Source organism: Mesorhizobium sp. B2-3-13 (assembly GCF_006442195.1).
Lineage (GTDB): Bacteria > Pseudomonadota > Alphaproteobacteria > Rhizobiales > Rhizobiaceae > Mesorhizobium > Mesorhizobium salmacidum.
Genome location: NZ_VFVQ01000002.1, coordinates 1 through 57,671 on the forward strand (window position 1 = coordinate 1; position 57,671 = coordinate 57,671).

General features: G+C 58.8%; 45 protein-coding genes and 5 pseudogenes. 28 read left to right on the forward strand and 22 right to left on the reverse strand.

Features of this window, described 5'->3' with window-relative positions:
- Window positions 1-83: 83 nt before the first annotated feature.
- From FJ941_RS02450 to FJ941_RS02465, 4 genes are all read right to left on the reverse strand, one after another.
- Entirely contained in the window at window positions 84-287 is a 204-nt protein-coding gene (locus FJ941_RS02450) for a hypothetical protein (RefSeq protein ID WP_140502804.1), read from the reverse strand.
- 157 nt (window positions 288-444) lie between these two features.
- Window positions 445-1,599, reverse strand: coding sequence for a phospholipase D family protein (locus FJ941_RS02455; protein WP_246673666.1), 1,155 nt, complete (start codon window positions 1,597-1,599; stop codon window positions 445-447).
- Window positions 1,600-2,122: 523 nt separating this feature from the next.
- Window positions 2,123-2,506 carry a hypothetical protein gene (locus tag FJ941_RS02460; RefSeq protein WP_140502806.1) on the reverse strand — a complete coding sequence of 128 codons (384 nt, stop codon included), beginning with the start codon at window positions 2,504-2,506 and terminating at the stop codon, window positions 2,123-2,125.
- 398 nt (window positions 2,507-2,904) lie between these two features.
- The gene (locus FJ941_RS02465; protein WP_140502808.1) at window positions 2,905-3,348 is read right to left on the reverse strand and encodes a hypothetical protein; all 444 of its coding nucleotides are present in this window, start codon (window positions 3,346-3,348) and stop codon (window positions 2,905-2,907) included.
- Between the two features lie 188 nt (window positions 3,349-3,536).
- Between FJ941_RS02465 and FJ941_RS02470 the strand changes: the two genes are divergently transcribed.
- The 7 genes from FJ941_RS02470 (at window position 3,537) to FJ941_RS02495 (ending at window position 16,709) form a co-directional block, all read left to right on the forward strand.
- Window positions 3,537-6,227, forward strand: coding sequence for a site-specific DNA-methyltransferase (locus FJ941_RS02470; protein WP_140502810.1), 2,691 nt, complete (start codon window positions 3,537-3,539; stop codon window positions 6,225-6,227).
- Entirely contained in the window at window positions 6,227-9,367 is a 3,141-nt protein-coding gene (locus tag FJ941_RS02475; RefSeq protein ID WP_140502812.1) for a DEAD/DEAH box helicase family protein, read from the forward strand. The genes FJ941_RS02470 and FJ941_RS02475 overlap by 1 nt, the downstream gene beginning before the upstream one ends.
- 390 nt (window positions 9,368-9,757) lie before the next feature.
- Window positions 9,758-10,963: an ATP-binding protein gene (locus FJ941_RS02480; protein ID WP_140502814.1), complete on the forward strand. Its 1,206-nt coding sequence runs from the start codon at window positions 9,758-9,760 to the stop codon at window positions 10,961-10,963.
- Window positions 10,956-13,457, forward strand: coding sequence for a S8 family peptidase (locus FJ941_RS02485; protein WP_140502816.1), 2,502 nt, complete (start codon window positions 10,956-10,958; stop codon window positions 13,455-13,457). The genes FJ941_RS02480 and FJ941_RS02485 overlap by 8 nt, the downstream gene beginning before the upstream one ends.
- Before the next feature lie 545 nt (window positions 13,458-14,002).
- Window positions 14,003-14,488, forward strand: a complete 486-nt coding sequence (locus FJ941_RS02490; protein WP_348640735.1) for a toll/interleukin-1 receptor domain-containing protein — start codon at window positions 14,003-14,005, stop codon at window positions 14,486-14,488.
- 230 nt (window positions 14,489-14,718) lie between these two features.
- The gene (locus FJ941_RS29625; RefSeq protein ID WP_281405558.1) at window positions 14,719-14,847 is read left to right on the forward strand and encodes a hypothetical protein; all 129 of its coding nucleotides are present in this window, start codon (window positions 14,719-14,721) and stop codon (window positions 14,845-14,847) included.
- A gap of 71 nt (window positions 14,848-14,918) precedes the next feature.
- A complete protein-coding gene (locus FJ941_RS02495) occupies window positions 14,919-16,709 on the forward strand; it encodes a hypothetical protein (RefSeq protein ID WP_140502820.1) in 1,791 nt (596 codons plus the stop codon).
- A 197-nt stretch (window positions 16,710-16,906) separates the two neighbouring features.
- Here FJ941_RS02495 and FJ941_RS02500 read toward each other — a convergent pair whose 3' ends face one another.
- The 8 genes and pseudogenes from FJ941_RS02500 to FJ941_RS02535 all read right to left on the reverse strand — a co-directional run bounded on the left by FJ941_RS02500 (window position 16,907) and on the right by FJ941_RS02535 (window position 23,166).
- Window positions 16,907-18,439 (reverse strand): IS66 family transposase, encoded by a 1,533-nt coding sequence (locus FJ941_RS02500; RefSeq protein ID WP_140502822.1) that lies wholly within the window; start codon window positions 18,437-18,439, stop codon window positions 16,907-16,909.
- 69 nt (window positions 18,440-18,508) lie between these two features.
- A pseudogene (gene tnpB / locus FJ941_RS02505) lies at window positions 18,509-18,864 on the reverse strand (IS66 family insertion sequence element accessory protein TnpB).
- Window positions 18,865-18,958: 94 nt separating this feature from the next.
- Window positions 18,959-19,855: a hypothetical protein gene (locus FJ941_RS02510; RefSeq protein WP_140502826.1), complete on the reverse strand. Its 897-nt coding sequence runs from the start codon at window positions 19,853-19,855 to the stop codon at window positions 18,959-18,961.
- A gap of 118 nt (window positions 19,856-19,973) precedes the next feature.
- Window positions 19,974-20,408, reverse strand: a pseudogene (locus FJ941_RS02515) (hypothetical protein).
- A gap of 14 nt (window positions 20,409-20,422) precedes the next feature.
- A complete protein-coding gene (locus FJ941_RS29305) occupies window positions 20,423-20,569 on the reverse strand; it encodes a hypothetical protein (RefSeq protein WP_246673689.1) in 147 nt (48 codons plus the stop codon).
- Between the two features lie 446 nt (window positions 20,570-21,015).
- Window positions 21,016-21,258 carry a hypothetical protein gene (locus FJ941_RS29160; protein WP_140502828.1) on the reverse strand — a complete coding sequence of 81 codons (243 nt, stop codon included), beginning with the start codon at window positions 21,256-21,258 and terminating at the stop codon, window positions 21,016-21,018.
- Window positions 21,259-21,831: 573 nt separating this feature from the next.
- Window positions 21,832-22,272, reverse strand: a complete 441-nt coding sequence (locus FJ941_RS02530; protein WP_140502830.1) for a GNAT family acetyltransferase — start codon at window positions 22,270-22,272, stop codon at window positions 21,832-21,834.
- Between the two features lie 261 nt (window positions 22,273-22,533).
- A complete protein-coding gene (locus tag FJ941_RS02535; protein WP_140502832.1) occupies window positions 22,534-23,166 on the reverse strand; it encodes a tyrosine-type recombinase/integrase in 633 nt (210 codons plus the stop codon).
- Window positions 23,167-23,359: 193 nt separating this feature from the next.
- On the opposite strand from FJ941_RS02535, the pseudogene FJ941_RS29630 reads away from it, so the two are divergent.
- From FJ941_RS29630 to FJ941_RS29735, 5 genes and pseudogenes are all read left to right on the forward strand, one after another.
- Window positions 23,360-24,257, forward strand: a pseudogene (locus FJ941_RS29630) (tyrosine-type recombinase/integrase).
- A 3-nt stretch (window positions 24,258-24,260) separates the two neighbouring features.
- Complete coding sequence (locus FJ941_RS02545; RefSeq protein WP_246673668.1) at window positions 24,261-24,665, forward strand: hypothetical protein; 405 nt, start codon at window positions 24,261-24,263, stop codon at window positions 24,663-24,665.
- A 311-nt stretch (window positions 24,666-24,976) separates the two neighbouring features.
- Window positions 24,977-25,504 carry a carbonic anhydrase gene (locus FJ941_RS02550; protein WP_140502834.1) on the forward strand — a complete coding sequence of 176 codons (528 nt, stop codon included), beginning with the start codon at window positions 24,977-24,979 and terminating at the stop codon, window positions 25,502-25,504.
- Between the two features lie 446 nt (window positions 25,505-25,950).
- Complete coding sequence (locus FJ941_RS02555) at window positions 25,951-28,359, forward strand: PAS domain S-box protein (RefSeq protein ID WP_181169701.1); 2,409 nt, start codon at window positions 25,951-25,953, stop codon at window positions 28,357-28,359.
- Between the two features lie 171 nt (window positions 28,360-28,530).
- The gene (locus FJ941_RS29735; protein WP_348640736.1) at window positions 28,531-28,704 is read left to right on the forward strand and encodes a hypothetical protein; all 174 of its coding nucleotides are present in this window, start codon (window positions 28,531-28,533) and stop codon (window positions 28,702-28,704) included.
- 129 nt (window positions 28,705-28,833) lie between these two features.
- On the opposite strand, the gene FJ941_RS02565 is transcribed toward FJ941_RS29735, so the two are convergent.
- From FJ941_RS02565 to FJ941_RS02580, 4 genes are all read right to left on the reverse strand, one after another.
- A complete protein-coding gene (locus tag FJ941_RS02565; RefSeq protein WP_246673669.1) occupies window positions 28,834-30,453 on the reverse strand; it encodes an MFS transporter in 1,620 nt (539 codons plus the stop codon).
- Window positions 30,450-31,544, reverse strand: coding sequence for an HlyD family secretion protein (locus tag FJ941_RS02570; RefSeq protein ID WP_140502838.1), 1,095 nt, complete (start codon window positions 31,542-31,544; stop codon window positions 30,450-30,452). The genes FJ941_RS02565 and FJ941_RS02570 overlap by 4 nt, the downstream gene beginning before the upstream one ends.
- Before the next feature lie 252 nt (window positions 31,545-31,796).
- Window positions 31,797-32,207, reverse strand: a complete 411-nt coding sequence (locus FJ941_RS02575; RefSeq protein ID WP_140502839.1) for a heme-binding protein — start codon at window positions 32,205-32,207, stop codon at window positions 31,797-31,799.
- Between the two features lie 33 nt (window positions 32,208-32,240).
- Window positions 32,241-33,077, reverse strand: a complete 837-nt coding sequence (locus tag FJ941_RS02580; RefSeq protein ID WP_140502841.1) for an enoyl-CoA hydratase/isomerase family protein — start codon at window positions 33,075-33,077, stop codon at window positions 32,241-32,243.
- Window positions 33,078-33,369: 292 nt separating this feature from the next.
- Here FJ941_RS02580 and FJ941_RS02585 point away from each other — a divergent pair, with 292 nt between their 5' ends.
- From FJ941_RS02585 to FJ941_RS02605, 5 genes are all read left to right on the forward strand, one after another.
- Complete coding sequence (locus FJ941_RS02585; protein WP_140502843.1) at window positions 33,370-33,954, forward strand: hypothetical protein; 585 nt, start codon at window positions 33,370-33,372, stop codon at window positions 33,952-33,954.
- Window positions 33,955-34,361: 407 nt separating this feature from the next.
- On the forward strand, window positions 34,362-35,636 hold the full coding sequence (locus tag FJ941_RS02590; RefSeq protein ID WP_140502844.1) for an epoxide hydrolase: 1,275 nt from the start codon (window positions 34,362-34,364) through the stop codon (window positions 35,634-35,636).
- A 208-nt stretch (window positions 35,637-35,844) separates the two neighbouring features.
- On the forward strand, window positions 35,845-36,441 hold the full coding sequence (locus FJ941_RS02595) for a VOC family protein (protein ID WP_140502846.1): 597 nt from the start codon (window positions 35,845-35,847) through the stop codon (window positions 36,439-36,441).
- Window positions 36,442-36,550: 109 nt separating this feature from the next.
- On the forward strand, window positions 36,551-37,327 hold the full coding sequence (locus FJ941_RS02600; RefSeq protein WP_140502848.1) for an alpha/beta hydrolase: 777 nt from the start codon (window positions 36,551-36,553) through the stop codon (window positions 37,325-37,327).
- A 122-nt stretch (window positions 37,328-37,449) separates the two neighbouring features.
- Window positions 37,450-38,508, forward strand: a complete 1,059-nt coding sequence (locus FJ941_RS02605; protein WP_140502850.1) for an alpha/beta hydrolase — start codon at window positions 37,450-37,452, stop codon at window positions 38,506-38,508.
- 444 nt (window positions 38,509-38,952) lie between these two features.
- Here the strand turns inward: FJ941_RS02605 and FJ941_RS29170 are convergent, their stop codons facing one another.
- From FJ941_RS29170 to FJ941_RS02620, 3 genes are all read right to left on the reverse strand, one after another.
- Complete coding sequence (locus FJ941_RS29170; protein ID WP_140502851.1) at window positions 38,953-39,258, reverse strand: hypothetical protein; 306 nt, start codon at window positions 39,256-39,258, stop codon at window positions 38,953-38,955.
- A gap of 91 nt (window positions 39,259-39,349) precedes the next feature.
- Window positions 39,350-39,724, reverse strand: a complete 375-nt coding sequence (locus FJ941_RS02615) for a response regulator (protein WP_140502853.1) — start codon at window positions 39,722-39,724, stop codon at window positions 39,350-39,352.
- A complete protein-coding gene (locus FJ941_RS02620) occupies window positions 39,721-42,525 on the reverse strand; it encodes a PAS domain-containing sensor histidine kinase (protein WP_140502855.1) in 2,805 nt (934 codons plus the stop codon). Before FJ941_RS02620 ends, FJ941_RS02615 begins: the two co-directional genes overlap by 4 nt.
- A 717-nt stretch (window positions 42,526-43,242) precedes the next feature.
- On the opposite strand from FJ941_RS02620, the pseudogene FJ941_RS02625 reads away from it, so the two are divergent.
- Window positions 43,243-43,525, forward strand: a pseudogene (locus FJ941_RS02625) (hypothetical protein); the annotation flags it as partial.
- Window positions 43,526-43,684: 159 nt separating this feature from the next.
- On the opposite strand, the gene FJ941_RS02630 reads toward FJ941_RS02625, so the two are convergent.
- Window positions 43,685-44,278: a redoxin domain-containing protein gene (locus FJ941_RS02630; protein WP_140502857.1), complete on the reverse strand. Its 594-nt coding sequence runs from the start codon at window positions 44,276-44,278 to the stop codon at window positions 43,685-43,687.
- 246 nt (window positions 44,279-44,524) lie between these two features.
- Between FJ941_RS02630 and FJ941_RS02635 the strand changes: the two genes are divergently transcribed.
- The 4 genes from FJ941_RS02635 to FJ941_RS02650 all read left to right on the forward strand — a co-directional run bounded on the left by FJ941_RS02635 (window position 44,525) and on the right by FJ941_RS02650 (window position 49,323).
- Window positions 44,525-45,181: an MEDS domain-containing protein gene (locus FJ941_RS02635; protein ID WP_140502859.1), complete on the forward strand. Its 657-nt coding sequence runs from the start codon at window positions 44,525-44,527 to the stop codon at window positions 45,179-45,181.
- A 1-nt stretch (window position 45,182) separates the two neighbouring features.
- Window positions 45,183-48,242, forward strand: coding sequence for a PAS domain-containing protein (locus FJ941_RS02640; RefSeq protein WP_140502861.1), 3,060 nt, complete (start codon window positions 45,183-45,185; stop codon window positions 48,240-48,242).
- A complete protein-coding gene (locus FJ941_RS02645) occupies window positions 48,239-48,613 on the forward strand; it encodes a response regulator (RefSeq protein ID WP_140502862.1) in 375 nt (124 codons plus the stop codon). Before FJ941_RS02640 ends, FJ941_RS02645 begins: the two co-directional genes overlap by 4 nt.
- A gap of 92 nt (window positions 48,614-48,705) precedes the next feature.
- On the forward strand, window positions 48,706-49,323 hold the full coding sequence (locus FJ941_RS02650; RefSeq protein WP_140503445.1) for a response regulator: 618 nt from the start codon (window positions 48,706-48,708) through the stop codon (window positions 49,321-49,323).
- Window positions 49,324-49,543: 220 nt separating this feature from the next.
- Here FJ941_RS02650 and FJ941_RS02655 read toward each other — a convergent pair whose 3' ends face one another.
- Window positions 49,544-49,840: a hypothetical protein gene (locus FJ941_RS02655; protein WP_140502864.1), complete on the reverse strand. Its 297-nt coding sequence runs from the start codon at window positions 49,838-49,840 to the stop codon at window positions 49,544-49,546.
- A gap of 638 nt (window positions 49,841-50,478) precedes the next feature.
- Here FJ941_RS02655 and FJ941_RS02660 point away from each other — a divergent pair.
- A pseudogene (locus FJ941_RS02660) lies at window positions 50,479-51,121 on the forward strand (VOC family protein).
- Between the two features lie 66 nt (window positions 51,122-51,187).
- On the opposite strand, the gene FJ941_RS02665 reads toward FJ941_RS02660, so the two are convergent.
- Window positions 51,188-52,948 (reverse strand): MOSC and FAD-binding oxidoreductase domain-containing protein, encoded by a 1,761-nt coding sequence (locus FJ941_RS02665; protein ID WP_140502866.1) that lies wholly within the window; start codon window positions 52,946-52,948, stop codon window positions 51,188-51,190.
- A gap of 346 nt (window positions 52,949-53,294) precedes the next feature.
- Between FJ941_RS02665 and FJ941_RS02670 the strand changes: the two genes are divergently transcribed.
- The 5 genes from FJ941_RS02670 to FJ941_RS02690 all read left to right on the forward strand — a co-directional run bounded on the left by FJ941_RS02670 (window position 53,295) and on the right by FJ941_RS02690 (window position 57,561).
- The gene (locus FJ941_RS02670; protein WP_181169702.1) at window positions 53,295-54,221 is read left to right on the forward strand and encodes a DUF4331 family protein; all 927 of its coding nucleotides are present in this window, start codon (window positions 53,295-53,297) and stop codon (window positions 54,219-54,221) included.
- An 80-nt stretch (window positions 54,222-54,301) separates the two neighbouring features.
- Entirely contained in the window at window positions 54,302-54,883 is a 582-nt protein-coding gene (locus FJ941_RS02675) for a HupE/UreJ family protein (protein ID WP_140502870.1), read from the forward strand.
- A gap of 133 nt (window positions 54,884-55,016) precedes the next feature.
- Entirely contained in the window at window positions 55,017-55,727 is a 711-nt protein-coding gene (locus FJ941_RS02680) for an ATP-binding protein (RefSeq protein ID WP_224530512.1), read from the forward strand.
- 98 nt (window positions 55,728-55,825) lie between these two features.
- Window positions 55,826-56,890, forward strand: coding sequence for a dicarboxylate transporter/tellurite-resistance protein TehA (locus FJ941_RS02685; RefSeq protein WP_140502873.1), 1,065 nt, complete (start codon window positions 55,826-55,828; stop codon window positions 56,888-56,890).
- 215 nt (window positions 56,891-57,105) lie between these two features.
- On the forward strand, window positions 57,106-57,561 hold the full coding sequence (locus tag FJ941_RS02690) for a VOC family protein (RefSeq protein WP_140502875.1): 456 nt from the start codon (window positions 57,106-57,108) through the stop codon (window positions 57,559-57,561).
- Window positions 57,562-57,671: the final 110 nt, after the last annotated feature.

Sequence of the window (57,671 nt, forward strand, 5' to 3'; positions counted from 1 at the left end):
CCGCCCGCCCAAGTGATGCGATGTTGGAGAACTTGTGAACGTCGAGTTTTTCCGGCATGATTTTGCGCTAGCTAGGCCGAGGTCTAATTATATGACAACAGGTAGTTGCCGATGATGCCGTCAGCGCGAGGACGGCGCTCCAGCCCGCTTGCTCGCTCCAAATACCGGCATTCGCCATTGACGAGCTGCTGCTTGCGTTTCCCGTAAATTGCTTCCGCGAGCTCACAGTCAGATAGACCGGCGCGGCGCGCGGCGATGAATTCGATCGTGTTTGCGATGGATGTCATGCGGAAAGCCTCCAAAATTTGCGAGGCCTCCTATACGATACACCCGTTGGCCGCCGTCAATGTTAGGTTTTCAAGAATCTTTAGGTTGGCGGTGAGGCAACGCCTCACGCGACAGTTGTGCCTGTTGGAACCTTGTCTGCGCCCATAATCCGCCATGCTAAGGATGCGGCCCATCGAACCTGGGTGCGGAGATGTCCAACGTGCCGTGCTTTAGGAACGCGTCATCGAGGCGGGATGAGATCCAGGAGTAGGCTTGTGGTGTCAATTCCATCGCTGGCTTGCGCATTATGGCTCGGCGGGGATTTGTGTTCCCTCTCCCGGTCAACTGATTTCGCAGGGTCGGAGCGAAGGCCGCCGATCCCAATTCCTGCATCATGTCGACCATCGATACTCCAGCCGAAAGCCGTCCATCGATGAAGACTGGAGTGTGAACCCGAACGTAGTGAGACCAATCAGTCTTCCATGTGCGAGCTGCGATGTCACCTGGAGTAGCGTCGTCAATGCCCGGTTTGTGCTTTCGCCCTATGGCCCTTCCGTAGATGCGATAGTCACTACGATCGAGCATCATCCGAGCCATGAACATGACTGCACCGTCTTGGACCTGTCTCGGTCGCTTCCCGGTTGGGTAAGTGCACGCCCAATGCGAGCCGGACCGGGTAACCTCTTGTCCAATTTCCATGCTCAGCTCCGCTCGGTTGTCCGCGCGACCGAAGAACTTGACGAATGACTGGAGAGGGCCGCTGGTGGCCTGGCCTGACACAAACGGCGATTCGAGCTCCACCAATTCTCCGTAGTCCGGCAAACCAACCGTAGGAAGCACCGGGGTCGTGCGAACGCTGGCGAGCTCCTTGGCCCAATCTCCAATTTGATCGAGAGCTAGGTCCTTCTTCGTCTTGCTCCACAAAACAGTGAAGTAGTCATTGCAGTGCGACACGATATCAGGCTCACCTGCGCAGAAGCCGAACTCTTTGTTGCGGAACATCGCCGCCTCCGTAAGATTGGCGCTGGTTACAATCGCAGACGAACTGCCGAACAGATACATTTTCGAGTGAAGTCCCTTGATTCCTCGAATCCTCGCGCCAGCCAGAAAAAGTGTTTCAAGCGCTTCGAGATCGCTTACGCCCGCGTTGAAGCTGTTAAGATCGAAACGAGTGATTACCTGAATGGTCTTGGGCGCAGCCAGGTTCAGAAAGCGCTTTGCAGTGGCCAGTTTGATAAACGGACAAATGATCCGCAGAGCAGCCGGCCGAAATCTCATCTCGCGGTCGATTTCCTCGGCCCATCCCGAATCGACTAGTCGAAAGTTTTCCAATTTGCACTCCATGCCGGTTACCATCAGATGCCGCCCAGCAGCCAAGCTGGATGTGCCCAAAGCCGTCTAGCAGTTGAGGTGTTGCTGAGGCATCGGGTCGGACGTTCCGAAACTTTTCGTAGGATATCATCATGCGATGCGCACCGCGCCAGCCGCAAACGTGGGCGGCAGCTGAACCTGCTCTGCGTCCCCGTGGCGTTCTAAGTTGTGCACCGGGATACATTCCATGTTGTTGATTAGCTCTGCGATGGAGGCAATGTGCGAGGAAAGGCAATCTATCAAGAAACCGAGTCGAAGTTCGCTGTCCCCTTTTTGGGACACAAAGCTGCCATTCTGCTTACGGCCCATCTTTGGCGTTCACGATCCTGACTTAGGTTGCATATGTAATCTCGGACTAGGCGAGAGCGAATGGAGGAGAAGCCGGCTGAGGAAGCGAAGTTGGAACCCCGCCGACGTACAGAAGCTGATCCGGTCAAACGAGTGGTGGAAGCTTAGGCTTCCGGACCACGATCCGGTCAATCGCCTACTTGCGGTCAGAAATGAACTCGAGTGTTCGGAACTCTCCACTTGATCTGACGACGAATGACGGAGCATCTCTGAGATCAGCGACCGTCACTTTCCAGCCACGTAGTTCACGGAGTGAAACCGAGGCCCTGAAACTGCGGTTCTCACCTAAACGGCTGAACCGCATGTGGAGGATGTTGTCCTTCTCCGCGAGCGACGACAACTCATACAGGTCGAGCGCCTGCCCTTCCCTATTCCGGAATGAGGTATTGGCGCTCAGAGCAACGGTCTGCACAATCCCAGATTGCCCCTTGGGCTTGTCGGTGCAGCCATGTTTCTCCCATGGCCAGCCGAGATCGTTAAAGAAAACTCTGCCGCCGTGCGGGCTCTGGTAAAAATACACGCGTTCTCCGCATACCGGGCAACGTGCGTTCGGTTGACATAAGAGACAATCGATTGGAACGGTTTGACGACCACGGATGCCGAGCGAGCACTGTATCCAGCGCACCAGCGGCCACTCAGATGGATTGGCGTTGCCCGTCCAGCGACAATGCGAAAATCGATTTCTCCCCCACACAAATCGCACGTGCGCATGCAAATTCCCCAGCGAGAATACCTCCACGAGAGGCCAATACCAGGTTTTCGTTTTTCGGTTAGCTCGACGTCCTAGTTAGCCATAAGTCCGCATAATCGGTGCCGTTGCAGCCCGTTTCTCGTATATGACGATTCCAATGCTGAGGCGCTTCGGCGCAATTTCAAGCGAATTACTAGTCCGCTGCGCCGAGTCTTGCGTTAAGTGAGCTAAAAAGCAGCTACTAGCCTCAAAACGCGTTCGAGCTTGTCGTTACCGCCCCCGCCGCCTATGTGAATTCCGCCGTATTTTGGTGTCAGATAGGTGCGAAGTGAACTCCAGTTATACTGGAATTCTTTCCGGCCATATGTCGCCTGAGCTTGCTTCGACGCGAAAAACTTCAACCAGTCTTTAAGAATTTGCCCGGTTAGCCTATAGCGCGTCCCGGGAGGAGCTTTTTGGATAGCCTGCTTATGATGGGGGTACTTTGCAAGAAACGCTTGTGCCGCGCCGCATGCTTGAAGAATGTGACCACCAGTCATCTCCCTCTTAAATCCAAGTTCAAGAGCGCTGTCGGCAAGATTCTTAAGTGGCGAATTGTTTTTGAATCGCTTGTAACATTCCCCAAAAAACCACTCTCTGCTTTTTAGCCCCATATTTTCCTCCCATGACATGGCGCACTGCGCGCCTGATCTTCCGAAAAGCGTTTGGTTCAATTCGTGACAATGACAAACGCTATCCAGACCCAGTGCTTCGATTCGAAAGCTGACAGGCCATCGGCCCCCTCTTAATACTGGCCGATACCTCCCCCAGGGGCTATCTCTAGACCCACAGACAGCGATTCGAAAGGGCGGGGAACGGCATGGCCGAAGAAAAGGGTTCAGCCGCATCGGTCTACAAGCACGGCCAGGAATCCGTGCAAAGGCCCGATGCCGGAGTCGAGGCGCAATTCTCGAACAAGAAAGCGCCGAAGACCTATCGGTACGATTCCAGTCTCGCGCCCGAGTTGTCGTGGGATGAAAGCGCCGACCGCGCCTTTGCCGAATGGCTGCTGGCGTTGGTCACGAATGCGGCTGAGAAGGGAGAGAGCGAAGTGTTCGCCTCGCCGCAGGTTTGGCAGGGTAATGGTGAGAACTTCTCCACTCTGTCGCAGTGCGCCGCGCGGCTACGAAGCTTAACCAAGCCGTTTCTGAACTGGGCTGGCAAGGCCGAGCGGCAGCAGATTACCGTGCCGACGCTGCCGCTGTTCGTTCACGAGCGACATTCAACGCAGGCGATCCTGGAAACGCTGAAGTCTCACAAGGCGCTCGGTACTAACCTCGACCTGTTCGGCGATACCAACCTCGACGTAGCCGACAAGTTGGACGCCTACGAACACAAGGGGCCGTGGACCAACCGTCTCATCCTTGGCGACTCGTTGCACGTCATGAATTCTTTGACCGAATACGAGGGCATGGGCGGCCAGGTACAGATGATCTACTTCGATCCGCCCTATGGTGTGAAATTCGGGTCGAACTTCCAACCATTCGTTCGGAAACGCGACGTGAAGCACGGACCGGATGACCACATGAGCCGCGAGCCCGAAATGGTGAAAGCCTATCGGGATACATGGGAGTTGGGGCTTCACTCCTACCTGACGTATCTCCGTGACCGCCTGACGCTTGCGCGGGAACTTTTGACGGATTCCGGTTCGCTCTTTGTCCAGATTTCAGACGAGAATCTGCACCACACGCGCGAATTGCTGGATGAGATATTCGGCGGTAAAAACTTCGTGTCGCAAATAACCTTCCAGACAAAAATTCCCCTAAGGAATAGCTACCTTCCAGGTGTTTGCGATTACATACTTTGGTATGGAAAGAACTTCGAGTCAGGTTCGATGAAATTCAATCGCCTTTTCGTCGAGCAAACGCTGGAGGATTCTCAACAGTTTAGTCTTGTCGAATTGAATGATGGAGCCATCAGAACCTTAGAAGAGTCTGAGCGGAAGGGCGCTGATCTTCCTGACGGGGCAAGGGTTTTCACAAGCTTGGACTTGGCATCATCGGGTCGAACGGAGTCCTGCGTTTTTGACTTTGAATGGAAGGGAAAAAGTTATTCACCGACTGCCGGAAAGAGCTGGAAAACCAACCGGCAAGGCATGAGAAAGTTGGCTCAGGAGAACCGGCTCTACGCTACGAAAAACGCGTTGCGATACAAACTGTATTTTGATGACTACCCGGTCCAATCGCTCACAAATATCTGGACCGATAGCGTGGGCGTTTCCGGAAAGGTGTACGTAGTCCAGACAGATTCGAAGGTTGTCGCTCGGTGTATGCTGATGAGTTCCGACCCAGGCGATCTCGTTCTCGATATAACCTGCGGATCTGGGACGACGGCATATGTCGCCGAACAGTGGGGCCGACGCTGGATCACCGTAGATACGTCACGAGTCCCTATTTCCTTGGCTCGGCAGCGGCTGCTGACCAGTACTTTCCCTTGGTATAAGCTTAAGACTCCTGCTCAGGGACCGGCCGCAGGTTTCGTCTACGAGAGAAAGAAAAATCGCAAGGGGGAGGATGTCGGCGGACTTATGCCGCATGTGACGCTTGGCTCGATCACGAATAACGAGGAGCCGGAGTTGGTTACGGTCGTGGATCGACCGGAAATAGCAAGCGGCGTTACCCGTGTAACCGGTCCCTTCACAGTGGAGGCTACGATTAACGCTGCCATGAGCTTTGACGAGGACACCCCTACTTCATCCCCCCCACCGGCGTTCAGCAGTCCCCGCGCTTACCTCGACCGAATGATCGAGGTGTTGCGTCAGAGCAAGACGTTGCGCCTGCCCGGCAACGTCACGCTCGAACTCGAAAGGATCAGCCCGCTGGTCGACCGCGAATACTTACATGCGGAAGGTGTTACAAGCAACGGCACCGCTAATCGTATCGCATTCGTATTCGGCCCCGAGGACGGTGCCATAGGCTCCGAATACGTGTTCAGCGCCCATACGGAGGCGTTGCAACGCGGTTATCAGCAACTGTTCCTCTTCGGCTTCGCCATCCAGGCAAAAGCCCGCGAAATGCTGGACAAGCTGAAAATCCCCACAACCTACGTGTCCGTCACTCCCGATGTCGTCATGTCGGACCTGCTTAAGACAACGAAGAGCAGTCAAATCTTCTCTATTACGGGCTTGCCCGACGTGTCAGTGGAGCAAGCAGGCAAGGAGAAGGACGGAACGCCGCTCTATCGCGTCGTCATCAAAGGCCTGGACATTTTCAGGCCCGACACGATGGAGACGGACGAGATCAAAGCCGAGAACCTGCCGTGCTGGATGCTCGACAGCAATTACAATGGCATGGTTTTCATGGCGACGCAGGTTTTCTTCCCTAAGACCGGCGCTTGGGAAAATCTGCAAAAGTCCTTGAAAAGTCAATTCAACGACGCCGTGTGGGAACACCTTGCCGGTACGGTCAGCGAACCTTTTGTTATGGGCGACAAGAAGCGCATTGCCGTGAAGGCCATCGACGAGCGCGGCAATGAGCTGATGGTGGTCAAGTTGGCAGATGGAGGCCTCTAATGTCCGCCGCCCCCCAGCAGCAACAGACGCCGGTGACCGTCGCCGAAGTTGACTCGCCGATCATCAACTCGCCGTTCCGTGAGCCGAAATATCACTGGCAGATCGAGCGCAGTACACCGCCTGTAAAGGCCGAGGGCCGCAGGCGAGCGAGCTATTTCTACCGTGTGCCCGAGCATGCCGGAAGCGGCCGTAAGGGAAGGCAAGCCGAACTGTTCGCGGACACGAAGGGCGAGGAGGTCGAGCTTGAAATCGTCAACCTTATCCGCGAGCGGGTGAAGGAATGGCGCGAAGGAACACGATCAAGCGGCCTGGCCTACGATGGCGCGTCGCCTATCACGAAGGAGCTTCTTGAACTCTGGCGCAGCGGGGATCGGATGCAGCGGCTCTTCTTTGCTCAAGTGGAGGCCGCCGAGACCGTCATATTTCTAGCAGAAGCTGCCGACATTTATCGTAAGGGAATTCCGGAAATCCCGAAGGACGACCCCGGGCTCGAATCCAAACTTTCCGGTGTGCGGGCTTTTGTCCGCCACGCCTGCAAGATGGCGACCGGCTCCGGCAAGACCACCGTCATGGGAATGCTCGCGGGCTGGTCAATTCTCAACAGCGTAGCGTCGCCCCGGGACGACCGCTTTTCCGATACAATTCTTATTGTCTGCCCGAATGTCACCATTCGTGAACGCTTGCAGGAATTGGACCCGGGACGTGGCGATCTAAGTCTTTACAGAACGCGGCAGCTTGTTCCCGTTCACCGCATGGAGGATTTGCGGCGCGGCGAGGTAATGATTGCCAACTGGCATCGCCTTGCCAAGAAGGAAACCAACAGCGTCAACGGCGAGTCTGCCAAGGTCGTAAAGACCGGTGAGCCGGTTGTGGTTGTGAAGAACGCTGGCAAGGCGAACGAAGTCGTCGAAACGAAGTACTTCGAGTCCGACGCAGCATGGTTCAAGCGTATCCGGCGTGAACTTGGCAGCGGCAAGGGGCGAAGCTTGCACTGGCTCATTTTCAACGACGAGGCACATCACGCTTATCGGCGCGGCGACACTGCGACGGACGAACAATCCCTTGATGAGGACAAAGACCTCGCCAGCAAGAACGCCCGCGAGGCGACGATTTGGATCGAAGGGCTCGACCGCATCAACAAGCTGGCCGGGGGCAGCCGGCGGCGCGGCATCCACCTCTGTGTCGATCTTTCGGCAACGCCCTTTTATATACAAGGCTCCGGCAACGAAGTCGGAAAGCCGTTCCCGTGGGTTGTCTCTGATTTCGGTCTTCTCGACGCCATCGAGTCCGGTCTCGTGAAGATTCCGCAACTCCCCGCCCGCGACGTAACTGGGGCGGAGGAAGCGGCCTATTTCAACATCTGGCGATGGGTGCAGGCAAAGGCAAAGGAGGATGGATACGGCGATAGCATGACGCCACAAATCGTCATGAACTACGCCAGCGCCCCAATCAATCTGCTCGCGGCTGAATGGCACCAGCGGTTCCTTGAGTGGGATCAGTACTCGAAGCAGCAACAGAAACATCCAGTCCCGCCGGTCTTCATCGTTGTCTGCCGCGATACGGCGGTCGCGCGCGAGGTTCACTCCTGGCTTGCCAACGGCAATGACGGCTATGGCGTTTCGCCGCCGTGGTTCCGCAACACGCCTGGCCATGAAGTGACCGTTCGTATTGACTCCAAGGTGATGGAAGATATCGAAGCCGGCGGTACGAAGGACGAGACACGCCGCTTGCGTTTTATCCTCGACACCATCGGCAAGTCCGAATGGCTCGGCGGCAAAATGCCGGAGGACTGGTCGGAGCTTGTGCGCAAACACAATGAGAGGGTCGCGAGCGACGACGACGGCTCCCTGAAATGGATTGATGAGCGTATTCCGCCAGGACGGGATGTGCGCTGCATCGTATCGGTCGCCATGCTCGCCGAAGGGTGGGACGCCAACACCGTAACTCACATCGTCGGCCTGCGGCCCTTCGGCTCGCAGCTTCTTTGCGAGCAGGTTGTGGGCCGGGCGCTGCGTCGCAAGAGCTATGCAATCAACGAAGACACGCAGATGTTCACAGAGGAAACCGCAAAGGTCTTCGGCGTGCCGTTCGAGTTGATCCCGTTCAAGGTCGCGCCGGCCGGACCGCAGCCGCCGCAGCCGGAGCCCAATCACATCTATTCGGTGCCGGAAAAGGCGGAATACGAGATCAGGTTCCCCATCGTGACCGGCTATCATCAGTCGGGGAGCTTTGATGTTTCCGTCGATTGGGAGCGAGTATCAAAAGTCACTATCGACCCGTCGCGCATTCCGCATGTCGTAGAACTGACGCCGTTGACGACGCCGGACGGCTCACTAGCCAGTTACGGCCCAGGCGCGAAGCCGGTACTGTCGCTGAAAGATTGGCGCGCCTTGTTCCGTGATCAGCAGGTCGCCTTCCGACTTGCCCGCGAAATCTGCATCCGCTGGCAAGCCGACAACGGAGCTACCGCCGTGCCGGCGCAGCAGCTTTTCCCGCGCGTCGCTTTCGCAGCAAAACGCTTCCTAGCTGAAAAGCTGGAATGCAAGGGCGACAGCCAACCCTGCGATGTGCTGCTGGTCGGTCAATACATGCAGGCGTCCATCGACGCCTTGTTCGACGCGATCAAAAAGGGGGCGTCAACGTCCGACGCCGAGGTCGCAGTCATTCCACAGGGCGCATCAGGGCGTGGCAGCACGCTGTATGTCGATTTCCACACAACGAAGCCGATCCAGGCAGCTACCCACTGTCACCTCAACGCGATGGTCGCCGACACACAGAAGTGGGAGCAGATCGCGGCCCTTCTTCTTGACACGCATCCCGGCGTGAGGAAGTGGGTGAAGAACGAGCGACTTGGCTTCTTCATTCCCTATCGCCGGAACGGGTTGCCGGCGCGCTACATTCCCGACTTTATCGCTGTCACCGATACGGATCAGAACGTTATAGTCGAAATCAAAGGGCAGGTGACCGATAACGCCGACGCCAAGGCTAAGGCTGCGGAGCGGTGGACTCGGGGCGTGACGCAGCTCGGTCAGCACGGAACTTGGCGTTATCTCCTCGTGACCGAACCGGGACGCGTAGGTGTGATGCTCAATTCGTTTACCGGAGCGAAATGGGATGAGGGCGAATTCGAGCTCAACTAGAGAATCGACAGCGAATTCAAGGCGATATTGGCGCGCCGCGCCGGTTGATGATGAGAACTATGTCTACGCCATAGGCCTCTAACGCCCTCCTTTTGCAAGAAGCAAAAACTCATACCTCTTGAAGCGGCCTAACGAGCACGGGTTTGATCTTGCCCTCAATGGAAATCCCGTCCCTGCTCGATTCCTGACCAGCCTGGGCTGCATCACCAGGCACTGCGTTCGGAGCCGCAATGGGGCTTGGCTGCAACAAACAGAACCAATCTCGCATACTCGCTATCAGGAACGCATCAAATCCGAGACAAGGCGCAACAATCATCGTTGACATGCAACAATCGATCATATACATGCATCATAAGTTATTAGTCGTGCATCAGATCGTAGGGTTAGCGCATGGAGCATTTCTCAATCATTCAGGCTCTCTGCCGAACGGCGATGGGCGCACCAACGCCGGCGTTGCGCAAACAAGTCGAACGGTTAAAGGATGCTCTCGCCAAAGATGGTGAGGAAAAGCAAGCAGCGTCGCTCGCGGGGATTCTTGCTACGGCGGAGCGCCTAATGGAGATGGCCCCGAGCCGAATCGAACGCTCGCGAGCGAACCTGGCCGGCGAGACGCTCGGCCGCAATACGCCGGTTCCTGTCGATCGTGAAACGGCCGCCGCCTTGGCAGAGATCATCTTTCCGTCTGAAGTCGAGGGAGCGGCCCCGCTTTTCAATTCGACTGTGACGCAGGCAGTTGAGACGATCGTCGATGAATGGACCGATTTCGAGGCGCTCGCGACCGTCGACATCGCGCCCTCAAAGACGTGTTTGATCTACGGAGCGCCGGGCACGGGGAAAACTCGACTGGCCCTCTGGATTGCTCGCAAGCTGGACTTGCCCGTTGTTCTCGTAAAACTGGATGGCCTTGTTTCCTCATTTCTTGGAACGACGGCACGCAATATTGGAAATCTCTTCGCATTCGCCAATCGCTATCGCTGCGTGCTTCTACTTGATGAATTCGACGCGATTGCAAAAGTCCGCGACGATCCCCAGGAGGTCGGCGAGATCAAGCGCGTTGTGAATGCCCTTCTCCAAAATCTGGATGCTAGACAAAACATAGGATTGACGATCGGCATCACCAATCATTCGAAGCTGCTTGATCCGGCGGTCTGGCGCCGTTTCGAGGTGCAACTTGAGATCCCCAAGCCCAATTTTGAGGTACGGAAGGCGATCGCCGCCATGTTTATGCCGCCTGTAGCGGCTCCCGACAGCCATCTACGTCTTATTGCGTGGTTCACTGAAGGTTCAACCGGAGCGGAGATCGAGGCGCTGGTGCGGACATACAAGAAGGCCACCACGGTTCGCGAGGACGATCGCCGAGGGTTACTGGATACGCTCCGCCAATTTGCCACTCTCAACGCGGCCCGCATTCAGAGTGAACGTCGAACGCTGTTGTTCGATGATCCCGCCACTCTGTTCCGGGCCATGCGTGACGACCCCATTCTCGCATTTTCAATGGCCGACATCGGCGAAATCGCAGGGCGGGACAAATCGACCGTAAGCCGTCAACTCGGGCGACAAGCCGGTAAAGTCGATGGGGGTGTGAATCATGGCTAGTCCGATCCAGATCGTCCTCAATCCGGACAATTATGAGGAAGCCCGAGAGGCAGGCGGCGGAGGCGGCCGCAAGGACTTCTTCGCGCACCGCGATCGGGAATTTGGCGCCCATAAGGCAGCTCTGATCGAGCAGATCGACACTATTTCCGAGGTTCTTTCGGCGCAAACGCAGGGGCCGATCGGCTACGTCAAGGTCATCCTTAAACGAGATGCCTGGGCGAAAAGCCATCGACCCGTTGGGGCACTCTTTCGTAGTGATCGGATACCCGTAGTCGGAGGTGGAGATCTCGGCGTGATGATTGTCGAAGGCCGACCATCGGCTTTGGCGCAGGTGAAAGCCGAAATCGCCAAAGCCGAAACGCTTACAAGAATGCGTTATGACGAGAAAAAAGGGAAAGAGGTGCCGAACCCTACAGCGCAAAAGAGCGAGACGGGTGCAATCGACCGGATCGAACTCTATGGCGCTTCCGACAAGCGCAACTTTTCGGTCGAAGAGGCTGTTGCCTGGCTCGCCAATCCGATGACGGGTAGTGGATATCAGGTCGAGTTGTTCGATGTCCTGCCACCGCGTGCCGAGTGGGATCGCCTCGACCCCGCGCACAGACGTCTGGTCGAGTCCTTCGTTGCCGGCTTCAACGCCCTTGAACAAAGTCTGTCAGTGGAGCGTCTGCCTAGTTGGCGACAGCGGCTCCCGATGCTTTCCGTGCGTCTGGACCGAGCCGGAGATGGCGCCGTCCTACGGCTGACGAGCGTATCATCGAAGGAGCGCCGTGAGCTTTCGCCGTTCGACCCGAATGTTCAGCATCACAGCCGTTTGCTGGCGTTCTTAGACAAGCATCCCTTGGTCCGGCGGATCGAGTTGCCCGGCATCGTGGTGCGTTCTGCTCGCCCGGCAACGCCGAGCCGCGCTCGACCAGATCACGCGGTTATGCCCGTTCGCGATAGCCGCAGGACCCATCCGAGGCTGGGCATCATCGATGGCGGCATAAGCCCGGCCTTGTCTGACTGGGTCATTGATCGATGGGACGTGCTGGCTGACGAAGACATGGATCTATCCCATGGCACCTTCATTGGCGGGCTTGCGGTCGCTGGAGCCGGTATCAATGGTGCGGGGACTTGCCCCGAACCCGACGGCGCGGAACTGGTTGACGTAGCTGTCTTCCCAAATGAGCAGAAGGCTGGTGCCTTCGCATCTTACTATTCTGGCGGCCTCCCTCAGTTCTTCGATGAAATGGATGCGGCTGTCGCTGATGCGCGGGCACGTCATGGCGTGCGTGTCTTCGATATGAGTCTGAACATTCTTCAGCCCGCCGCACCCGATCGCTACAGCCCACATGCGGTCCGGCTTGACCAGATTGCCGAAGAAAACAATGCCGTCGTGTTCATTTCCGCCGGTAACATCCAGCCTCAAGACCTCCGCCCGGAGTGGCCGGTCGATGCGGCAAAGGCCCTTTCTAATCTTGCACTTGCGCGAAACGACGGGCTCCTGACGCCAGCGGAGAGCGCAAGAAATGTTGCTGTTTCGGCACTGAATCCACCAGGGCACAGCGGTTGCGTGCCTTTCGCCCCAGCCCGTTTCAGCCGTCGAGGGCCTGGGCTTAGGTCCGGCGGGAAACCCGACCTTGCCCATATCGGAGGAGCGGGTACGCAGCATGCGGCGCTGGGGCACGGCCTTTTCTCTATCCTTCCGGATGGAACAGTAGTCGATGGTTGCGGCACCAGCTACGCCTCGCCTTTGGTTGCCAAGACGGCAGCGGTCCTCGATCATGCCATCGAGGGCGAGGTCTCTCGTGAAACCCTCATCGGTTTGCTGGTCCACCACGCTGAGATTCCAGAACCGTTGCGCCTGAAAATGCTGGCACCGGTGGCACGGCACCTTGTCGGCTTTGGAATGCCACCATCTGCTGAACGTATTCTAGAGACAGGCGATCATTCAATTACCCTGGTCTTCGCCTCACGTATCCAGCACGGCCAGCAGATCAATTTCCGGTTCCCATGGCCGGCATCCTTGGTCGGACCTGGCGGCAAATGTCGAGGGCGGGCAAAGCTCACGCTCGTATCTACGCCGCCGCTGGACGCCCGGTTTGGTGCCGAGTTCGTCCGGGTAAACGTGAATGCTGTCCTGCAACAGGAGCAGGATGAAGGCAAATGGAAGGGTCGACTTGATCCGCTTTACCTTCCGTCTTCGCGAGAATCGTCGGCGGTCGAGGCGGAACTAATCGAACATGACCTGAAATGGAGTCCGGTAAAGGTCCACGCCAAGATCTTCCCGCAGGGAGTTGGGCCTTCGTCGAACTGGCGACTATTTGTCGAGTATCTGACCCGCGCTGGAGAAGTGATGCCCGAGGGCGGCGTCCCCTTCACAGCCATTCTAACGATCAGCGATCCAGAGGCAGAAAGGCCGGTCTTCAACGACATGCGCCAAAGCCTTCAGGCGATTGGCGCACAGATCGCTGACATTCGGACGGCTGCGCGCATCACGCCGCGCGTCTAGCGGCTCGTATAGGAGAAATTACTTGGCTCGTTCGAAAGAGAAGAGAATTGGTTATCTACGAGGAAAAACGTCCGACGGAAGTGAGACTGTGGTCAGCGTTTCCAAGATTGGTCGCGATTACAGGATTGGATGTGGTTTCAAAGATCATCTCTGCCATCCGTCGGTCCGAGATATTGAAGGCGTAAGGCGTGAGGCATTGCTCGTCTTCGACCTACGCGATGCAATTCATCAGTCAATTTGAATGGGCCACAAAGCGCATCAATAGGATTCGCGAGCTAGCCGAGTGATGAAGGAGATGAAAAGGCATGTCTAGATGCACAGCACCAGTAAGGGGCCATCGCTCATCGGCCGCCGCCGCCGACTGTCCAGCATGCGGGAGTCGCTATAGCCGCTTCGGTGGTTACGGCGGGTATGATGGCGGCTACAGAAGCGGCGGATCATACTCGTCCCCTTCATACTCCTCCTCAGCTAGCAGCAGCGGTCGGAGCAGCGGCGGAGCGGGGCGCCGCACCGCAAAGCCGCGCTGGTCGGGAGCAGGTTCGGCTGTGTGGTACACGCCTGAACAAGTGCAGGCGCTCACGCCGGTTCGAGAAAACGTGGAGAACCTAACGGCCTCGCAGCCTGACCTTCGAGATGTGTTTCTCTGTCACGCATGGGATGACAGGCAGGGCTCCGCCAGAGAACTGCATGATCTGCTCGAAGCGCGTGGTGTCCGCGTGTGGTTCAGCGAGAAGGACCTTGGCCTCGGGGTGCCGATGATGCGGGCGATTGACAAGGGCTTGGTGAACTCGCGCGTCGGTATCGTGTTGGTGACTCCGGCCATGTTGCGACGCCTCCCGGCAGAAGGCATTGCAGACAAAGAGCTTTCAGCGCTCCTCCGACGTGAGCGGCTCGTCCCGGTTATTCACGGAACGACCTATGAAGAACTTGAGCAGGTCAGCCTCCTGCTAGCCTCCCGAGCCGGCCTGAGCACTGCCGAGGAGTCGATGGCGGAAGTTGCAGCCAAAATCGCCGAACTTGTCGCTACTTAGCTCCCCACCGGGGGTCAAACCGGGCGCTGAGCGGCGTTTTCGGCGAATACCGGAGGTTTTCTTGGCTTCCTCCTGCACTTCGACAAATGGAACGAAAGCGATTCGAACTTCTCCACCGCCGAACGACGCCATTTCTGCACTCGGGCCAGCCTCTAACAGAAGCGAGGGCGTACGCTTGACGGCTATAGCATATTATAGAGGGTAATTGGCGCGCTGCGCCGGGTGGTGATATGAACTACGTCAAGGCCTTCAATGTGACCCCTCAGCTGAAAGCCCCGATCGAGCAGCTTCTGCCGAGGGTCGTCGTAGGCGCTGAACGAGCCATGGAGCGCCAGATCATCCCTGCGTTCACGACCTAGGTATTCTTGACGGCACCTTGTGACAAAGTCATGATTGCTCCATTGCGCCCCGATTCAAAATTGAGCTTTTTATGACGAACGCCTATTTTGCGTGTTTCCTCCGCATATCTGGGCCGTTGCGGGGCGCTTTCGTCATACTGGCATACTGTATAGCGATCACCCTGCTTTTGGCGCCTGGTCCGCAGTTGCAAATCTTTTTGATGGGCATACTCAACGGGGACTCCGCGTCGATTTACGAAGCGGCCCATGGCACCGATGTGGTGCCCTTTGTTAGCTTGGCTGAATGGCTAATGGAAGCCTATCAGCCGAACTTGCTCGCAATAGCATTTGTCATGGCTGCAGCTACACTTAGAACGGGCTCTCCGGCACAAATGCTATGGCGCGGAACGGCTGCCGGATTGTGTGCCCTGTCCATCAACGATTTCGCAATTTATCAATGGAGTGGAACTTTCGAGCAGTCTTCATTCACCGAATCGCTGTTCGCAAATTTGTGCGGAGCATTCTTAATTTCATGCGCGATTGTATCTATAACGCAGATCGCCGAATGGACTATCGAGCACCTTCAGCCAAGCAGACCTTTGCGACGTGCTGCTGTAGCACTTGAGATTTGCGCGTTAGGGATTTTCTTAAACGCGGTCGCTTTTTATGCTGCGGATTTCTTCTATCGACCTTTGCCTGTTCAAATTGACGCTTACCTCGACGCGCCGCTGAATGGCTCTTTCGCCACCAATCCGTCCTACATCGACAAAGACAATCCTCCGTTCCAGCTGTTTCCAACGGATTTCGACGTGCCCGTTGTAAAGTGGCGCAATCCTAATGGAGGAATAAGCGCTGCTTGGCACGTTACCAATCCTCAAACCAAATTCGATCTCCAAATCGAGATTCTGTCAGGTTGTCTGGATACCGACTGGATCTCGGGAATCGGCGCTGACAGGCCGAGCCACCGCGTGAGTGACATCAAGCGTTTGTCAGTCTCATTCGAAGGCGGCGCCTCCGATTTTTGGATTTTCGATACGGATAAGGGTGCTGGGAAAATTTCACTGGAAGCAGATCCAGTAGCTCCATTTGGCTTGGAGGTTGGTAAGAAAGCAAATACGAAGGACTTGTGGCAATTTATCGGAAGTCCATCCCATCTTATCTATGAAAACAGTGCAGATGTACTATCTTTTTATGCGGGAAGAGTTTTCTTGGACGCGCTGGATGACAAAGCTAACACCATAGACCTGATTCCTCGCAAGCTAGTCGTTGAGATCGACGGCAAACCGTATTTTATCACTTTCATCCCTGCGACGCCGATGCCGGGCGACAAAGCCGCATGCACCATAGCAGCAGCGCGCAAGGCGTTTCAGAGTGGCACGTTTAAGATGCCTAGCTCGGGTATTTCCGTAGGTGTGAGAGTGACTGTCACTGCACGGCCGAATGGATTGCTGTCGAGGCAGGATAGTGAACTGAACGTCTCTGGCGAAAGTGGGTGGATCACCATGGACGACATCGATCGCCGAGCGATGGACGGTATCCCGGGGGGAGTGGCTACGCTTTTGGAAGCAAAAGGTAACTTGTCCATCGATGTGGACGGAACGGCTCAAAATGTAAGGCCTACCGATCAGTTCCGGGCTATTGGCGCATTCCGCGGTATTAGCACTGATCATGGCAAGCTACGGTTCGTTGGTAATGCAACATCACTCACAAAGAATGAACGCCGCCTCAATCCCACCAAGTTTGAGAGCGGCAAGATTACGCAGCAGCTCACAGTCCTTCTCCCTTTATTGTTTTTCTTTCTTAGCGTCTTGATCATTCCCTTAAGGGCGGCTTTCAAGACCGATAGGGCTTTCGACCAAGTTATCGATCTTATGCGGCAATGAATGTCGGTTGCAGCGCTTCTCCCGCCACTTGGAAATGGCGGCATATTCCACGCCGTCTAAGATGCGGCCGGAATGGCGGGACCGATGAGGCGGGCGGTTCGGCCGCCAGGGAACGCGAAACGGCCGCTCTCGCCCCCTATCTCGCTGACTGACACCCACTGTTTGCTTGTGTGGTAGGCCGACCGTAACCGATGTTCTCAGGCCACGGCCCTGAGTTCAGAGGCGGGGATGTAAGCCCAAGGCAGGAGATCGTCGATCTGGCTGTTTGGGTGGCCGTTGACGATCCTGGTGAGGATGTCGGCGAGGTAGCCGAGGGGCTCGACGTCGTTGAGCTTGCAGGTTTCGATCAGCGAGGCGATGACGGCCCAATGCTCGGCGCCGCCATCCGAGCCGGCGAAGAGCGCGTTCTTGCGGTTGAGCGCGATCGGACGGATTGAACGTTCGACCGTGTTGCTGTCGATCTCGATGCGTCCGTCGTCGAGGAAGCGCGAGAGGCCTTCCCAGAGCGAGAGCGTGTAGCGGATCGCCTCGGCGAGCTTTGTCTTCTGGCTGATCAGGCCGAGCTTTTCGCGCAACCAAGGTTCGAGGTCGGCAATAAGTGAAGCGCTCCTCTCCTGACGGATCGTACGGCGCTTGTCGGCCGATAGGCCGCGGATGGCGTCTTCGATCTTGTAGAGCTCGGCGATCCGTCTTAGCGCCTCGCTGGCGATCGGCGCGGGACCGGCAGCTGCCAGTTCATAAAAGCGCCGACGGACATGCGCCCAGCAAAAGGCGAGCGTCACGCCGCTCTTTTCGGCCAGCACGCGATAGCCACCATAGCCGTCGACCTGAAGGATTCCGGTGAAGCCTGCGAGATGCGCGATCGGACGCTCGGCCTTCCGGTGCGGCGCATAGACATAGGCCACGCCTGGCGGGTCGCTCCCCTCCCACGGTCGGTCATCGCGGGCATAGGCCCAGAGTTGCCCCGTCTTCGTCTTGCCGCGGCCGGGGTCGAGCACCGGCGCTGTCGTCTCATCGGCGAAGAGTTTTGGTGAGGACCTCAGCTTTCCAAGCAGCCGCTCGTGCACCGGACGCAGATGCCAGGCGGCACGGCCGACCCAGTCGGCGAGCGTCGAGCGATCGAGATTGATGCCCTGCCGGGCGTAGATCTGCGCCTGACGATAGAGCGGCAGATGATCGGCATATTTGGAGACCAGCACCTGGGCGACCGTCGCCTCGGTCGGCAGCCCGCCTTCGATCAGCCGGGCGGGCGCCGGAGCCTGAACGACAACGTCCTCACAAGCGCGACAGGCATATTTGGGCCGACGCACCACGATCACACGCAGCTGCGCCGGCACGATATCGAGCCGCTCGCTCACGTCTTCGCCGATCCGATGCAGGCCACTGCGGCAGCACGGGCAGGCATGGTCCTCGATGTCGACGACCTTCTCCACGCGAGGAAGGTGTGCCGGCAGCGAGCCACGGTTGGCCCGACGCTTGGTAGTCCTTGCCAGACGTTCCGTGGCAGCAGCCTGCTCGTTCTCTTCCTCGCCGGCCGCCTCGATCTGCTCGGCCTCTTCGAGCCCCAGCAGCAGCTGATCCTCGGGGAGCGTCTCGGCGCGACGGCCGAAGCGATGGCGCTGCAATTCCTTGATGATCTGGATCAGCCGGGCATTCTCGACGTCGCGCGCCAGGACCATCGCCTTCAGCGCATCCGGATCATCGGGAAGCTGGTCAGCCGTCATCGCCATGAGCCGATCAGACCATATTCGCCAACGGCTCGCGACAGCGGAATCGATGCTGATTCACTTCGTCGCGGGTCAGCCCGCCTGGGCTGGAATGCGGGTCCGGCGCGCCTCGTGGACGCGCCGCCAATCGAGCCCTTCGAGCAGCGCCGAGAGCTGTGCAGCCGTCAACCTCATCACGCCGTCATGCACTTTCGGCCAGCGGAACTCGCCATCCTCCAGACGCTTGGCATAAAGGCAGACGCCGGTGCCGTCCCAGAAGATCAGCTTGATCCGGTCGGTGCGCTTGGCGCGGAAGACATAGACCGCGCCGCTGAACGGATCGGCGCCCATCGTCTCGCGCACCAGCGCGGCCAAGCCCTCAGCACCCTTGCGGAAGTCCACCGGCTTCGTCGCCACATGACCTTGACCGCACCCGTCGGCCCGATCACGACGTAGCCTTCAGCGCGCGGATCACCGCCGCAACAGTCCTGGCGTCGGCGCCACGGCCGACCCGCATGGTGACGCCGTCGATCTCCAGTTCGATCACGGACTCGACTTCCGAGAGTAGATGAAAAGCCCGACAAACGCGAATCCGTTTAAAGCGATAGGCGGAATATTAACCCAATTGTCGGGTGAATTGCCGAACGGGAACATACCAAATGTGTAAGTCGCGCCGGCCTCAGCCGCACATAAATTGATAGTGGCCATGGTTAGAACCGACCCGTATGCTATTAAGCTGCTCTTGCTAAACAGGCCGGACATTCTGAGAAGAATTAACGATATGAATAGGTATAGGAGGAACAAGCCTACCAGGAAAACCGTCGACGGTCCGTCATGGAAGATAAGGAGCCACGTGATGTTTTCCAGCTTTTTGAACGGGTCGGGTGAGTTAGAGATTTCATCTAGATTCGCAATCCGAGCTTTCCATGATAATATCGGCTTATCTTCGTCAGTTTTCTTTGTGTAGGGTCCCGGTTTCGTAAAATATAGGGTTAGGAACACATTGTCGCTTGGATTGAGAAGCGCAGCCTCCGACACGAAATTGTAATCATCCACCTTCGTCCAACTAAGCGCGACCCCCTTATCTGAGCTTACCACGTTAACAATCTTCCACGGAGCTTTGGATGAAATTCTAACTGGTTCGTATTGCTCCGATGGCAAAATTGGGGACAGACCGTTGTTCGTAAGCACCGCTTGGCCAATTCGCAAATTCTCGAGATTTGCCCCATTGCTGGTAGCAACGACGATAATCTTAGCGTCCTCGGTCTTCAGATCCTCCAAAGGGTCGGAGACACCCCAAAAGCTAACGTCTAGTTTTTTGGGCGTCACCGGTCCGAGGTTGTGCATCCAATAGGCCATCGACGCGCCCAAGATCGGCCCAAAAAGAGCCAGCGGAATGCCCACGAAGCTAAGCAAGGTTTTTAATATTGGTGACTGCATGGAATTCCTCGCGGGCGACGAAGAACTCTACAGGGTGGGGAGTGGCTATCGCAATCCTGGTGAAGCTCCCTCAACACATATCTGTCTGATATACAGACAACTGGCAGTCGAAGGGTAATTAATCCTCAGCGGTTCCTCCTGCGTTTGAAGATTTTGCGGTGCTTCGTACGTCGCCAGTTTTCGAGAGCCCGGCGAGGAGCCGGCGAGGCCAAGCCTGAAAACACGCCCCGGAGCGCGCCAGTTGATGCCTTCGATCCGCATTGCAAACTGCGCCCGCGTAAGCGTGATCGAGCCTCGAAGCTCCATATCGCCAGCCACGCGAAGCTGCCCTGGTCAAGCCGCTTTGTGAACAGGCACAGGCCATTTCCATCCCAGAACAGGATCCTCAGCGTCGACGCCTTCCTGCCCCGAACAGATGGCGAGAGAATGGGTCTTGCTTCAGTGTATCCACCGCCAGAATGGCGGGCCCGTCGAGGCCTTTGCGCATATCGGTGTACCCAACCGCCAGATGCGCCTTCACGCCCGCCGGAACGATCATCATGGTGTCGCTCATCCAATTGCAACGCGTTATCTGACTGCGCCCGGATCGCTGCCGGCAGGTGCGAAGACGCGCCAGCCCTCAGGCTGCTGCACGAGGTCACGCAGCAAAAGTGCCGCTGGCGTGCCGTTGATCAGCGCGACAGAAGCAAGCTTCGCACGCTTCTTCTGCGCCACGACGAACTGCGCACCAGCTGAACAACATGCCCGTGACAATCCCGTGCTGGCGCGCGACGTTCGAGAAGCTGACATCAGGCCGGTCGCTCTTCAGCGCAATGGCGTGCCTTTCCGCGTCGTTGAAGGAGCGCCGCACCGGTTGCCGAGACGCACCAGGATCATCCTTCGACGAGGCCGTCAAGCTCGATTCTAGCGCCGTTCCGTTAGCACTAGTGCTAACGACCGGACGGGCGGAGGAAGATGCGCCCGCCAGTCGATTTCAACCTCGCCTCAGTCGAGACGGTCAAGCCATGTGCACAAGCTCGTCGGCGAAAGATGCACCGCGCGGCGGCATATTCGCGAACGCCCATGCCGCTCTAGTTCATCGCCTCGATATGCATCGCTCAGAACGCCTGGACAGCACGTTTGCGCCGATCAGTGCTCACCGCAAAGCGCAGCCAAGTGCGCTATTTCTGCCGCTTGGCGTGCGCCTCCAGATGTTTCTGACGGCGCGATTCCGCCGGATATTCCGCATGTTTACGGGCAGCGTCCTTGCCGCAAAGTACTTCAGCCAGCAGTCGAGTGTGTCCTTCGTCAGACGATGCTTGACGGCAGTATGCTGTGCGCGTCAGACAGCTGCGCTGCCACGCCTCGACGTGAACAGCCTCCCAAGATTGTCGCGCCTGGTTCACGAAAGGCTTCGAATTCATCGCAGATCCTCCATGCAACGAAGGAGATCGACATGTCGCGCAAATGCACTACTCATCTGGGTGCAGGGGCCGGACGCTTACCCAACCGATTAGGACGACAAGATAAAAGGGCGCACATTGTGCGGCGATCGGTTGGCTGTTTTTGCTGGCGTTTTCGCCACTTCTCACACATTGCTCGCCTTCGCTGCAATGTGCGATTTTATAATAAATTATTGATCTGGTGTGAGAATCTCCAAGGTGCGGAGCACATCCGCTGGCCCATACCGGGTTTGCTCCTTATCCTTCAAACGTCTGCACTGGGCCGCTTGCCGACAGTCCGGTTTTGGCCGAGGAATCCGGTAAAGCGGTCATTCGACTGACGACCCCATTGCGGTCGGTCAAAGAGCGTTGCCGCACCCCCATAAGCAGTCGTAGCTTGCGCGTTATGACCCTCGATGACCTTGGACATGCCCAAGGTTAGACTTGCTACACCGCGGTCGCTCGGAGGCTTCTATCGTTCAGAGGCACTCGAGCGAAAGCGCCCGGATCTCGGACGTATCTTTCTGCGGGTTCCCCGAAAGCCGACGTTTGATTTTAGCTCGTGGGCGATGATGTCGAGGGAGGAAGATGTTTGCTCATGCTAATCCGTGGCTCGATCCGATATCCTGACCTTTCGTAGAACTCGACCGTGGCCGCGTTTGATTCGACCACCTGCAAATTCACCTTGATGCAGCCGAGAGCCGCAAGGCGACGTTCGGCCTCCACGAGAAGGTCTCGCCCAACTCCAGCATTGCGGTGCGACCTCAACACTGCAATACGCGAAATCCATCCCCGATGCCCTTCATAACCAGCCATCACGGAGCCAACAACTTTATCTCCGTCAAGGGCGACGAGCATTAAGTCAGGCTGAAACCTGAGTTTTTCGGCGATTGCGGTAACAGCAGCGTTCCAAGGTCCATCATTGGGAAATGCTTCTTTCCAGAGCTTATCCACGCCGGAAAGGTGCTTGCTCTCATATGTCGTTATTAATCTCATTTACCGACCGCTGATTAGATTGCCGTCCCGTGCATTACCACAACAGTTCTGCACCGTCCTACCCCATGATTTAGCAAAGAGACTGGCGGTGCAAATCGAAGGGTCGATTCAGGCCAAATAAGCCCATCAGGCTACGCGTCTGATTTTGCAAGTTGCTCCTCGAAAGCTGCCTTTCAGCTTCCCACCCGGGACAGCCGGAACAAGAACGTATCCGGGAGGCTGAAGCGGTCATCCGTGGTGCATCGGGTGACCGCCCAAATGTCAGATTTCAGTTCGCTCTGCTAAGAGCAGTGCGTCTTCCACATCTACGCCAAGGTACCGAACGGTGTTCTCGATCTTGGAATGCCCAAGCAGGATTTGGATGGCTCGAAGATTTCCTGTCGCCTTGTAGATCATAGATGCCTTCGTGCGACGCAGTGAGTGGGTGCCATACTCCTCTGGACGCAGACCGATCGCCGTCACCCACTCGTCAACCAAGCGGGCATACTGCCTCGTGCTCATGTGGCGGGCGTGATTGATCCGGCTCGGGAATGCATAGTCGTCGATCTTGCCGCCACGCCTTTCAAGCCAAGCCAGAAGGCTGGCTCGCACGTCGCCGGTAATCTCGAACTGGACTGGACGGCCCGTCTTTTGCTGAACTACGATCGCGCGGGTCCTAATTTCCGGCCCCGCGACCAGATCACGAATCCTGATCTTGACCAGGTCGCAGCCGCGAAGCTTGCTGTCGATCGCAAGATCGAACAGCGCACGGTCACGAATGCGGCGCTCGCGATCGAGGAAGAAGCGGACGGCCCAGATCTGTTTCTGCGTGAGCGGACGCTTGGTTCCCACCTTCTTTCCAGTATTCCAAGCTGCGCGCTCGCGGCTAGCATCATCGAACTGAGAATGGCCCATTTGAGTTCTCCTCGGCCTTGATTGGCCGAAGGAGAAACGGTGCGGGTCACCGCTCTGGGGCCGGAGAACGAACCCGCTGCGCGGGAGGGCGCCTACGCTTGAGGTAGCGGTTACGGGCCGGGCGTCGCACTCGCATTGAGCGTCGTCCGGCAGCGGCAGAGCATGACGGGCTTCTTCAACAAGGAGCCTGACCATGACCCACCCCGCTCTCGATGCACCGATCAGCCCACTGCGCCAGCGGCTGATCGACGACATGAACATGCGGCGTTTCTCGCGGGAGACGCAGCGCAACATCGGACGCCTGGCGACATTCCTCGGGCGTTCACCGGGCACGGCGACCGCCGACGACCTGCGCCGGTTCCAGATCGAGCAGCAGGAGGATGGCGTTCCCGTGCCGACGATGAACAGCATTGTGTCGGCGCTGCGCTTCTTCTTCACCCAGACGCTCGACCGCCCAGACCTGGCGCGCAGGCTCGTCCGGCTGGCGCATCCGCGCAACCTGCCCGTGGTGCTCAGTCGCGACGAGGTCGCCCGGCTGGCTCAACGCCACCACCTGCCTCAAGCACCAGGCCGCGCTCTCGGTCGCCTATGGCGCCGGCCTGCGTGTCGCGGAGGTGTCGATGCTCAAGGTCGCCGATGTCGACAGCGAACGCATGCTGCTGCGCGTCGAGCGCGGCAAGGGCGGGCGGTATCGCAACGCCATGCTCTCAGACGATCTGCTCACGCTTCTGCGTGAGTGGTGGAAGGTCGGGCGGCAGCAGGGCGTGATGCATCGCGACGGCTGGTTGTTTCCCGGGCAGCACGCGATGAAGCCGATCAGCACGCGTCAGCTCTATCGCATCGTCGTCGAGGCGGCACATGCCGCCGACATCGCCAAGCGGGTCGGGCCGCACACGCTGCGCCACAGCTTCGCCACCCACCTGCTGGAGGACGGCACCGATATCCGTATCATTCAGGTCCTGCTCGGGCACGCCAAGCTTAACAACACCGCCCTCTACGCTAAGGTCGCGACCCGGACGGTGCGCACGGTCACGAGCCCGCTTGACAAGCTTGGGCTGTTCAAACCGGGAGAGACCTCGCCCGATGGCTGAGCCGTGCGCAACCTCGATCATGCGTCCGCCGCAGCAAGGGCACGGCGGGCGGAAGTTGCGGAGCTCTTTCGGGATGGCGACTATCCTGTGCTGCGTGGGACCGCCCTCCTGCTCGATGATCAGACGGCCTATCTCTGGACGACGGGCTACGTACCGCAGCTCGACACCTATATCGGGCCGGAAACACCCAATCCGCTGCACATCACAGTGGTACGCAACAAGAACGAGAAGCCCGACATCCGCGCGGTCTTGGGAGACATTATGGGTCTCACCAAGATCAACTACAACTCGTGCAACTTCGATGATGGCCTGCCCGTCACCGTGCGATTCGCACGGATGGTTGGAGACGTCCTCACGATGGGCTGGGCGAAGGGAGAGGAACGCCAACCGTTCAAGTTCTACGTGTGAGTTCGAATTCCCACGTGTGAGTTCGAACGTTCTTCACGTGGCGCCGAAGTACGAGGCGTGAAAAGACACCGAAACCCCGCCGGTACGCTTCAGCGGCCCAAAGCAGGAAAGAGGAGTTGCTGCCGACTCGGCCTGTGTCGTCGTCGGCCGGCGATGTCCGCTTCCTGGCTTCTGCCCGTTGGTCGGAAATGGCCGACATTCAGTCGGCAATTTGTCGGTCCACCCGACACCTTGGTCTCATCGACAGCGGCAGCTCTCCAGCGGACTATGACTGCCGCAATTGAAGCGGATTGCTAAACAAGGAGAAGATCATGAGTCTCATCGATAAGGCTCTAGAGGCCAATGAGCGGTATGCCCAGGGGTATGACTCAAAGCTGGGGGCGCACCCTCGGCCCAAGATTGCGGTCGTAACCTGCATGGATCCGCGGCTCTCTGACCTAGAGGGAATCTTAGGTTTGAACAATGCCGACATGGACGTAATTCGCACTGGCGGTCCGGCTGTAACAGATGATGTGATGGGGGAACTTATTGTGTCCACCCGGGTACTGGGCTCAGCAGAGATTATGCTGCTCAACCACACGGGCTGTGGATTCACGAGCTTTACAGACGAGGATTTGAACACAAAGTTCAGCGCGCAGACTGGCGACGCAACGCCGGCGCCTATGCGATTCTTCTCATATAAAGATCCTGAAAACCACACGAAAGAACAAATAACGAAAATTAGATCGCACCCATGGATTGCTAAAGACGTTCCCGTGCGCGGCTTTATTTTTGATGTCGACACCGGTGGTTTGACGGAAGTGACGGTGGAAAGCGAGCAGTTGTCAGAGCGGAAATGAATATATTCGCCAGCGGTGGTGGAGAGGGCCCATCCCGCCGTGGACCGAATGTGGAGTAAATGGTGCCGTAGGTCGCGGCTAGTGTGGAATTGACTTGCGCCGCATCCCCGCCGTCCGATCCGTCCAAGCGCCGCGTGAGATCGGTCGTTGGTGAGCCGGGCCCGCGGAGGAAGCAATAGTCTTGCGCTCTGCTAACTCTGTCGTGCCAGTTCGGCCATACCGTGTTCGAGCACCTCGGGCCCAGCGACCAACGGTCGTGCGACGAGTGCCACCTATGATAATTTGATTTGGTGCTCAAGGCGGGAGCTTCCTGAAGTTGCCTAGCGCTGCTGGCGGGTGTACCGAATTGGCCGGTCATGCCGGGGTCGGCATTTGTGGCGACTGCCGCCCAGGAGCAGCCTGGAATCCTACGCGGCCGAAGGCTTCGACGGGAGACAGGCGGCCAAATGGAAATGGACATACCTCAACTTACGGCGGAGCTCGCTCGCGCTAACGAAGCACTCCATCGCGAAGTGGCCGAGCGACGGTTTGCGGAGGACGCGCTTCGGGCCAGTGAAAGTGAGCTGCGCCTGACGCTCGACACCCTTCCAGCGGGCATTATCGTAGTCTCTCCAGAGACAGGAATCACGGACGCAAACAAACGGCTTCTGGGATATCTCGGGTACACGCTTGAGATACTGAAGCAATGGACGACGACCGATATGGTCCATCCCGACGACTTCGGTGGGACGTTGAAGTACTTCCGAACGTTCATGACCCTGGATCGAGAAAGCCGGTTCGAAACTCGGATACGACGATTCGATGGCGTCTATCGATGGTTCCAGGTCCGCAACAATCCGTTGCGAGACGCCGATGGCCGCATCCTCCGCTGGTATGGGGTGCTGACCGACATCGATGATCAGAAAAAGGCGGAGCTAGCGCTGCGCGAAAGCGAGGGTCAACTCCGGCTAGCGGTGAATACCACCCCCGGCCTGATCGCCACCTTCGCGCCGAGCGGTGCCGCCGAAGACGTCAACGCCCAGTTCCTTGAATATCTCGGCCAGACGATCGAGGAATTTTCGAACTGGCCGACGAACGGCACGGTCCATCCCGCCGATGTCGAACACCACGTTGAAGTCCTGAGGGGATCTTTCCATTCAGGACGTCCGATCGACACGGAAACGCGACTGCGGCGCTTCGACGGGGCGTATCGCTGGTTCCAGGTCCGTGGTCTCCCAGCCAAAGATGCCGATGGACGCATCATCCGCTGGTACTGTCTGATGATTGACATCGACGATCGTAAGCATGCTGAGCAAGCCCTCGCGGCCAGCGAGCGCAACCTGCAAGTCACCGTCGATGCCATCCCGGCATTGGCCTGGTCAGCACATCCAGACGGCGCGGCCGACTTCTTCAATCAGCACTATCTCGACTATGTCGGGCGATCGCTCGACGACTTAGCGGACTGGGGCTGGACGTCGGCAGTGCATCCAGAGGATTTGCAGCGATTGGGTGCCTCATGGGAGAAAGCCCGGGAGACCGGCTCGAGCGCCGAGTGCGAGGCGCGGCTATGCGGTGCCGACGCCAAATACAGGTGGTTCATCTTCCGAGCGAGCCCACTACGCGACGAAACCGGAGCGGTCGTCAGGTGGTACGGCATCAATACTGACATCGAGGATCGCAAACGCGCCGAAGACGAGTTGGTGAAAAGCGAAGCCTCGCTCGCGCATGCGCAGCGCGTGAGCTCCACCGGAAGTTTCGTGTGGATCTTAGCGACAAGGGAGATCACGTTCTTTTCGGAAGAACTCTACCGGATTTTCGAGCTCGATTCGAGCGTGCCGATTACGGTTGAGCAGATCGCCACCCGGGTCCATCCCGACGACATCCCGCTGCTGACGACTAAGCTTGCAGAGGCGCAGGCCGGTATTGTGGATCACGATTACGACATTCGACTCCGCATGCCCGACGGCCGCGTCAAATACCTGCGCACAGAATCGCGCCCGGACACTCAAGTTGACGGGCAGAAGATCTTCGTTGGCACCATGCAGGACATTACAGAGCGGAGATTGGCCGAGGAGGCTGTCAACGAGCTGCGCACAGAATTGGCGTACGTCTCGAGGGTCAGCACCCTTGGGGCGATGACGGCGTCGATCGCTCATGAAGTTAACCAGCCGCTTTCGGGTATCATTACTAACGCCAGCACCGGACTGCGCATGCTCGCGTCCAATCCGCCAGACATCGAGGGCGCGCGCGAAACCGCGCGGCGCACAATTCGCGATGGCAATCGCGCCGCCGAAGTCGTCAGCAAGCTGCGCGCCTTGTTCAGCAAAAAAAGTGAGACCACCGAGTCAGTCGACCTCAACGAGGCTGTGCGAGATTTGCTCGCCCTGACGACCATAAAGTTGCGGCGAGGACGGGTGGACCTCGAGGTTGATCTCGCGCCTGACCTGCCGAAGATCGTTGGCGACCGTGTGCAGCTTCAGCAGGTCGTGTTGAACCTTCTTCTTAACGCGGCTGATGCTGTGAGCGAGATCGAGGATCTACCGAGGCGCGTCACACTCAGCACCGGAATGGACGAAGACGGTCAAGTGAAACTGACGGTAAAGGACAACGGCGTAGGTATCGACCCGGAGAGTATCAATAGACTCTTTGACGCGTTCTATACGACCAAGCCGACCGGCATGGGCATCGGTCTATCTGTCAGCCGGTCAATCATCGAGCATCACCGCGGCCGCATCTGGGCAAGCCGAAACGCCGACACGGGGGCGAGCTTCTCGTTCGCGATCCCGCAGCCTGCGGTGCAGGTTGTTCCAACCGAGCCCGCGGGGCACACGCCACAAGGTGCGAAGGCATCCCACGAAGGAAGCCCCAATGCCTAAGCGCCCCCTCGTGACAATCATCGACGATGACGAGTCTGTGCGCGAGTCTTTGCCTGATCTGCTGAAAGTGCTCGGTTACCCCGTTCAGGCCTTTCCCTCCGCACACGCATTTCTCCGCTCGAAAGATCTCGAAAGACGCGATGCCTAATCCTCGACATCGCAATGCCCGATATGACGGGGCCCGAACTGAGAACCGAGCTCAGGCGTCACGGCCACGACATTTCGGTGGTGTTCATTACGGCACATCGCGACGAGTCGATCCGCCCGTTACTGGGTGGTCGGGACGCGGTTGCATGTCTATTCAAGCCGATTAGCGAAGCCGCTCTCGGTAGAGGCGCTCGATAGAGTTTTTTTAAAGCTAATTTAGAAGACGCCGTGTCTCGCCGGAGGTGGAGCGGAAAGGATCGCAAAACTCTGAGTTTCGCTCGGGATGCCATGAATGTGTGAAACCGGAATTTCGCAGTAGATATGGCATCACCGAAGCATGGCTTGCTTATGCGCGGCTGTCCGGTTGCGCCTGACGGCTCCGAGGCCGAGCAATCGCTTGGCCAGAATGAGAAACGGCGCGACGACCGCGAACAGCAGGACGAAAGCGAGGAAAGCTTCATCGAAAGAGATAACGGCGGCCTGCTTGTCGAGCGCGTGCTGCAACAATAAGACCGCGGCCTTTGTCGCTGCAGTGCTGTCGATACCGTTTGACGCCAAAGCGCTCGCAGCAGCCCTCAAGCGCTGGTCAGCCGCGGGATCGCCACTGACAACGTGGGCAACCAGTATCGTCCGGTTATAGGCATTCTGGTGATCAATATATGTTTGCAGAAGGGCCGTGCCGGCCAAACCACCAACCTGCTTGCCAAAATTGAACAGGCCAATGCCGAACGGAAGCGCGCCGGCCGCAAGCCCCTGGAGAGTGACCAGCGTCAACGCCATGAACAGAAGACCAAGACCGAATCCGCGCAGGAGCAACGGAACGGCCAGGTCCGCCGAACCGCTGCCGCTCGTCGAACCAGACAGCAGCCACATGGCTCCGGCGAAGAGCAAAATTCCGAATGGAGCAAGCATGATCGCACGTATCCCCGCCTTTTCGATGAGAAGGCCCGACAGCAGAAGTGCCAGCGCAAGCGCGGCTCCGCTAGGCAGCAGAAGCACTCCCGCGCCCGTGGCGGTGAAATCGAGGACGGTCAGGGCAAAAGTGGGAATGAGATAGGCGCTGCCAGAAAGGGCAAAGCCAGCAAGCAGGCTGGCGAGAAGTCCGAAGCGGAAGTCCGGGTCGCCAAGTGGCGAGATCGGCAACAAAGAGCCTCGTGGACGGAACCCGATTTCGCCGATAGCCAGAAGGCCGACAGACATGACACCGAGCGCGGCAAGGACAGCAATGTCGGTGTCATCGAACCAATTGAACCTGCTGCCCTGCAGCAGGACGTAGGTCAAAAGCGTGGTACCGATGCCAAGTAAAATTACCCTGCGGATAGGAAGCTTGGCATCTCGCCAAAATGTCGCGTCACCCTCCGCCGCCAGCAGGATAAGGGAGGCGAGGCCCAGCGGAATGTTGGCCAGAAATATCCAGTCCCAGGTGAGATGGTCGACGAGCCAACCCTGGAGAGCTGGCGTGACTGTCGTCGGAGCCATCACGGCACCTGTAGCAAAAACAGCCTGAACGACCGGCTGGTGTCGATGCGGAAACCGGAAAAACAATAAGGTCTGGCCGGCGACCAGGATTGTGCCACCGGCCAGCCCCTGGGCAACGCGGCAGACGCAAATCCAGACGAGATCGGCCGACAATGTCATTGCAGCCGAGGCCAGAAGAAGGATGACAGCCCCCGCGCGCAAGCAGGCAGTAGGCCTGACCGCTCTGACAAGGAGTGGAGCGACAAGGAAGGAAGTCAGCTTAGCGGCGATGAAAACAATATCGATCATCGCCAGTCCGTCCGGCGTTGCGTGGGTGTCGCCAAGCAGGCCGATCCGGCCGATGGACAGAGCAGTGGATGCGACCGCATCCATGAGCGCGGCCAGTACAACAGCGCCTGTTACGGATAAAGCGCGCAGCCGCGCGTCGAGAAGGTGCTGCGCCGACCGCTTTTCGACAAGGTGGGTCACTGTATTGGTTGTCCGTTCGCGATTCCGCCGGTCTGTGGTTTCAGCGCCGCCGCCCAAGCGTCTCCGGCGCTGACGGCGATAGCAACACGAGCCGAAAGGCCAGGAACCAGGCGGCCGGGCAAGGGGTTGCGCATTATCCTGATCTTGACCGGCACGCGCTGAACGACGCGGATGAAATTTCCCGTGGCGTTGTCTGGCGGCAGCAGGCTAAATGCCGCACCACTGCCGGGAGAGAAGCTGTCGACGACGCCGTCAATTTCGAGGTCTGGATACTCGTCGACAGTCACACGTACCCGCTGCCCTATGTTTACCTGCTCTAGCTGTGTTTCCTTGAAATTCGCGACAATCCAAACGTCTTTTACAGGAACAATATCCAACGCCGCAGTACCCGCAGTGACATATCGCCCGACACGTATCTGACGATTGCCAACAATTCCGTCGATCGGGGCCTTCACCACCGTGTTGGACAGGTCGAGCATAGCTAGGTCGAGCGCAGCCTGCGCCTGTGATTGGGCTGCTTCCGCGCTGGCCAACTGTGCACCCAGGACGTCTAACTTCAGCCTTTGAGCCAAAACATTGGCGTCTGCGCCATCCACCGATGCTTTTGCTTTGTCATAAGCGGCCTGCGCATCTTGCAGCTTCTGATCGCTCGCGGTCCCGTTCCTCTGCAGGGTGACGTAGCGGTCGAGGTTGGAGTGCGCAAACTGCAGATCGGCTGCAGCTGATTGCCTCTCCGCCTCGCCCTGCACGATCAAGGCCTTCTGCAATGCAGAGGTGGCCACGATGTTGTCAACTTCCGCCTTCTTGGCGGCGGCGTTGGCCTTCGCCTGCTCCACCTTGGCCCTATAATCATTGTCGTCGACTCGAAACAGGACAGCGCCCTTCAAAACACTGGCGTTGTCGTCCACGTCGACCTCCACCACATAACCGGCGAGCTTCGGAGCGATACTGGTGATCTCTCCACGCAGATATGCGTTGTCAGTCGTTTCCTCGAAGCGGCCTATTGTGAACCACTGCCAGCCCCACGAAGCCGCCAGCGATGTCACGAAAAGGACAACGATGACGATTGCGATCCTGCGAACTCGGCTCATGGCTGCCTCGGCCTCAAATCGACGCACTCGCCGTCGATGGAGATGTTCGCGCCCCTGACACCAAGACGATCGGTGATGTTGCAGATCGTGCGTGGCCAGTGGAGTTTCACGAAGCCTGTCTCCATCAAAATCCAGACGTGCAGGGCGTAGAACGGCAAATGATTATTGACTTCACGGCCTCGCCGCCAAAAAGCCACACAGGGTCGCGTCTGCCCGCCGGGCGGCCGGCGAGCAAGACTCATCCTTCTTCGATCAAGCAGCCACCTGGGCGCGCTCCTGCAGAGCAGCTTCAACGATAGCCACGTCTTCCTCGGCCGTTCCGCCGCTGACGCCGATACCAGCGTACACCTCGCCCTTCTCGGTCAACGGGACGCCGCCACCCATGGGGCAGAAGCGGCCGCCACCAACCGAAGGGAGCACGTAGAGCGATTGACCAGGCTGCACCAATGTCAGCAGATCAATCGTGCGCATCCGCACCAGGGCCGAGGTGTAGGCCTTCCGCTCCGATATCTCGAGTGAGAACAGCGGGGCGCCGTTCATGCGATGCTGGAGCACAAGATTGCCATGGACGTCGACAATGCAGACGGCTACCGGAATCTTGGCTTTGATTGCTTCAGCCTCTACGCGCTCGGCCAGCTTCTTGGCTGTCATGAGCAAATCCATGAGAGTCATCCTTTCTGAACGTTTGGTGATTGCCTAGCGAGCCAGCTCGCCGAGGTGGAACCCCAGCCGATTTTCAACATCGCCGGGCGTTTGGAAGCCTTTGGCAGTCAGGGTTTTGATGCCATTCTGCGCGGCGGGCCGCCCGAGCGAGGCGATACAGGCCTCCCATCCGGCGCCGAGTTCGACATCCGGCGGCAAGCTGGTATTCACCAGCCGCTTGGTCTGGCCGATGGCCCACTTGTCGAAGCCGGAGATGCGGGTGGCGAGCGCTTCAACGTAGGCGTCGAGTTCAGCGTCGGGAAGCGCCCGGTTGATGTAGCCGTAGGCTTCCGCCTTGTCGGCGGAAATGTCCTCCGAGCTCAGCAGCACCTCCATGGCGCGATTTCGCCCGATAAGGTTAGGCAGCCGAGCCATCGGCCCGCCGCCGGCCACCATGCCCACGCCGACTTCCCACTGCGAGATGATCGTCTTCTCCTTGCTGGCGAAGCTCATGTCGCAGGAAAGCAGCAGCTCGCTGCCGTTGCCAGTCGCGCGGCCACGGATCAGCGCGATCGAAACCACAGGGGCACGCGTAAGGCGCACGAGGAAATCGGGCCAGGGCGGCAAGCCCGTCGGTCCGGGTGACATCGAGGTCATCTCTTCCAGAGGGGCCATGAAGTCTGAATGGTTCAGGAAGAAGTCTTCGGCCGCGCTGTCGAAGACCACGACCCTGACGTCACCGTCAGCCTCGATGGCGTCGATCGTGGCCTGGAACTGCCGCACCATCTCCGGTCCCATGACATTGAGTGGCGGGTTGTTGAAGGTGACGCGCCAGCAAGCGGGCGTGTATCGGACCAAGCAAATTTGTGAAGCGGTTGTCTTGGCGTCCACTGAAACCTCCTTTGGCAAACAATTGCGAGACGCTTGTCAATTACCGCTCAAGTTCGTGCACTTCGATTGGACCTACGTATCGGCGATACTATCGTCTCGACGATATCGTCCGGTGGGGAGTTATCTAGCCAAGCCCGAAGTGAAGATGGCCGACATATCCGGCCCGGGCGTATTCGCCTTAGGTATCGGCGATACCTTGGGGCAATGGATCAGCAGGATCGCCTCTGCTCTGACTGGATCCAGCACCACGCGACAATTCCGTCGATGGCGCGGACTTTGCGAAGGATCCGTCATGCAACTTGTCACGACCAGTACGCGCACTACACCCCGCCAGGTGCGATCGGCAGCCTTGCGCGGCCACGCGGTCGCAATGCTTGCACTGAGCATGGCGGCGCAGCGGATGCGCGCAAAAGCCGCGGCCCGCCAGGCTCCGGTGATTCCGACTGATGACGGGACCATGGACCTTGGTGGCCACGTGGGAAGCATATGTGCGGCTCTGTCGGAGCAGCTGCGAGTTCGGCTCAGCGTCAAGACGGACGAGATACGGCTAGACGCCGCTTGTTGCCGGCGGGTGGGACTGATCCTATCCGAGCTGGTCCGCAGCGCAGCGCACCACAATCTGAAGGGCCGGCGAGAGGCTGTCGAGATTATTTTGAGCGGATGGGGCGGCAATGTGCGCTGCCTGGTCAAAGGCAGCCGCTCGACGGCGGCGGACTCCCAGGAACGTCCTGAGCGGCGGCGGGTCCGAACCCTGGCTGAGGAACTCGGCGGATCGGTCGACTGGTGCTTCACTGAGTCCGGATCGTTCGCCGGCCTGCATTTCTCGATCGAGCGATCCAAGGATTTGCCGTCGCAACTGAACGCGGATTTAACCTGATGCGTGGGTCAGAGATGCTCGGCGCGCGTCGTGACTCAGAGCTCTGACCAACAGAGCGAGGATTGCCATTTCCACGATGCCCGGCGAGCCATTGTTCACATCAGCCTGGCGAGGAGTTGCTCTTGGCCATCCGACCGCAAGACATCGCGTGGAAGAGGTTCGCTGCCTACCCGCCAGCCACGCCCGCATAGCGATCCTGGTAAGACCCGACCCGGGTCATATGCCGTACGGGTCAGTTGACCAGCGAACTCGCATCGTGGCCTCGCTGCTCCTTATGAGGGACAGCAGACGCCTCGTAGCCCAGCAATACAAAAGTATCGGCGATACCATCGTGTGATGGATTCGCCTTCGCGGACAGTTGATCTGTTAGCAGCATTCGAAAAATCCAATTTAGACAGGAGGACGTCATGACACGACGCGAACTACTTGCCGCCGCAGCCGCCGCCGGGGCTGCCAACATGCTTCCCGGAACATCCCAAGCAGCGGAAGGGTTGATCCGTCCCTTCACTGTCAACTTCCGAGACAGCGACCTCGACGATCTGCGCCGGCGGGTGATGGCGACCCGCTGGCCGGACAAGGAGACCGTTGCTGACGATACGCAGGGCGTGCAACTGGCGACGATTCAGAAACTAGCGCGGCACTGGGCGAAGGATTACGACTGGCGCAAGGTGGAGGCCCGGCTCAACGCGCTTCCGCAGTTCATCACGGAGATCGACGGGCTGGACATCCACTTCATTCACGTGCGTTCCAGGCACGAGAACGCGCTGCCGATTGTCGTGACGCATGGCTGGCCTGGCTCGGTCATAGAACAGCTGAAGATCATCGAGCCGCTTACCAATCCGACCGCGCATGGCGGAACCGAAGGCGATGCGTTTCACGTCGTGATCCCCTCGCTTCCAGGTTACGGCTTTTCGGGCAAGCCGATCGCGCCGGGATGGACCCCCGTCCGCATCGCCAAGGCATGGGCAACGCTGATGCAGCGCCTCGGTTACATGAAATACGTGGCGCAGGGGGGCGATTGGGGGAACGCCGTCTCTGAGCAGATGGCTCTGCAGGAGCCGCCAGGATTGCTGGGCATCCATACCAACATGCCCGCAACCGTCCCCGCCGATATCTCCAAGGCACTGGCGGCAGGGGCTGCTGCGCCCTCCGACCTTTCGCCGGACGAGAAGCGTGCTTACGGCCAGCTCGACGACTTCAACAAAAACGGGCTGGGATATGCTATCGAGATGAACAACCGTCCGCAGACGCTGTACGGCATCGTGGATTCGCCTGTCGGGCTGGCCGCCTGGATGCTTGACCACGACATTCGCAGTTACAGGCTCATCACGCGCGTCTTTGATGGGAGCGCCGAAGGGCTGACGAAGGATGACATCGTCGACAATATCACGCTGTACTGGTTGACCAACACGGCGATCTCCTCGGGGCGCCTCTACTGGGACAATGCACATTTCCCGACGGGGGGTTTCTTCGATCCGCGCGGCATCAAGATTCCAGTTGCCGTGAGCGCCTTCCCGGACGAGATTTATCAGGCGCCGCGAAGCTGGGCTGAAAAAGCCTATCCGAAGCTGATCCACTACAACCGGCTCGCCAAGGGCGGGCACTTCGCGGCCTGGGAACAGCCGACGGTGTTTAGCGCAGAGCTCAGAGACGCTTTCCGCCCGCTGCGCCAGTCCATCTGAAGCCGAAGGGCAGCCATCAGGTCGTCCACATTTCAAAACGGCGGGCCGGACCGGCAGGTCGGTCCGCCGAGGCGGCGTAGGGCGGCAACATACTCCTTGTGACAAAACCAAGAGAAGGAGAACGACGATGTCATCCACGGTTGAAGCGCGGCAGGTCGAGACAATGCTGGAAACAGCAGTCCGCACAGCGAGCGCGCGATCCCTCGATATGAAGCTCGAAGTGATCGCTGTCCCTGTCTCCGATGTCGATCGCGCCAAGAACTTCTACGGCGGCTTAGGCTGGAGGCTTGATGCCGACTTCGTGGTCGGCGACGTATTCCGGGTCGTTCAGTTCACTTCGCCCGGCTCATCAGGCTCGATCCACTTCGGCAAGGGCATCACTTCGGCCGGTCCGGGCTCGGCGCAGGGCCTCTTTCTCGTCGTCTCTGACATCGAGGCGGCGCGTGCCGACCTCATTGCTCACGGCGCTGAGGTCAGCGAGGTGTTCCATCGCGCCGGACCGGGCCAGCCCGCGATCAGCGGTCGCGATCCTGAAGGGCGCAGCTACGTCTCGTATGCTACGTTCAGCGATCCTGACGGCAACGGCTGGGTGCTGCAGGAAATCATTGCTCGGCTTCCTGGCCGGATCGACGGCAATTCGACAAGCTTCGCCTCTGAAGCGGATCTGGCTGCCGCGATGCGGCGCGCGTCGGTCGCCCACGGCGAGCACGAGCAGCGGAGCGGCGGCGAGCGTGATGAGAATTGGCCGGACTGGTACGCCGCCTACATGGCGGCGGAGCAGACCGGAAAGCCCCTGCCGCAATAGGCAAAGCCCTGGGGGCATGGGTTGGACGCCCAGGCTCGTCCACACCGAGGAGGCACGCCTACGTCTCCGCGCGGTTCGCGCGATACCTCAAGCATGAAGGGACATTCAGATGAAAACACTGCTCGCAGCCTTGGCGATCGCCGGCGCCTCGTTCGGCAATGCATATGCGCAGGCCGACAAACCCACCATCGTTCTGGTTCACGGTGCGTTCGCGGATTCGTCGAGTTGGAACGGCGTCGTCAAAATCCTCGAGAAGGATGGCTATCCCGTCGTAGCTGTCGCCAATCCGCTACGTGGGGTCAAAAACGACGCCGGCTACGTCGCCGACATCCTTGGCTCCATCAAATCGCCTGTCGTTCTCGTTGGGCATTCCTACGGCGGCTCGGTCATCAGTGAGGCGGCCGAAGGCCACGCCAACGTCAAGGCGCTGGTCTATGTCGCCGCCTTCGCGCCGGATGCGGGCGAGACAGCCGCGCAACTTGCCGCCCAGTATCCCGGCAGCACGCTCGGTCCGGCCCTCTCGCCGCCAGTCAGCCTGTCAAGCGGAGGCAAGGATCTCTACATCCGGCAGGACAGGTTCCACGGGCAGTTCGCCGCCGACGTCCCCGAGGCCGAAACCAGGTTGATGGCCGCGGCGCAGAGGCCCATTGAAGAAGCGGCGCTGAACGAAATCCAAACTGAAGCGGCGTGGAAAGAGTTTCCAACCTGGTTCATCTACGGGGCCGGTGACAAGAACATACCGGCGGAAGCCTCAGCATTCATGGCTGCTCGGGCCCGCTCACGGGATACCGTGGTCATCAAGGGCGCCTCGCATTTGGTGATGGTGTCGCACCCTGAAGCCGTGGCGCGGCTGATCGAGAAGGCCGCTAAGGAGACATCACGATGAAAGCCGTCGTGATGGGGCGTCGACTGGCGCGACATGCGACATTGATGGCGACCAGCGGCTCGGATCTTGATCAGGCATGCCAAGGAAATCGAGATTAGTCCTGCCACAGGAGAGGCATCACCATGGACAGTGTTTCCGACAGGATCGATGAGCGCCGTCGCCACATAATCGGCGCGGCGGCAATGACCCTCGCGATCGCCGAACTCGGTGTGAGCACGGCCGCGAAGGCCGCACCCGGCGGAGCCGACAAGACGACCGCGTCAGCGATGCAGACAACACACAACTCGGTTGGCGCACCGAAGCAGATTGACGCCGGCGTCCTGAATGTCGGCTATGTCGAACTGGGACCAGCCGACGGCGCGCCTGTCATCCTGCTGCACGGTTGGCCCTACGATATCCATACTTACGTCGAGGTCGCTCCGTTGCTGGCGTCCAAGGGATATCGCGTGATCGTACCTCACCTGCGTGGCTATGGCACGACGCGGTTCCAGTCAGGCGAAACGCCGCGCAATGGCCAGCAGGCGGCAATCGCATCCGACGTCATCGCCCTGATGGATGCGCTCGGCATCGGGAAGGCCACGATAGGCGGCTGCGACTGGGGTGCCCGCACGGCAAACATCATTGCCGCGCTGTGGCCGGAGCGCTGCAAGTCGATGGTCTCGGTCAGCGGCTACCTGATCGGCAACCAGCAGGCCGGCAAGTCGCCGCTGCCGCCCAAGGCTGAGCTTCAATGGTGGTACCAGTACTACTTCGCCACCGACCGTGGCCGGGCGGGCTACGAGAAATACACGCGCGATTTCGCAAGGCTGATCTGGCAGCTTGCCTCGCCGCAATGGAACTTTGACGACGCCACCTTCGAGCGCAGTGCGGCGTCCTTCGACAATCCGGATCATGTCGATATCGTGATGCACAATTACCGCTGGCGGCTCGAGCTGGCGGAAGGCGAGGCGCGATACGACGCGCTGGAACAGCGGCTCGCTGAGGCGCCCGTTATCTCCGTGCCGACAATCACGCTCGAAGGCGACGCCAATGGTGCGCCGCATCCGGAGGCCAGCGCCTATGCGAAGATGTTCTCCGGCAAGTACGAGCATCGGTTGATCGCGGGCGGCATCGGCCACAACCTTCCCCAGGAAGCGCCGCAAGCCTTCATGCAGGCCATCATCGACGTAAGCGGGATGTGATCCGATGGCGCATCCGATCATTTACCGCACGATTTTCGGTCGATGGTCTTCCGATCTTCGACTGCGAAGCAGGAGACCGCGATGCGCCGGTGATCCTGCTCCTCCACGGATTCCCGTCGCGCATGTATCAGCCGCTGCTTGCGCGACTCTCGGACCGTTATCATCTGGTCGAGCCGGACTATCCCGGGTTTGGCCATAGCGCTGCGCCTGTCCCCAACGCGTTTGGCCACACTTTCGACCACCTAGCTGAGGTCATTACCCGCTTCACCGAGGTTCTGGCACTCTCCCCGTTACAGCCTGTTCATGCAGGATTACGGCGGTCCGGTGGGCTTCCGCATGGCGATGGCTCATCCCGACCGCAATCGCGGATCGTGCAGCATGCCCACGACACGGGCCTCGGCGCTGCCTGAGCTCCCCGCCTCGCTTTCTGGGCAACCGCGCAACTCATGAAGAGACGCTGCGCAAGAAGCTCCTGTCGTTGGGGCGGTGCGCCGCCCCCACCTCGGCAGCGATCCGGCCGTCGAGCGCTATGACCTTGATCTGTGGACCGATGAATTCGCGATTCTCAGCCGACCCGGCCAGGCAGATATTCAGACGGGCCCGATAACCTAAAAATTTATCAGCCAAGCGGTGAAACCGCCGACATGAGGGTTGAAGGCGGTCGGCCGCCAACCCTCTTAGCCCCTCCAGTGCTTCGCGGACGGAGATGTCATCATCCACCATATTGACTGTCGGAGTAGCATCCGGCATGGCCGTCCACCGCCGTTGCACCCGGCACGTTGACCTCCACGCGCCCATGCATTTTAAGCCTCCCTTTCCTTGCAGACACAAGACAGGCGAATCACTTCGATCGAAGCACGCCCTGCAGCGCCTCCATCAGGGCCGTATCGCTGAACGGTTTCAGCAGACAATCGACAGCGCCGCGCTCATGAAGTCGGAGCCGTACCGCCCCGTCGCCATGCGCTGTGATGAAAACGATCGGAATCTGCAGCTGCCGCCGGCTCAGTTCGCGCTGGAGATCAAGCCCGGACATTCCCGGCATCGCGATATCGAGCACCAGACACTCAGCCTGCCTGAGCTTATCCGATGCTAGAAACTCTTCAGCCGACGAAAATCCGCCCGCCTCGTAGCCGAACTCGCGCAGCAGGTCCGGAACCGACTCGCGTACCGATTCGTCGTCATCGATCACAGCGATGAACCTCCGGCGTTGCGTCATGCGTTCACCTCCGCACCGTCGCCAGCATCCCCGGACGGGATTGAGACAATAAACGTAGCGCCGGGACCGTCATTCCGCTCGGCCCAGAGCCGGCCCTGGTGGTTCTCGACAATCGACCGGCTGACTGAGAGACCGATCCCCATGCCGTGCCTCTTGGTCGTATAGAACGGATGGAAGAGCTTCTCGGCGATTGCGGCCTCGAAACCCACGCCTGCATCCTGGATGACGACGCGCACGGCGTCGCAACCGTCGCGCTCCGTCGCCACGACCAGCTCCTTGGACCGGTCGGCGATACCGTCCATGGCCTGCATGGCATTCAAGATCAGGTTCATGATCACCTGCTGAAGCTGGACACGGTCTCCCTCCACAGATGGGAGCGCCTCGGCCAGTTGCACGCGCAAGCTCACGTTGGCCTTCTTCAACTCAGTCAACGTCAGCGCTATAACCTCTTGCGTGGCCGTGTTCACATCCACCGCTTCGATGACCGGGTCCTTCTTGCTGAAGAGCGACCGCAGCCTGGCGATCACATCCGCAGCCCGGTTGCCGTCTCGTATGGTTCGTCGTGCGGTCTCTCGCGCACCTGTCACGTTGGGTGGATCGGCTGCCAGCATGCGCAAGCACGTGCTGGCATTGGTGATGATGCCGGCCAACGGCTGATTGAGTTCATGGGCGATCGAAGCGGTGAGATGGCCCATGGTCATTACCCGCGTCATATGCGCGAGCTCGGCCTGGGCATCACGAAGCTCGTCTTGGGCCTGTTTCCAGTCGTGCATGTCCGCGCAGGCACCATGCCATTTGAGGATGCGGCCGTCTGTGTCGCGCAGCGGCAGCGCACTGGTCAATAGCCATCGATAGGTCTGATCCGACGCCCGCAGCGTCCGCACCTCGACCCGATAGGGATCACCGGTTGCGATGCAGTGCAGCCAAGCCCTCACCGTTGGCTCGACGTCGTCCGGGTGCAGCATCTTCGCCCAGCCGGTACCCATCGCTTCTTCGGGGGTGAAGCCGGTGAACTCCAGCAGCCGCTTGTTGCAGTAGTCTATCGAGCCATCCGCCGTAGCACTCCAGAGCATCTGGGGAATGGTTTCTGTCAATTGTCGCAGATTGAGCTCGCTCGCCCGCATGGCCGCTTCGGCGCGCTTCAGGTCTTCGATGTCTGTATTAACACCGAACCAGCGTACGACGTTGCCTGCATCATCCAGCACCGGGCTGGCGCGAAACAGGAAGCACCGATATTCCCCATCATATCGGCGGATTCGCGCCTCGGACTCTCCGCCACGACGCTCCGACATCATGGCGCGCCAATCGGCGATCAAATGCTCCAGATCGTCCGGGTGAAGGGCCACCATCCAGCCGACGCCCCGCGCCTGTTCAAGTGAAAGTCCGACATAGTCGAGATAATGCTGATTCAAGAAGTCTGCATGGCCATCGGGAAGAGCGGTCCATGCCAAACCGGGAATCCCGCTGATGATCTGATCGAGATTCCGTTCGCTTGCGGCCAGACGGGCCTCGGCCTGCTTCCGGTCGTGAATGTCGATCTGCAGTACGCACCAGCGCACGATGCGGCCTTCGGCGTCCCGCATCGGATAGCCGCGATGATCATTCCAACGATACTCGCCGTCCGCGCGGCGGATGCGGGCCTCGTGCTCATAGGCCGCGCCGGTCTCAATCGCCCGCTGCCAGGCGGCCTGCGAGGCGACCAGATCATCCGGATGCACGATGTTCTCCCACTGGGAGACCTCCTCGAAGCTCTTGCCGAAATAATCGCCGACCAGATGATTGACCGCCTCCAGCTCGCCGTCGGAATTGAAGAAGCCGATCGGCGCAGCGATGCTGTCCAGCATCGATCGCAGCATCAATTCGCTGGCGCGCAGGGAATCCTCCGCCTGCTGCCGCTGCCGTTCAGTCTGCCGCCAAGCATCGACGTCGGTGTTGATGCCGTACCACCGCACGACCTTTCCGGATTCATCGCGCAGGGGGCTGACCCGCATCAGGAACCAGCGATAGGTGCCGTCGAAGCGCCGCAGTCGCGCCTCGGTCTCGCCGGTCCGGCCGGCGGCCATGACGACTTTCCAAGTCTCAAGCAGATCATCGACATCGTCGGGGTGTACGGCCTGCTTCCAGCTGTCGTCGAGCATGCGGTCGAGCGGCAGGCCGACATAATCCAGGAAATTGTCGTTGAAGAACTCGACATTCCCGCTCGTATCGGCGGTCCAGGCCATCGCCGGCATCGTGTTGATGGTCAGTTTGAGATTGCGCTCGCTGGCCGCGAGAGCTTCTTCGGCCGACTTGCTGTCATGAATATCCAGATGCAGCACGCACCACCGCAGGATGCTGCCATCGGAATCGCGAACCGGAAATCCATGGAGACGCATCCAGCGATAGGGTCCGTGGGCCCGGCGGGCACGGACCTCGACATCATAGGGCTCGCCGGTCTCGATCGATCGCTGCCATGCCGCTTTCACACGCGGCAAATCAGCGGCGAATATCATTTCGCCCGAGGTCCAGTCCATGATCTCTTCGACGGATTTGCGGTGGTATTCCTGGCCGAACCGGTTGACCGCCACCATTTCGCCGGTTGGCGCGCATAGCGTGACCGGTGCCCCAATGCCGTCGATGAAGGATTTCAGCAAGATTTCCCGGAGGTGCGGATTTTCGTGGTCACGGTGCCGCTCGGAAAGCTGGCGCCGCAAATCCTCACTGATGGCGGAGAGCTCGGCCGTCCGCTCTGCGACGCGTCGTTCGATCTCCTCGGCAATGCGCGGGTCGGTCGGCGCAATCGGCCCGTCTGCTGTCAGCATCGAAAATCTCCTCGATCCCAGAATGCGCCACTCGATCTTTGGCGCGCATTATACCTTGGTATCGGTTTGCCGAAGTTTCCGGGATTTCAACACGCTGCGGCCATTCCCTTGGGCCGTCCAGTGAGACTGAATGGTTGATGTGCTACGGGTGTTCGATCCCGAGAAACAGGCTGAAATCGTCAGAGCGCTTGACCAGCACCGTAATGCGACTATTCGCCGACGTACGAGAGCGACCGGACGGCGACCATCACCGTAACGCTGCCGGCCAACCGCGGAACGGTCATTCTGTTCCATGTCTACCCGCCTGAACTGACCCCGCCGTGGCGAGCGCACAGCTCTGCGCAATGGCACTCGAAACCAGCGGGCGTGACCGTTGCCTGCTAATTGGACGCGACACTTCGCGCTGGAATGGGCCGTATGCCTACATCGGCTTTGCCAAAAATGACGTTTGGAAATTAAGACATGCGTTTATGGCGAGCCGTCTGCGGCCAACAGCCACAATATTCTGAACGTAATCGTCCACCGACACAGCTAAACGGCCACTTTCCCGAATGTGAGCATCAAGATTGGCGACTGGAGAGCGGCGCAAAAGTTCCTGCTCTGGTCCGGGCGGAAGTCAGCTATGGTCAGACCTTCGCATTCGGCAAATGCCGACCCCGACGTAGCCCTGAGATCGCAGAGAGCGGCAATCGGGCCTGCACCCAATTGGAACAGGTCATTTCGAACGGCGAAACACGATGCGACGCGCTGGAGCAGCGGCTCGCGCAGGCGCCTGTGATCGCCGCGTCGACAATCACGCTCGAAGGCTACGCCAACGGTGCGCCGCACCCGGAAGCCAGCGCCTACGCGCGGATGTTCTCGGGGCAAATATGAGCACCGGCTGATCAGTGGCGGCATCGGTCACAACCTGCCTCAGGAAGCGCCGGAGGCCTTTGCTCGGGGCCATCACCGACGTGAGCGCAACGTGATCCGGGCCCGCCAATCAGCTACCGCATCATAGCGGTAGTTCGATTTCCGATCTCCTACCGCGGCGGGTGGGCGCGACCTCCATAGGGTGGCGGCTTCGTCCCGCATGTACCAGCCGCTGCCCGGCGAAGGCCGGAGGACCGTCGGCCGACCGAGCCCATGCCAAAGCGCGCTGCCTCGCCTTCAACGCAATTCAATGCTCTGCCGCAATGTTTGAACTTGGCTTCTGGTAGGGATAGAAAAGCTCCCTTTGGCCCATTTGCCACGCCGACCTGAGTTCGGGTTTCGAAATATCCCAATCCATCCGAGATTTCATAGTCACCGCGCGCATGTCCTGGCGGAGCTCTTCCAATGTGGGTCGACCGAAGAACCAGTAGCCATTGTAGATCTTGTAGACGACCAGGCCAGGCTCCAAGACGACCACGTGAGGAATCATAGGATTGTGCAGGGGGTCCGTGTACTCCGCGATATCAAGGTCCTTTTGGATGATGCGCCGCGGGTCGGAAAGAAAAGGCCAATGGGCGCCAGCCCCCAATCGATACTCGTTCGTTTCCAGAAGATTGTCCGCCGTGATGGTCACGAGCCTGCAATATCCGACTTCCATTTCACCATAGAGCCGTACGAGCCCTTCGGTCTGCCGACGGTCCCGAGGACAAAACCCGCCTCTGCCGAGAACCACCACCATTGGGTCTTCTCCCTGCAGATCGGAAAGCTTTCGCCGTACGGCCGTGTGATCCGGTAACTCGTAATCCGGGAAATTGGACCCTGGAACAATGTCTGAGCGCATTTCGAGAACCTTCGCTAACGTGAGACCCAGGGCCAACAAGAGCGGAAGAACAATCAAAATCCATTATTCCAAGGTATCGGCGACACCATGGAACAATCAGTACCCCGGTGCGGGTTCCGACCGCTACGGCTGGAGACACCGTCGCAACCGGATGTCCCTCATCAAACCGACACCAACGCATAATGGACCTTGGTATTGGCCGCGTGCATGGTGGGATGGGGCGGAGCTGCGTCCCGTGAGGCAAACATGCATAAGAAGACGCCAGCCATTCCCTTCGCGGGGTCCGAACTTGGCGAAATGCGGCACGCCTGCGCATTCTTTAACGGCGACGACGAGGCGTCTCGGGTGTTGCTTCCCTTCATGAGGGATGGCTTCGAGCGCGGTGACAAAGTCATCCACGTCGTCAATCCGGGCGAGCGCTGCAAGCATTTGCATCGCCTGGCAGCGGCGGGCGTCGATACAACGGCGGCGGAACAAAGCGGCCAGCTTGAATTTCGCACCAATACCGAAGCCTACATTCGGGACGGTCGTTTCGATCAGGATCGAATGTTGGAGATCTTCGAACAGCTGGCGAGCGGCAACGTCAGAGGCGATTTTCCACTTAGTCGCATTGTCTGCCATATGGACTGGGCTTGTGAGGTCAGATCGCACATTGACGATCTGGTAGAGTTCGAAGCGCGGATGAACGAGGATGGTCGCGTCACGAGGACGCGGTTCATCTGTGTGTACGATCTTGCGAAGTTCGGCGGCAACACGGTCGTCGATATCATGCGGACGCATCCCATGATCGTCATAGGCGGCATACTGCAGCACAATCCATTCTTTGTACCGCCGGAAAATTTCCTTCAGGAACTGCGCCAACGCAGAGCCGGACAGCTGCTTCAGCCAGAAATGGACCTTTAGCATGGAGCCGCCGGTGGAGACCTCCTGGGAGGAAAATCAACGGCTTAAGCGCTCGATGAACGACTTGGTAAGCCTGCTAGCTCTCCCTGCGATCTGGGTAGGTGAGGATCCTGTTCACATCGCAAGCACATTGCTTGACGTGCTAAGCGCCATGTTGCCCGTTGATTTCGTTTATGCACGGCTGTTCGACAGAGATGGCGCATGCCCGAATGAAATCGTTCGGGTCGGCCAGGCCTGTGCATTGGAGATGAGCGAGATAGGCAAAGCCCTCGATCATCTGCTTGGAGAGACGGAATCGAATTGGTCGTCCAGCGCCAGAATGGATGTCGGAGCGGGTGGTGTTTTTCTGGCGGTGGCGCGACTGGGGCTTGAGGGGGAAGCTGGAGTCCTGGTTGTGGGTTCAGCCAGGGCCGATTTTCCCAGCCAGTCCGATCAACTGCTTTTGAGTGTTGCTGCCAACCAGGCGAGCATTGCGCTCCAGGGGGCACGGCAGGCAAGAGATCAGAACCGCCTCGCCAAAGAGCTCGACCAGCGGGTTACAGAGCGAACGAGCGAACTCGTCGCCGCGAATAGAACTCTGATGCTGGAAATTGAAGAACGCCGGCGGACAGAAGAAGCCCTGCGAGAAAGCAAGGAAGCTCTTGCGACGAGCCGGCACGATCTCCAGCTGATTGTCGACACCATTCCGGCCTTCGCTTGGTTGACCCGCCCCGATGGCTATGTCGAGTTTTTCAGCCAGCATTACCTTGACTACGCCGGTCTGTCTGCCGAGCAGTCACAGGGCTGGGGATGGACCGCCATAATGCATCCCGATGACCTGGATGAACTGACCGCCAAATGGCAGGCGTTGATGATCGCGGGTGTACCAGGCGAAGCCGAAGCACGAGTGCGTCGATCTGACGGAACCTTTCGCTGGTTTCTGATCCGCGCCAACCCGTCGAGAGACGAATACGGCAAGATTATCAAGTGGTACGGTGCCAATACCGACATCGACGAACGCAAGCGCGCCGAGGAGAAGGTCATCGATGCTGAGCGCGAGCTTCAAAGGATGATCGACGGTATCCCGGCGCTGGTTGGAGCTTTCCGCGCCGATGGCTCACAAATTTCCAGCAACAAGCGAGGACGCGTTTTCACCGGGCTTTCTTCCGAAGACATCGCAAATGGTGGTTGGAGAAATAGAATCCATCCAGAGGACGTCGAAGCTGAAGAGAACAAATGGCTCGAATGTATCGCGACCGGAGAACCGTTCGAGCTAGAGTACCGAGTGCAGGCGGCCGACGGTACGTATCGCTGGCACATGGCGCGTCGCATACCGATCCGGGACGACGCCGGCAAAGTGATGCGCTGGTATGGTGTGAGCCACGATATTGATGGTCGCAAACAGGCAGAAGCCTTTCTGGCGGGTGAAAAGCGACTGCTCGAGATGATCGCGTCGGGCAGTTCACTGCGTGATGTTCTAAGCGCCTTGTGCACATTCGTCGAAGAGGCTGCCCCTGACTGCTTCTGTGATGTTCACATGTTCGATCAGGATAGCCTGACAATTGCCTACGCCGTGGCTCCTTCCCTGCCTTCAGCCTACAGCGATCCGATCGCGGGTACGCCTCTGAGCGGTGATTTGCTGCCATGCGGCATAGCGGCCGTTGAGAAAGTACAGGTCGTCACCGAGGACATTGAGCGGGATCCTCGCTGGTATAACTCGCCAGTTAGGTCCCATGTGCTGCGACACGGATATAGGTCGGTCTGGAGCACCCCGGTTTGTTCCAAGGAAGGGCGAGTGCTGGCCACCTTCTGCATCATTCAGCGAAAGCCCTCGTCGCCATCACCACACCAGCAAAATCTTATTGCGCATGCCACGCAGATAGCCAGCATCGCCATCGAGCGCTCGCTGACCGAGGCCGCACTCAGGCGGACCGAAACATTGCTTTCCGAAGCTCAGCGTCTGAGTTCGACCGGAGCGTTTTCATGGCGTGTGGATACGGATGAAATCGCGTTTTCCGAGGAGCTCTATCGCATTTTCGAGTTTGACCCTGCGCATCCAGTGACGATGAACCAAATTCTCGACCGAATCCATCCGGACGACATTCCATCCCTATCAACGCACATGGCACGGGTTCGCGCCGGTGAGGGTAATCTGGGCTATGAGATCCGAATACGAATGCCGGACCATAGTGTTAAATTCCTGCGCACCTTCGGCCGCGTCGTGCGTCGCCAAGACGATCGGCTGGAGTGCCTCGCCGCGGTTCAAGACGTGACAGAGTACAGACGCGCAGAGGAGGCGCTTGGGAAGGCCCGGACTGAACTTGCACACGTATCGAAGGTTTCAAGCCTTGGAACCTTGACGGCGTCAATCGCGCACGAAGTCAATCAGCCGCTATCCGGCATTGTCACCAACGCTAGCACGTGCCTGCGCATGCTGGCCGCCAATCCGCCGAATATCGACGGCGCGCTCGAGACGGCGCGTCGTACGATACGCGACGGCAACCTGGCGGCGGATGTAATCGCTCGGCTGCGCGCGCTTTTTAGCAAGAGGGCTCCGATAATAGAGGCTGTGGATCTGAATGAGGCCGTGCGCGAGGTGCTGGCACTGTCGTCAGGAGACATTCGTGACAGTCGCGTGGTTCTGCAATCCCAACTGGCCGAAGGGCTACCGCATGTCACGGGGGATCGAGTCCAACTCCAGCAGGTGATCATGAACTTGTTGCGCAACGCGGCCGACGCCATGAGCGAGATCGAAGATCGTCCCAGGCAGGTCATGATCAGGACCGAGCCGGAGGCGAACGGTCATGTGCGGCTGTCGGTACAGGACACGGGCACTGGATTCGGTCCAGACGGCTCCCACCGTCTCTTCGAAGCTTTCTACACCACCAAGAGTGACGGCATGGGAATAGGATTGTCCATCAGTCGATCCATTATCGACAGTCACTGTGGGCGCCTGTGGGCAGCCGCAAATGATGGGCCAGGGGTTACGTTTTCTTTTTCCGTGCCCGAGTTTTCCGCGGCCCTGCTGATGCAAGATATGGATGTGGCCCATAATGATAAAAAATCAGTGGGGGTTAGATGAAGACTGCGCATGTACTAATTTCTGTGGTCGACGATGACCGGTCCGTGCGCGAATCTTTGCCAGATTTGCTCAAGGAATTCGGTTTCAGCGTGAAGACGTTCTCTTCAGCAAATGAGTTTCTCATATCGGATAGCGTTGATGAGACCAGGTGCCTGATTCTTGACGTAGCGATGCCCGAAATGACGGGGCCTGAACTGCAACTTGAGCTGGCGCGTCGCGGACAGCTAATTCCGATTGTGTACATAACAGCGTGGAAGGATAGCACGGTCCGGCCGCATCTGATGGAGCAGGGTGCGGTTGAGTGTCTGTTCAAGCCTTTCAGTGACCGAGCCCTTCAGGCGGCGCTTAGCTCGGCACTACGTGCACCTTGAACGCGGTGGTTGTTAACGATGTGCGAGAAGGATACTCTGCGATGCATCCGAATTTGGCGACTGAACTGGGCGTTGGGGCAAAGTCGGCATCCATGTCACAAGGAACGCCTGTCGTGTTCGTCGTTGACGACGACATCTCGGTACGTGAATCTCTTGAGTCGCTGATCGGCTCCGCAGGCTGGCGGCCGGAGACGTTCGCCTCGGCGGAGCAATTTCTCAACTGCCCCCCGGCGCTGGTTCCAAACTGTTTGATTCTTGACATCAATCTCCCCAATCTCAGCGGGCTTGACCTGCAAAAGCTTTTGTCTGTCGGTCGCACCGACATGCCGATCATCTTTGTCACAGGCTATGCCGACGTGCCAATGAGCGTTAAGGCAATGAAGGCCGGTGCGGTGGAATTTCTAACAAAACCATTTAGTGACGAAGAGCTCCTGGCGGCGGTTGAGTCAGCGCTGGAATGGAGCAAGACCTCACTCGCTCTTGGTTCGGAATTGCACGAGCTCAGGGATCGGCACGCGTCGCTCAGCCGTCGCGAACAGGAGGTCATGGCACTGGTCGTCTCCGGTCTGTTGAACAAGCAGGTCGGGTTTGAGTTGGGCATCAGCGAAATAACCGTGAAAGCACACCGCGGTCAGGCCATGCGTAAGATGAGAGCTCGCTCGCTCGCGGACCTGGTGAACATGGCTGCGCGGCTCAGCGGTGCTCAATAGCCAAACTGTCTGCGCCAGATCACGCTTCACATGGGACGATTACCGCATGGGGAAGTGTTCAAACGCCACGTGGATCAGTTGCCCCCGTTTACCCAGCTGACGCAGAGGTAAACAGTCCCATCCCTAATGTCACTGGATGGAACTCTCTACGCAAACAAATGGCGGGCACTCGGCCCGCCATCGTTCGGCTCGAACAGGGATCGCGCCCTGGCTTGGAAGATCACGAGCCGGCAAGCGCATTCAAGTCGGCGCAGAACTCCGCATAGGGCTTCGTCATTCCAGCGTCCTGGCATTCCCTCATCATCGCCTCGCGCTTCGTGTTCGGGAGAGTGGCCAGCGCCGCCCTGAACCGCGATCTCATGATGGGACTTGTGTGTCCCGTTTCCCTGATCGAACCGGTATGAAGGGGCTGCAGCTGGTTGATTGGGTCAATGACGTCAAGAGCCCCCGCAGCAGCAATCCCGCTGGACGCCGAAAGAGAAAACGCCGCTCCCAAGCACACACCTCTGATATTCATGATAAACTCCTTCCCTTTGTTGATATGCGTTACCAGCAATATCGGTAGCCACAATGTTTACCCAACCATGGATTCACTGGAGCAAGTCCAGATGGTGTGAAGTATCAACGTTTCTGCGAGTTCACCATTGTTCGATGGTATCGCCGATACTTTGGAATGGGCTGCCGGACAAATGCCCAGATTGGTGCGGGTACCGGCCTTTGGAGTCCCTAATGTCCAAGGCGCCTCTTCGCCAGGAGTTGCCGAGATTCGACTGTAATCGGCGTCGCCGGCGGTTGCCTATACCAACGTGCAATGGATTTATCTCCATTGGGGTCGGATGGTGTCTCAAGCGAGCCTAACGATAGAGCCCGAGGTGGCAGGAACGAGATTGCTGACTCCCTCGGAGCGCCAGCTGGTTGCCGCGACTGCACGTGTCGGAATCGTCGGTGCGCTTCCAGGCACGGCGCAAGCATGGGAGCGCGACCAGCGTATCGAACCGGCGTTGGCTCAGTCCGCCAGGCTAGGCGGGTATGACGGCCGGAGGATGGCGTTCGGCGACGCCATGGCTCGATTGATGCAGTTGACCGGTCTTCGTTTTCGCACGTCCAAAGTGTCCGAAGGCCCAACCCGAGGAGATTGACGTGAGTAATGATGCAATGAGCGTTGCAACTGCGACTGAAATTGCGAAAAGGGCCACCATCGAGATGAAGCTGGAAGCCATCGTCATCGGTGTCTCCGACGTCGATCGCTCCAAGAGTTTCTACAGTCGTCTGGGCTGGAGGCTCGATGCGGACTTTGTCGTCGGCAATGCGTTCCGCGTTGTTCAATTCACCCCTCCGGGCTCAGCGTGCTGCGTGCACTTCGGCAAGGGCCTGACTTCGGCCGAGCCTGGGTCCGCGAAGGTAATTTACCTTGTCGTCCCCGACATCGAAGCGGCACGCGCTGAACTCGTGGCGCGTGGGGTCGACGCTAGCGAGGTGTATCATCGGGCCGGCCCAGGCCAGCCACCTATCGGCGGCCGAGATCCAGAGGCGCGCAGCTATTCGTCTTTTGCCACATTCGCTGATCCCGATGGCAATGGTGGCTGTTGCAGGAGATCACGCACCGATTGCCTGGTCGCGAGGACGCGCAGGACACGACATTCTCGAGTTTTCGGAGCTTGCCGCTGCGTTGCGGCGGGCGGCTTCGGCACATGTCGAGCATGAAAGGCGGACTGGCGGCCAGCGTGACGACAACTGGCCCGACTGCTACGCGCAGTTCATGGTGGCGGAACAAACCGGTGGCCCGCTGCCGACATAGTGGCCACGCGCGGAGATTTCCAATCCTGCGAGCGATAGCTCCGGTGTCGAAATTCCCCGGGGCAAATCAAAGGTCGAGAACGACGTCCCCATCGGGCTGCGAACAGCAAATCAGCGCATTGGCCGTCGCCGGCGGGTCGATTGGCTCGGGGCTATAGGTGACGGTCCCAGTGACGAGTCCCGTCTCGCAAGTATGGCAGACGCCAGTTCGGCATGACCATCGCGTGGGCACGTCGCAGGCTTCGGCAAGTTCAAGTAAGCTCTGAAACCGTGATCCCCAGCGGACGCTCAAGCCACTCCGGGCAAAAGAAACACGGGGGCCCGCGTTGGGAGCTTCAACCAGCGGATGCGGCGATCGCGATGGATCGCTGGCTATCCCGGGCGTCGTCGAAGGACCTGGGCCAAACACTTCGGTATGGATTCTTGCAGGGGCGACGGCGCGTGTGGCAAGACCGGCAGTCATGCCACTCATGAACACCGATGGTCCGCAGATGTAGAAGTCGGCATCTGGCGGCACACCCAGATCTTGGAGTGCGCGCACATCCAAGCGTCCGATAGCGTCGAAATCGACACCTAACCTGTCCTCGCGATCGGGCGAACTGTAGCGTATGTGGGAATGGCTGCGCGTCAAGGCCTCAAGCAGGTTTCGGGCCTCTTCGGCGAAAGGATGCTCGCGACCGCAATGGGCCCCATGGAACCACCAAACTTCTTGCGTCGACGCTCGGGCTGCCAATGCGTGAAGCATCGACATCATGGGCGTAACGCCCACTCCGGCGCTCAGCAGCACTATCGGGCGATCCTCGTCCCCGAGAATGAAATTGCCCCGTGGCGCGCTCACGTCCAGGAAATCTCCAACCTGGACGCTCTCGTCTATAAACGTGCTCGCCTCGCCATGCGGTTCCCGCTTTACGCTTACCCGATAGCACCGATCCCCGGGCGCACTCGACAAAGAGTAACTGCGCATAACAGCCGGCCCGTCGGCCGAAACCGCGAGGCGCAGCACGACGAATTGGCCGGGGATGGCGGCGTACAGATGTGAGTCATCCGTAGGCTCGAGGATCAATGAAACCACAGTCCCGCTTTCATGGACCTTGCGAGCCACCTTCAGCGGCCGGAACCCCGGCCATGCTGGTGGCCGTCCGGAGACAGGGTCCAGACCGGCATTTCCCGTCGTGGTTCCCTTCTCCCCTTGTGCGAGAAGTGCTCGGAAGGATCCTTGCCAACCAGGACTCAGCGCGGGAATGCGCAGTGCGCGCTCAAGCTGGCTCCGCGGATGGCTGGGCGTGTAAAGCAGCGCGTCCACCTCGGAGACCGTCATCGCCTCTGGGCCGATTTCCACCCGAGTGATTTCATCTCCCGCCTGAACCTGGCCTTCTTCCAGTACGCGCAGGTAAAAGCCAGGCCTGCCGTGCGCGACCAGCAGCGCGGCCATACGCGGCTCATTCATCCGGATGCCAACACGGTAACAGGTGACGCGCGGCTGCGTCACTTCCAACAGCGCGCTGCCGATGCGGTAGCGATCGCCAATGCAAACCTCACGATCCGGCAAGCCATCGACCGTGAAATTCTCGCCAAATTGCCCGTAAACGAAGTCGTTTCGACCTAGCTCGCTTTGCCAGAACCGATAAGAGTCTATTTGATAAACCAGCACGGCGCGTTGTTCGCCACCGTGCCCCGCGATATCTCCTTGCCCGTCGCCATCGATGTTGAGCCGACGCACCTGGCAGGGGCCCTCGACTGGCGCTTTCCAAACGGCGGTGTCGACGATCTTGCCTTGCCATGGAATGCCGCGCGGCAATCCCACATTGACCGATAGCAAGCGAGCCATGTTCCCTCTTCTTCGTCAGCGTCGCGGGCTGCACCGCTCGCCAACATTTCACCGAGGATGCCTTCAGGGTTACCACCAAAAGTACCATCGCGGGCCCGCCGATGCGACCGAGACCAAAGTATTGGAGATACCATCGTCCAATATATTCTGGCTCGTGGCGCTGCCACAGTTTGTTCTGCTGAAGTGACGGATGGGTGTTGTCGTGGTCACGATTTTGCAGATGGTAATCTCGTGTCAGGGATAAATGTATCTTTCGGCTTCCGCTTTGGTTCAAAATTCGGAGAACATGATAATGTCTCATCACTATTCAGGCCCTGACTTTGGCTTTCCTCGTGGAGATGCACGTTTGGACCTCACTGACATTTATGCCTTCCCCAAACCGGGAGACGCGAGCAAGTCGATCCTCATCATGAATGTGCATCCATCCTCGACGGTGATTGATCCACATTCCACAACCGTAGAGCCATTCGCCCCCGACGCGGTGTACGAGCTGAAGATCGACACAAACGGCGATGCAGTCGCCGATGTCGCGTATCGAGTGAATTTTGTGTCCTTGTCGGAAGGAAGGCAGATCGCCTCTGTGAGTCGTGTGGAAGGCGCCTTAGCAGCTGGGGCCGACGACGGCGGGGAGGTCGTCGTCACGGCCGCACCAGTCTCGAGAGGAAGCGACGCCCAGGTAACGGAAGCAGGCGATTACCGTTTCTTCGCGGGTTGGCGAAGCGAGCCGTTTTTCTTCGATACTCTCGGCGCCGTCGCGGATTTGCAATTCACGGGTGCTGATTTCTTTGCCGACAAGGATATCTGCAGCATCGTGCTGGAAGTAGCCAATTCCGCGTTGGGCTCAAAGCCCATCGGTCTATGGGCTCGCATCTTGGACAGACAGGGCGACCGTTGGATACAGGTTGAACGTGGTGCTCGACCCCAGCAGGCAGTGTTCCTCCCCGGCGAGCAGAGAGAGGACTATCTCTCTGCCGAGCCGGCAGACGACAACCAGTTCATCAAGACGTTCGCGCACACCCTTGAGCACTCGGGAGGATACCGGCCTGCTGAAGCAGAGCGCGTGGCAAGAACACTGCTTCCCGACATTCTCGTTTACGACCCGTCACGACCTGCGTCATTCCCGGAAAACGGCAGAAGCCTGACTGACGATGCCGCGGATTTCTTTATGGCCATTTTCACGAACGGCGGGGTTCCGGGGGATGGAGTGGGGCCGCACCGCGACCTGCTTGCCGAGTTCCCGTACCTGGGGTCGCCGCACAACCCGCACCTTTGAGGGTTGGAGATGTTCCCTGGGTGTTGTTCGGTCCACTACCCGGCCGAACGCCGCTCGTGTGCTTCACTGAGGAGACAGACATGCGATTGATCCTGATTTTGATAACTGTAACCCTCGCCTTGGCAACGCCAACCTTTGCCCACCCCGGCGTTGATTCCGTCGTTTCCTTTAACGCAGGGTTGGGTCATCCCCTCACGGGCCTCGATCACATCACGGCCATGGTGGCCGTCGGGATGTGGGCCGCCGCCAAGGGAAACCGTGCGCTCTGGGTGTGGCCGTTGACCTTCCTTGTGGTGATGCTGATTGGCGGCGCTCTTGGCCTGGCGCACATCACTGTGCCGTTGGTGGAGCCCGGCATCCTGGCTTCGGTGATCATCCTGGGGCTCATGGTGGCGTCGGCGGTAAATCCGCCGGTATGGATCGGAGCTGCCATCATTGCTCTTTTTGCGCTGCTGCATGGTCACGCCCATGGAACTGAGTTGCCTGAGACCGTGAATGGGGTTGAATTCGTTGCGGGATTTGCGTCTGCCACCGCGGTCTTGCAAGCAATCGGAATCGGATTGGCGCTCGCCTTGCAGCGCTCTGCGTCAGTTCCCCTCAGTCGCGCGAGCGGCGCGCTCTGCGTCGCGATCGGGGCGGGTCTGTACGCAGGAGTTCTTTGAAGCGGGGCCAAGCAAGAGCCGTTTCTGGCGTCAGATTCATTGCTGGATTGCAGCACAAGTGGCGCTGTGTGGCTGGGACTGACGCAAGAACTGTCGACCGGGCAAACGGAGGAATGGAATGTCAGGACCAGAGATGGATGATGACGTGTCTCTCAGCCCAGGCGTCGTTCCTGGGGGTCGCGTGCGTTCGCAGTTATCCACGGCGGGGGTGGTCCATGACCTCGGCAATCTCATCCAGGTGGCTTCCTCTGCGTTGAACCATCTGGCTCGCGAGCCCAGCATCTCAGCGGTTCCGGGAATTGATATTGTAATTGCCGGTGCCAGAACCGCGTTGGATCGAGCGGGCGGCCTTGTCAGGCAGACGATCAAGACGGCCCGGGAGATTCAGGGCAATGTCGAGCATGCGAACATAAGCGTGTGCCTGGTCGAGATCGAATCTCTTGTCCGAAGTGCTCGATATGAAAATGTTCGTTTTGAGTTTCGGGTAGATTCCAACCTCCCTTTGGTAAGGTGCGATCGGGCAGGCTTGCAGAACGCGGTCCTGAACCTTGTGTTCAACGCTCGTGACGCAATGCCTGACGGCGGTTTGATCTCAATCGACGCCTTTGCCCCGGAAAGCCTTCGTCAGGTCGCCATTCGCATTCGGGACAGCGGAATTGGAATGACCGGCGAGACAGTGGTCCGGGCATTTGATCCCTTCTTCACGACAAAGGGCGGTGGCTTTGGCGGTGTCGGCCTGCCGATGGTGAAACGTTTCGCCGAAGAGTCCGGAGGAAGCGTCCATATCGAGAGCGTACTCGGGATGGGCACAACCGTGACATTGCGATTGCCCGCAACAAGCTGACGAAGCACTGCGAGCGGTCCAATCGCGACTGCGGCCGGGCACCGGGTGTGCTGTGACAATCCCCTATCACCACGAGCCGGAAACCGTGAGGAGCAACAATGGAAAAGCCGTCCATATCTGAAGGCATTACACCACTGAGTGGGTTGGCGTTGGACGAAGCGGTGGCATCCGCGCACGAGGGGATGATCCCTCCGCCCATGGAAAAATCTCTGATAGCGCGGTTTCCCGCTTCGTTCTTTGCGATCGGCCTGGGGACAAGTTCCTTCGCTGGTTCGTGGCAGTTAGCGCATCAGCTCTGGGCGGCTCCGGAGGGGATTGTTGTGGCATTGGTGTTGCTTGCGGCGTGTCTGTGGGCAGTCCTTCTGACGCTCTACATTCTGAAGTTGTCGCTGGCTCCAATGGCGCTGCGAGCAGAGCTCGCCAATCCCGTTCAGAATTGCTTCCCTGGTCTGGCGGGCGTCGGCATGATGCTCACTGCAGTGAGCATGTTGCCCTACAGCAAGATTGGGGCAGTCGTGCTGCTTTCTACGGGAGGTGTGCTCGCAGCAAGCTACGGCATCTGGCGGACCCAAATGATCTGGCGGGGGACGATTTCGATGTCCGACGCGACCCCTGCCCTATACTTGCCGGTTGCCGCGGCCTCTTTTGTCCTGAGTATTGGCTTGTCGACATTTGGCTGGTTTGACTGGGCCGAGCTGGCGTTAGGGGCGGGACTCTTCTCATGGCTGGCGACCGAATCGCTATTGTTTGGCCGGCTCTATTTTGGTGAGCCGCTAGCCAGCCAGATCCGATCGACGATGGGTGTCCAACTGGCGCCGCCGGCGGTGTGCTCACTGGCCTACGCTGATTTGTCGGGTACCGCTGGAGACGTGTTCGTCCACTCCCTCGTGGGTTACGCGCTTCTGCAAGCAATTGTCGTTGGCGCCATTCTCTCACGGATCCTACGACGCTTCTCCGCCGGACTTTGGAGTGTCAGCTTCGGGGCCACAGCATTGGCAACGTCAATTGAAAAGCTGGCTGTTCGAGGCGACACGAATGTTGCGACGGTCCTTGCTCTGCCGGTTTTTGTTGGCGTCAACCTGCTTATCCTGTGGCTAACCGTCAGAACGATCATTTCGGCTATCTCCGGTTCTCTACTGCCTGTCGCCCAGGAGGAGAAATGATCCCGTGTGCAAATTCCGCCCTGCAATAGCGGCCACGTATAGCCGTGCTTCGTGGGTCTGAAGGGCCGCGACTTGGTAGGTGCTTCGGTCGGCACTGCGACGTTCCCTTGCCACGGGCTGCTCACAACTGCCGATTTGCAAAGGAGACGCCCGCGCAGGATCGGCAGCCAAGGAAGGTCGCGAAGATTTGAACTTTGTCTCAATGGGAGTCCCGGATGACCCAAGCAATCGTAGCGGATCAAATCTATGCAATGCCCCCGCAAAAGGGCTTTACCGTCGCGCATTTTTTGACAGTGGCCGACATCGGTCGTTCGGCGCGGTTTTACGAGAAGGTCTTCGGAGGCCGCATTCTGAGCCTGGGAGATAGCAGTGGTGCGCCCGGCTACATTCAGATCGCGAATACTTGGCTGATCGTAAACGTCGGGGGTGGGCCTACCCCCGACAAACCGTCCGTCATGCTTGATGTTCCCGGCGATCCCAATTTAGCCAGCAGCTTTCTGAACATTCGCGTTGCCGATATCCACGGCTGCCATGAACTATGGCAAGCCCGAGGTGCTGAATTCATTACCGAGCCGATGGAGAAGTACGGCGAGACGCGCTGCTACATTCGCGATCCAGACGGCTATATCATCGAAGTGGGTCAAAGTGAGCCAGGGGTCGTATTTGGTTAGCCAGGGAGGCGCAAGGCCAGACTGCACGACGAGGAGAGCAAGCATGCTGCCGAGTGGTTGGGTCAAAGCTTGTGACGAGCAGCCTATCGGTCCTGCGACTGATCTGCGGC

What these genes read in the sequence shown, in the direction of transcription:
- FJ941_RS02450 (WP_140502804.1), bottom strand. Translation starts at nt 287, where the DNA reads ATGACATCCATCGCAAACACGATCGAATTCATCGCCGCGCGCCGCGCC.
- FJ941_RS02465 (WP_140502808.1), bottom strand. Translation starts at nt 3,348, where the DNA reads ATGTCATGGGAGGAAAATATGGGGCTAAAAAGCAGAGAGTGGTTTTTT.
- FJ941_RS02470 (WP_140502810.1), top strand. Translation starts at nt 3,537, where the DNA reads ATGGCCGAAGAAAAGGGTTCAGCCGCATCGGTCTACAAGCACGGCCAG.
- FJ941_RS02475 (WP_140502812.1), top strand. Translation starts at nt 6,227, where the DNA reads ATGTCCGCCGCCCCCCAGCAGCAACAGACGCCGGTGACCGTCGCCGAA.
- FJ941_RS02480 (WP_140502814.1), top strand. Translation starts at nt 9,758, where the DNA reads ATGGAGCATTTCTCAATCATTCAGGCTCTCTGCCGAACGGCGATGGGC.
- FJ941_RS02485 (WP_140502816.1), top strand. Translation starts at nt 10,956, where the DNA reads ATGGCTAGTCCGATCCAGATCGTCCTCAATCCGGACAATTATGAGGAA.
- FJ941_RS29625 (WP_281405558.1), top strand. Translation starts at nt 14,719, where the DNA reads ATGAACTACGTCAAGGCCTTCAATGTGACCCCTCAGCTGAAAGCCCCG.
- FJ941_RS02495 (WP_140502820.1), top strand. Translation starts at nt 14,919, where the DNA reads ATGACGAACGCCTATTTTGCGTGTTTCCTCCGCATATCTGGGCCGTTG.
- FJ941_RS02500 (WP_140502822.1), bottom strand. Translation starts at nt 18,439, where the DNA reads ATGGCGATGACGGCTGACCAGCTTCCCGATGATCCGGATGCGCTGAAG.
- FJ941_RS02510 (WP_140502826.1), bottom strand. Translation starts at nt 19,855, where the DNA reads ATGCAGTCACCAATATTAAAAACCTTGCTTAGCTTCGTGGGCATTCCG.
- FJ941_RS29160 (WP_140502828.1), bottom strand. Translation starts at nt 21,258, where the DNA reads ATGAATTCGAAGCCTTTCGTGAACCAGGCGCGACAATCTTGGGAGGCT.
- FJ941_RS02530 (WP_140502830.1), bottom strand. Translation starts at nt 22,272, where the DNA reads ATGAGATTAATAACGACATATGAGAGCAAGCACCTTTCCGGCGTGGAT.
- FJ941_RS02535 (WP_140502832.1), bottom strand. Translation starts at nt 23,166, where the DNA reads ATGGGCCATTCTCAGTTCGATGATGCTAGCCGCGAGCGCGCAGCTTGG.
- FJ941_RS02550 (WP_140502834.1), top strand. Translation starts at nt 24,977, where the DNA reads ATGAGTCTCATCGATAAGGCTCTAGAGGCCAATGAGCGGTATGCCCAG.
- FJ941_RS02555 (WP_181169701.1), top strand. Translation starts at nt 25,951, where the DNA reads ATGGAAATGGACATACCTCAACTTACGGCGGAGCTCGCTCGCGCTAAC.
- FJ941_RS29735 (WP_348640736.1), top strand. Translation starts at nt 28,531, where the DNA reads ATGACGGGGCCCGAACTGAGAACCGAGCTCAGGCGTCACGGCCACGAC.
- FJ941_RS02570 (WP_140502838.1), bottom strand. Translation starts at nt 31,544, where the DNA reads ATGAGCCGAGTTCGCAGGATCGCAATCGTCATCGTTGTCCTTTTCGTG.
- FJ941_RS02575 (WP_140502839.1), bottom strand. Translation starts at nt 32,207, where the DNA reads ATGGATTTGCTCATGACAGCCAAGAAGCTGGCCGAGCGCGTAGAGGCT.
- FJ941_RS02585 (WP_140502843.1), top strand. Translation starts at nt 33,370, where the DNA reads ATGCAACTTGTCACGACCAGTACGCGCACTACACCCCGCCAGGTGCGA.
- FJ941_RS02590 (WP_140502844.1), top strand. Translation starts at nt 34,362, where the DNA reads ATGACACGACGCGAACTACTTGCCGCCGCAGCCGCCGCCGGGGCTGCC.
- FJ941_RS02595 (WP_140502846.1), top strand. Translation starts at nt 35,845, where the DNA reads ATGAAGCTCGAAGTGATCGCTGTCCCTGTCTCCGATGTCGATCGCGCC.
- FJ941_RS02600 (WP_140502848.1), top strand. Translation starts at nt 36,551, where the DNA reads ATGAAAACACTGCTCGCAGCCTTGGCGATCGCCGGCGCCTCGTTCGGC.
- FJ941_RS02605 (WP_140502850.1), top strand. Translation starts at nt 37,450, where the DNA reads ATGGACAGTGTTTCCGACAGGATCGATGAGCGCCGTCGCCACATAATC.
- FJ941_RS29170 (WP_140502851.1), bottom strand. Translation starts at nt 39,258, where the DNA reads ATGCCGGATGCTACTCCGACAGTCAATATGGTGGATGATGACATCTCC.
- FJ941_RS02615 (WP_140502853.1), bottom strand. Translation starts at nt 39,724, where the DNA reads ATGACGCAACGCCGGAGGTTCATCGCTGTGATCGATGACGACGAATCG.
- FJ941_RS02620 (WP_140502855.1), bottom strand. Translation starts at nt 42,525, where the DNA reads ATGCTGACAGCAGACGGGCCGATTGCGCCGACCGACCCGCGCATTGCC.
- FJ941_RS02630 (WP_140502857.1), bottom strand. Translation starts at nt 44,278, where the DNA reads ATGCGCTCAGACATTGTTCCAGGGTCCAATTTCCCGGATTACGAGTTA.
- FJ941_RS02635 (WP_140502859.1), top strand. Translation starts at nt 44,525, where the DNA reads ATGCATAAGAAGACGCCAGCCATTCCCTTCGCGGGGTCCGAACTTGGC.
- FJ941_RS02640 (WP_140502861.1), top strand. Translation starts at nt 45,183, where the DNA reads ATGGAGCCGCCGGTGGAGACCTCCTGGGAGGAAAATCAACGGCTTAAG.
- FJ941_RS02645 (WP_140502862.1), top strand. Translation starts at nt 48,239, where the DNA reads ATGAAGACTGCGCATGTACTAATTTCTGTGGTCGACGATGACCGGTCC.
- FJ941_RS02650 (WP_140503445.1), top strand. Translation starts at nt 48,706, where the DNA reads ATGTCACAAGGAACGCCTGTCGTGTTCGTCGTTGACGACGACATCTCG.
- FJ941_RS02655 (WP_140502864.1), bottom strand. Translation starts at nt 49,840, where the DNA reads ATGAATATCAGAGGTGTGTGCTTGGGAGCGGCGTTTTCTCTTTCGGCG.
- FJ941_RS02665 (WP_140502866.1), bottom strand. Translation starts at nt 52,948, where the DNA reads ATGGCTCGCTTGCTATCGGTCAATGTGGGATTGCCGCGCGGCATTCCA.
- FJ941_RS02675 (WP_140502870.1), top strand. Translation starts at nt 54,302, where the DNA reads ATGCGATTGATCCTGATTTTGATAACTGTAACCCTCGCCTTGGCAACG.
- FJ941_RS02680 (WP_224530512.1), top strand. Translation starts at nt 55,017, where the DNA reads ATGGATGATGACGTGTCTCTCAGCCCAGGCGTCGTTCCTGGGGGTCGC.
- FJ941_RS02685 (WP_140502873.1), top strand. Translation starts at nt 55,826, where the DNA reads ATGGAAAAGCCGTCCATATCTGAAGGCATTACACCACTGAGTGGGTTG.
- FJ941_RS02690 (WP_140502875.1), top strand. Translation starts at nt 57,106, where the DNA reads ATGACCCAAGCAATCGTAGCGGATCAAATCTATGCAATGCCCCCGCAA.